This is a genomic window from Pseudomonas peradeniyensis, from assembly GCF_014268935.2.
Lineage (GTDB): Bacteria > Pseudomonadota > Gammaproteobacteria > Pseudomonadales > Pseudomonadaceae > Aquipseudomonas > Aquipseudomonas peradeniyensis.
Genome location: NZ_JABWRJ020000002.1, coordinates 550001 through 605633 on the forward strand (window position 1 = coordinate 550001; position 55633 = coordinate 605633).

Consider the following 55633-nt stretch of genomic DNA (forward strand, 5'->3'; position numbering starts at 1 on the left):
CTAGGCAAAATGGCACCGTAACTTCGGGAGAAGGTGCGCCGGTGAGGGTGAAGCACTTGCTGCGTAAGCCCACGCCGGTCGAAGATACCAGGCCGCTGCGACTGTTTATTAAAAACACAGCACTCTGCAAACACGAAAGTGGACGTATAGGGTGTGACGCCTGCCCGGTGCCGGAAGGTTAATTGATGGGGTTAGCGCAAGCGAAGCTCTTGATCGAAGCCCCGGTAAACGGCGGCCGTAACTATAACGGTCCTAAGGTAGCGAAATTCCTTGTCGGGTAAGTTCCGACCTGCACGAATGGCGTAACGATGGCGGCGCTGTCTCCACCCGAGACTCAGTGAAATTGAAATCGCTGTGAAGATGCAGTGTATCCGCGGCTAGACGGAAAGACCCCGTGAACCTTTACTATAGCTTTGCACTGGACTTTGAGCTTGCTTGTGTAGGATAGGTGGGAGGCTTTGAAGTGGGGACGCCAGTTCTCATGGAGCCATCCTTGAAATACCACCCTGGCAACCTTGAGGTTCTAACTCAGGTCCGTTATCCGGATCGAGGACAGTGTATGGTGGGTAGTTTGACTGGGGCGGTCTCCTCCCAAAGAGTAACGGAGGAGTACGAAGGTGCGCTCAGACCGGTCGGAAATCGGTCGTAGAGTATAAAGGCAAAAGCGCGCTTGACTGCGAGACACACACGTCGAGCAGGTACGAAAGTAGGTCTTAGTGATCCGGTGGTTCTGTATGGAAGGGCCATCGCTCAACGGATAAAAGGTACTCCGGGGATAACAGGCTGATACCGCCCAAGAGTTCATATCGACGGCGGTGTTTGGCACCTCGATGTCGGCTCATCACATCCTGGGGCTGAAGCCGGTCCCAAGGGTATGGCTGTTCGCCATTTAAAGTGGTACGCGAGCTGGGTTTAGAACGTCGTGAGACAGTTCGGTCCCTATCTGCCGTGGACGTTTGAGATTTGAGAGGGGCTGCTCCTAGTACGAGAGGACCGGAGTGGACGAACCTCTGGTGTTCCGGTTGTCACGCCAGTGGCATTGCCGGGTAGCTATGTTCGGAAGAGATAACCGCTGAAAGCATCTAAGCGGGAAACTTGCCTCAAGATGAGATCTCACTGGAGCCTTGAGCTCCCTGAAGGGCCGTCGAAGACTACGACGTTGATAGGTTGGGTGTGTAAGCGCTGTGAGGCGTTGAGCTAACCAATACTAATTGCCCGTGAGGCTTGACCATATAACACCCAAGCAATTTGCGCTGAGGCCAAATTGTGGTGGTGAAGACGAAAGAACCGAAAGTTCGCAACTTCACAAAATCACATATCCGAATTCGCTGGAGTATCCATCTGGATGTTCTGGCAACAGAATTTCTTGACGACCATAGAGCATTGGAACCACCTGATCCCATCCCGAACTCAGCAGTGAAACGATGCATCGCCGATGGTAGTGTGGGGTTTCCCCATGTGAGAGTAGGTCATCGTCAAGATTCATTTCGCAAAACCCCTATCTGCGCGAGCAGGTAGGGGTTTTGTCTTTTCCGGGTTCCAAAAGCCAGACCTCCGATCCCTGTGGGAGCGGCCTCGGCAAGGCCGCTCCTACAGGGATCGCGTTGTCTGCGGAGAATGTGACCCGAACACCGATACAGTTCCTCATAATGGCCATCTCCCACAATTCGAGTCGGAACACTAGAATAGAGCCGACGCATCCATTCAGAATGCCTTTATGCCCAACCCTGTCGATCCCGAAGCGCTCGCGCAGATGCCGCTGGACGAGCTCGTGGCCTGCCACGAGTGTGACCTGCTGATGCGCAAGACCACGCTGCAAAATGACGAGAAGGCCCAGTGCCCGCGCTGCGGCTACGAGCTGTATGCCCATCGCCACAACCTGATCAACCGCAGCCTGGCCCTGGTCCTGACCGCGTTGCTGCTGTACGTGCCGGCCAACTTCCTGCCGATCATGCAGTTGCACCTGCTCGGCCAGACCTCCGACGACACCGTCTGGAGCGGTGTGCTTGGCCTGTACAACTCAGAGATGCGCGGCATCGCCGTGGTGGTGTTCCTGTGCAGCATGGCCATCCCCTTGCTCAAGCTGCTCTGCCAGTTGATGGTGCTGTTGAGCATCCGCCTGGACTTCGGCCGCAGCTACGGCCTGCTGATCTATCGTATCTATCACCACCTGCGTGAGTGGGGCATGCTCGAGGTCTACTTCATGGGTGTGCTGGTGGCCATCGTCAAGCTGGTCGACCTGGCCGAGCTGAGCATCGGCCTGGGCCTGTTCTGCTTCATCAGCCTGTTGCTGGTGCAGGTGTGGCTCGAGGTGGTCATGTCGCCGCACCAGATCTGGGTGGCCTTGTCGGGGGAGGATGTCCATGCGGGCGATTGATGCAGGCATCCTGGTCTGCAATGAATGTCACGAGCTGAACCGCCAGGAGCCGGACAGCACCTCGCAGACCTGCACCCGCTGCGGTGCGGTGGTGCATGCCCGGCGCCCCAACAGCATCGTGCGCACCTGGGCGCTGCTAATCACGGCCATGGTGCTGTATATCCCGGCCAACGTGCTGCCGATCATGACCGTCAGCGCCCTCGGCCAGGGCAGCCCGGACACCATCATGTCCGGCGTCATCACCTTGATGAAGCACGGCATGCTGCCGATCGCCGCGGTGGTGTTCATCGCCAGCATCCTGGTGCCGACCTTCAAGCTGGTCGGCATCGCCCTGCTGCTGTACTCGGTGCAGCGCCACCAGCCGCTCTCGGCGCGCCAGCGCATCCTGATGTACCGCTTCATCGAATTCATCGGCCGCTGGTCGATGCTGGACATCTTCGTCATCGCCATCCTGGTGGCGGTGGTGAATTTCGGCCGCATCGCCAGTGTCGAAGCCAACCTGGGCGCCGTCGCCTTCGCCACCGTGGTGATCCTGACGATGCTCGCCGCTTTAACTTTCGATCCCCGACTGATCTGGGACAACACGGAGTCGGATGACGACCATGAGTGATTTGCCTACGGCTAAAACCCGCCCCGCTTCGAACTGGTCGGCCATCTGGATCCTGCCGCTGATTGCCTTGGCGATTGGTGGCTGGCTGGCCTGGAAGGCCTATAGCGATGCCGGTATCGAGATCCAGGTGCGCTTCGAGAGTGGCGAGGGCATCGTCGCCAACAAGACCGAGGTCATCTACAAGGGCATGTCGGTGGGCAAGGTCGTCGCCCTGGTGCTGGATGACAAGGGGGAAAACCGCGGTGTCGTCGCCACCATCGAGATGCGCAAGGAGGCAGGACCTCACCTGACCAAGGGCACGCGATTCTGGCTGGTGAAGCCAAGTGTCAGCCTGGCCGGTATTTCGGGGCTGGAAACACTGGTTTCAGGCAACTATATCGCTGTTGATCCGGGGGAGGGCGAGCAGACCAAGCGTTTCACTGCGCTCAAGGAGGCGCCGCCGTTGTCCGATTCCGAGCCGGGCCTGCACCTCACCCTCAAGGCCGAGCGCCTGGGCTCGCTCAATCGTGACAGCCCGGTGTTCTACAAGCAGATCCAGGTGGGCCGGGTGAAGAGCTATCGCCTGTCCGAAGACCAGGGCACGGTGGAGATCAAGGTATTCATCGCCCCGGCCTACGCCAGCCTGGTACGCAAGCATACGCGGTTCTGGAACGCCAGCGGGGTCAGCATCGACGCCGACCTGTCCGGGGTAAAGGTGCGTACCGAGTCGCTCTCGAGCATCGTCGCCGGCGGTATCGCCTTCGCCACGCCGGAAAACCGCAAGGACAGCCCGCCCACCGATCCGAGCCTGCCGTTCCGCCTGTACGAGGACTTCGATGCCGCCCAGGCCGGCATCCGGGTCAAGGTCAAGCTCAGTGACTTCGAGGGGCTGCAGAAGGGCCGCACGCCGGTGCTGTACAAAGGTATCCAGGTGGGAACGCTGAAGGATCTGAAAGTCGAAGGCGACCTCTCCACTGCCATGGCCGAGCTGACCCTCGATCCGCTGGCCGAAGACTACCTGGTCGAAGGCACGCAGTTCTGGGTGGTCAAACCGTCGATCTCGCTTGCCGGCATCACCGGCCTCGAGGCGTTGGTCAAGGGCAACTACATTGCCGTGCGCCCGGGTGAGCCAGGTGCCAAGCCGCTGCGCGAGTTCGAGGCGCGACCCAAGGCGCCGCCGCTGGATCTGAAAGCGCCGGGCCGGCACATGGTGCTGTTCGCCGATACCCTGGGCTCGCTGGAAGTGGGCAGCCCGGTGATGTACCGCCAAGTGCGCGTGGGTAGCGTGCAGAGCTACCAGTTCGCCCGCAACAGCAAGCGCATCCTGATCGGGGTGCACATCGAGAAGGAATACGAGAACCTGGTCAACGGCTCCTCGCGCTTCTGGAATGCCAGTGGCATCACCCTGACCGGCGGCCTCTCGGGGATCCAGGTCAAGAGCGAGTCGTTGCAGACGCTGATGGCTGGTGGCATCGCCTTCGATACGCCGAAACCGGATGTGCCGCTCAAGCGCCGCATTCCGCGCTTCCGCCTGCATGAAAGCCAGGATGCGGCCAACCGTGCCGGTACCCTGGTCACCATTCGCGTGGAGCGCGCCGAGGGCCTGAAGCCGGGCACGCCGATCCGCTTCCGTGGGCTGGATGTGGGCAGTGTCGAGAGTGTCGACCTGACCGCCGACCTGCAGGCCGTGGTGCTGCGAGCACGGATCACCCAGGCGGCCGAGCGCATCGCCCGTGCCGGCACCCAGTTCTGGGTGGTCAAGCCAGCCTTGGGCCTGGTGCGTACCCAGAACCTCGACACGCTGATCGGCGGTCAGTACCTGGAGGTGCTGCCGGCGCTCAAGGACAAGGGGCCGCAGCGTGACTTCATCGCCCTGAGCGATGCGCCGGAAGTGAAAGGCGAAGAGGTCGGCCTGCCGTTGACCCTGAGCGCGGCGCGCCGTGGCTCGATCAAGCCGGGCGTGCCGGTGACCTACCGCGAGGTCACGGTGGGCAGGGTCACCGGCTTCGAGCTGGGCCAGACCGCCGACCGGGTACTTATCCACATCCTGATCGAGCCGCGTTACGCCGGGTTGGTGCGCGGCGGCAGCCGCTTCTGGAACAGCAGCGGCTTCGGCTTCGACTGGGGCCTGTTCAAGGGCGCCACGGTGCGCACCGAGTCGGTGGAGACCCTGATCGAGGGCGGCATCGCCTTCGCCACGCCGGACGGCGAGCAGATGGGCAACCCGGCGCGACCGCAGCAGACCTTCGCCTTGTTCGACAAGCCCGAGGATGCCTGGCTGGAGTGGGCACCGAAGATCCAGATCGGCAAGTGATGCATGCCGGGCCGCCCGCCTGGGTGGCCCGGCTTTGCGGGAGGGCGCGCGCCAGCCATGAAACCCATCCACCTCACCCTGGTCTGCCACGCCCGCACCGAGGCGCAGCGGGTGGGCCGCTTCGCGCTCGATGACGAGCCGCTGCGTGATCCTTCGGCGCCGTTGTCGACAACCGCCCGTTGCCTCAGCGCGCCGGAGTTGCGTGCCCGCCAGACGGCCGCGGGCCTGAGCGCGACTGTCGATGAGGGGCTGCGCGACTGCGACCTGGGCGAGTGGAAGGGGCTGCTTCTCAAGCAGTTGAACGCAGACGCCCTCCAGGCCTGGTTGTCCGACCCGCATGCCACGCCGCACGGTGGTGAGTCGATTGCCGCCTTGTGCGAGCGCGTCGCCACCTGGATGGACAGCGCGCTGGTGCCTGGCCAGTGGCTCGCCATCACCCACCCCTTTGTCATCCGCGCCGCGATGCTGCATGCGTTGGCTGCGCCCCTGGCGTCCTTCCACCGGATCGATGTGCCACCCCTGGCCGAGGTGCGCTTCAGCCATTGCGGCCAGTGGCGCTTGCAACTGGCCTAACGGCGAATCAACGCCGGTACGGCGCGGATGTAGATCAACTCGCTGACCAGCTCCACCAAGGTCTGGGTAATCACCGCCGCCGCTGCCAGCGCCCGGATCGACTCTGGCAACGCCAGCGCCAACGGCAGCACCACCAGCGAATTGCGCGTGGCGGCACTGAAGGTCACCGCCCGGGCCTCGCCTGTGGATAACTTCAATAGCCGCGCCGCAAGCAACCCGAGCAGCGGTGCCAGCAGGGCGAAGCCGACATACACCGGTAGTACCGGCAGCAGGTCGTCGAGACGGCTGGCCACCACGCCGATCTGCGAAGCGATCACCACCACCAGCACCAGTGCCATGGCCGGCACCGGTAGCCAGGCCCAGGCGTCGTTCCACTTCGCGACCAGGGTCGAGCGCCGCGCCCCGGCGCTGCTGGCGACGGCCAGCAACAGCGGCAGTACGATCAACAGCACGAACGCCTCGACAAAGGGCACCAGCGAGATTTCCACGCTACCGGCGCCTTCGAGCATCAGCGCCAGGTACAAGGGCAGCAGCGCCAGTTGCACCAGCAACAGCACTGGCGTGGCGGCAAGGGTCAGGCGCGAGTCGCCTTTACCGATATGGGTGAACACCACCACGTAGTCGATGCACGGTGTCAGCAGCACCAGCAAGGCGCCGACCAGCACGGCGGGGTGTTCGACCAGGCCACGGGTGCCGACCCACACCAACAGCGGCACCAGCACGAAGTTGGCCAGCAGCAGCGCGCCCATGAAGCGCCGGTTGCCCAGGCCCGCGCGCAGGTCGAGGAAGGGGATCTGCAGGAACATCGCGTACATCAGCACGGCGATGGCCGGGGTCACCAGCGTCTCCAGCGGGTCGGCGGCGCCCGGTGCCAGCAGGCCGAGCGCGGCGGCCAGCACCACGGCAACGAAGTAGAAGGGGATCTGGTTGCGTTCGAGTTGATCTCTGTCCACGGTGTCCTGGTATTTCCGACTGATTTGCTGGGTGGGGCAGGGTACTATCTGGCGCAGTCCATAGGGAGTGATTCGATGCGAATTCTAGTGGTCGGTGCGAGCAAGGGATTGGGACGGGCGCTGGTACAGGGCCTGGGTGGCGTGGGTGATACGCTGGTCGGTGTATCGCGCACTCGGCCGGCGGCGTTGCCGGGCGCGGTACGCTGGATCGAGGCCGACCTCGGCCAGCCGCGCCAGGCCGCCGCGATTATCCACGAGGCGGTGGCCGGGGACGGGCTGGATGTGCTGGTCTACAACGTCGGGATCTGGGAGGCGCGGGCCTTCGACGAGGGCTACAGCTTCCTCGACGACGACGAGGCGCAGATCGAGCGCATGGTCGACACCAACATCACCGCGCCGCTGTTGTTGATCAAGCGCCTGCTGCCAGTGCTGCTGCAAAGCGACCGGCCACGGATCATTCTTACTGGTTCGACCTCGGGCCTGCCAGGGAGCGGGCGGCCAGAGGTGACCTTCGGCGCCAGCAAGTTCGGCCTGCGCGGCATTGCCGAGGCGCTGCGCGAAGGCTTCCGCGACCAGGGCCTGGGCGTCAGTTGCCTGAACCTGGGCTACCTGAATACCGAGGACGGCCTGGATGTGCCGCTGGCCCAGGCCGAGCGACGCGGGGAGGGGACGTTGATCCCCGTGCACGATGTGGTGCAGGTGTGCCGGATGATGCTGAGCCTGTCGTCGTCCAGCTACGTGCGTGACATCACCTTGCCAGCCTTGCGTGACGAGCGCTTCTGAATCCATGTGACGCCAAAGGGGCACGGTGGCCCCTTTGGCCCAGGCTACCTGGAGCGATCGACTGGGCGGCTCAAAGCGCCCGGTCGGTCTCGTTCGTCTCCAAGGGCTTGCGCAGATCACGCAGACTGCGCGTCACCGTCCCGGTATTGCACTTGGCCGCCGCCTGTTCCGGCGTCATGTCGCGGATGGTGCGGTAGAACAGCTCGCAGGTCTGCTTCTTCTGGGTCACCTGCCACTTGCTGGTGCAGGCCTGCAAGGTGAGCTTGGCATCGGCCTGCGGGTTGCGACCCATGCCGGCCTGCCAGCAGGCGGCGGAGAGGTCCTGACCCATCATCTTCAGGCCCGCGGCGTCGGCCTTGTCCTGGTCGCCGTCGTAGCTTTTCGGGTCGGCGGCGTACCAGATCGCGCTCGGGTGGTTGGCGCCGAGCACAGGCACCTTGGCGCTGTCCGGCTCCGGCGCGATGCTGACCAGCCCCAGCACATTGACCTTCGGCCCGTACTGCTGCTGGATCCACGCACGCACCGGCGCGCCGAAGGCGACCATCGGCAAGGCGGCCTTGCCGTCGTGGATGAGGGCCACTTCCTTGACCATCCGCACCTGGTAGTCGTTGAAGTAGCTGTAGACCCCTTCCAGGTCCTTGCCCGCGCTGGCCGGCGCGGCGATCGGGGCGATGTCGACGATGGTCTGGTAGGCCGGGGTCTGGGTGGCCTCGACGCCGTTGAAGGTCAGAAGCTCGGCCCAGCGGTCGGTGGTGTTGGACTTCAGGTAGTCTTGATAGCGGGTCAGCGAGTAGTCCGGCGGGAAGTGCAGCAGCTCGACGCTGCGGCGGTTCTCCAGGGCCATCCCCAAGGGCAGGAACAGGTACCAGCTGTAGTCCCAGCCGCCTTTCTGGTTGAGGCGGGTGGCGCCCTGGTAGGCCAGGTCGCCGCTGTCGAGCAGCTTGCGCAAGGGTTCGCTGTAGCTGGCCGGCACGCCGGTGATGCTGGCGTGCAGCTTGTCGTTGTCGCGGTTCACCGAGACCTTGGCGTTGGCGTAGCCATCGCGCTGCACGCTCTGGGTGAGGTAGTGCTCGACGGTCTTCTCGAGTGTCCAGTCGCGGTAGCAGATCACGTTGCAGTTGTTGGGGTAGGCGAACAACCGGGTGACCCGTTGGGCGTCGCCCAGGTCGATCTGCGCGTCGGCCATGGCCAGGCCGCTGAAGGCGAGGGCGGCCAGGCCCGATACAGCAATCTTGTGCATGCTTAACTCCTTGTCAGTGGCCGCCAGGACGGCGGGCGCGCCCATGGTGGACGAAGAGGAGGGGGAATGAAAAGCGCCAGGACATGGCTATTGGCTAGCGCGTTGATCGGGCTCGGTGCGGTCCAGGCCGATGAACGCGATGTGTGGATGTTCGCCCAATGGGCCGGCGATCACGAGAACCGCCGGTTTCGTGAAATGCTGGTGGACGCCCGGCTGTATGGCGTGGTGCCGATCCATCAGCTGTTGCGCTCGGCCTCGGATTGGCGACTGTGCAACGCCTCGCCCTTCGCGGTGCCGCCGGCGAGCCATTGGCCGGCGGTACGCTCGACGCTGGCCTTGATCCAGACCCTGGACCGCCAGGGCATCCTGCGTCAGTTCGAAGTGGTGTCGGCCTACCGCGATCCCCGGCTCAATGCCTGTGCCGGTGGCGCGCCAAGCAGCGCGCACATGCGTGCCTTCGCCGTCGACCTGGTGCTGCCGCGCTGGGCCGACCCGAGCCCGTTGTGCCGCTTCTGGCAGCAGCACGGCCAAGCCTGGAACATGGGGCTGGGCCGTTACCCTTCGGGGCGCATCCATCTCGACACGGCCGGCTATCGCACCTGGGGCGGTGATGGCAGTGCCGGTTCGTCGTTCTGCAGCAAGCCCAGGTGAGCCAGGCAGGCCCGGCACTCGTCGCCGACCCACTGCGCGAAACACTGGCGCTTGCTGCCGTCATCCAGCGGCTGCGGGCTGAGCAGGTGGTAGCCGGAGCCATCGCGCAGGAAGCCGTACGGCGCCTGTAGCTGACCGTTGTCCAGTTCGTCACGGACCATCAGCGCCGAGGCGATGGCCGTTCCCATGCCCGCGCTGGCGGCCTGGATCGACAGGTAGAAGTGTTCGAAGTCGCTGCGCGCCGTTTGCCGCAAGTCCTGGCCACTCAGGCGCAGCCAGGTGGCCCAGGCGTCGGGGCGGGTGGCGCTGTGCAGCAGGCGCTGGCCCTTGAGATCCGGCGTGGCGACCGGGCCGATCCACTCATCGCAGATCTTCAGGCTGTGCAGCTGGCGGTCCCAGTGGAAGTCATCGCGGCGCAGGGCCAGGTCGATGCCGCCGCGGGCGAAGTCCACCGGGCCGCCGGCCGCCACCAGGTGCAACTGCAGGTCGGGGTGCCGGGCATGGAAGCGCGGCAGGCGCGGAATCAGCCAGCGCATGGCGATGGTTGGCTCGCAGGACACCACCAGCACGTTGTCGTGAGCTTGCTGGTGCAGACGCTGCACGGCGCCCTCCAGTTGCTCGAAGATCGCCTGGGTGGTGCCGTGCAGATCGCGCCCGGCGCGGGTGAGGAAGATCGCCCGGTTGCGCCGTTCGAACAGTTCCACGCCGAGGCTTTCCTCGAGCAGGCGCACCTGGCGGCTGACGGCGCCGTGGGTGACGTGCAGGTGCTCGGCAGCGCGCACGAAGCTTTCGGTGCGGGCGGCGATGTCGAAGTAGCGAAAGGCGGTGAGGGGAGGCAGTTTCATGTGCTGGCCTGTTCCGGCCCCGCGACAGGGCGGTCGATTCAATGCAAATAGGTGAGTAAAACTAGCAGATTAGCCTCACTATAAATCGATTTTTACCCGTTCCAGGCAACAGGATAATCCGGTCTTCCGTGAATTTTCATTGAGGATACCTGTTCGTGAACGAGCTCATTGCCGTCGCCCTCTTCACCCTCCTGGCCGTCATCAGCCCCGGCGCCGACTTCGCCATGGTCACCCGCAGCAGTTATGCACAGGGTCGCAAGGCCGGTCTCGCGGCAGCGGTGGGCATCGCCCTGGGCGTGCAAGTGCATGTGCTGTACACCGTGCTTGGCATCGCCGTGATCATCAGCCAGAGCCCGACCCTGTTCCTGGCCATGAAGGTAGTGGGGGCGGGCTACCTGGTGTACCTGGGCTACAAGTCGCTGACCAATACCACGCGTATAAGCCTCGACGGCCTGGCGCACAGCGAGACAAATGTAGCGAGCGCCTTGCGCACGGGCTTTCTGACCAACGCGCTGAACCCCAAGACCATGCTTTTCGTGGTCAGCGCCTACACCCAGGTGGTGCAGCCCGGCAGCCCGCTGGCGCTGGACTTCGCCTATGGCGCGTTCATGTCGTTCGCCCACTGGGTGTGGTTCAGCCTGGTGGCGGTGTTCTTCTCCAATCACCTGCTGCGTCGGGCGATGATCGAGCGGCAGGAGGTGGTCGACCGGGTTATCGGCGTGGCGTTGATCGGGCTGGGGTTGGCGGTGATGGTGTCAGGCGCGCGCTGAGGCAGCGATTGCATGAGATGAGGCCAGCCGATTAACATGGAATAATTCCCATTTACGCAGCTCCGTCGATGAAATCAACCTCACCCGCTCCCGCCGACAGCCTGGATGCCCTGTACAAGGGCTACCATGGCTGGCTGCTGGTGTGGTTGCGGCGACGTCTGGAGTGTCCCCAGCACGCGGCGGACATGGCTCAGGACACCTTCGTGCGCGTTCTCGCCACCGGCCGTTACGTGGCGCCGCGTGAGCCAAGGGCGTTTCTCGCCACCGTGGCGCGGCGACTGCTGATCGACCGTGGCCGTCGGCACAAGCTCGAGCAGGCTTACCGCGAAGCCCTGGCGTTGCATGTGGAACACCTGGAGCAGGCTCCCTCGCCGGAGCAGGTGATGGCGGCGCTGCAAGCCCTGGAGCAGATCGATCGGGCGCTGTCGAAGATGGCGCCACGGGTGCGCCAGGCGTTCGTCCTGCGTCACCTGGAAGGGTTGCCCCACGCCGAGATCGCCGAGCGTCTGCAGGTCTCGACCAAGAGCGTGCAGAGCTATCTGGTGCAGGCCCTGCTGCTCTGCCACGCTGCGGCACAGGACTGTCTGTGAAAGCGCAGACCTTGCAGGCGGCGGCCGAATGGCTGGTGCGCTTGGACGATCAGCCCTGCGCCCATGAGCGTGAAGCCTTTCGCGACTGGCTTGCCGCCGATCCGGAGCACCTTGAGGCCGTCCAGCAGTTGCAAGGCTCGTTGGCGCCGCTACAGGTGTTGCAGCAGGCACCGGCCCGTGCGGCCCTCGGCGCGCTCAAGCGCCAGCGCCGGGTAGGTGGCGTGGCCCGGGCACTGGCCTTGGCGGTGGTGCTGCTGGTACCGCTGGGGCTGTTGCTGCAGCATTTTCCGGCAGCCTACCTGCTGGCCGATATCCGGACCGGCAGCGGCGAATGGAGCAGCCAGATGCTGCCCGACGGCAGCCTGTTGAAACTGGACGGCCGCTCTGCGGTGGATGTGCACTTCGATGGTAACGTCCGCACGCTACACCTGGTGCGGGGCGAGATCCTGGTAGAAGTGGCCAAGGACCCGGGGCGGCCGTTCCGGGTCGTCACCGAGCATGGCAGCGTGCAGGCGCTGGGGACGCGTTTCGTGGTCGAGCGCCTGTCTGAGCGCACGCGCCTGGCGATGCTCGAGTCGAGCACCGAGGTCGACAGTGCCGGCCAGCGGCTGGTGCTGAAGGCGGGGCAGCAAGTGCAGTTCGATGCCGCCGGGCCGGGTGTGCCCGAGGCCATCGATGGCGCGGGCGTCGAGCAGGCCTGGGCCCATCACCAGTTGCTGGTGCGCGAGCAACCGCTGGCCGAAGTGTTGCAGCGCCTGGCGCGCAACCATGGCGGCTACCTGCTGTTCGACCGCCAGTCCCTGGCGGGGATGAAGGTGACCGCAGTGCTGCCGGTCGATGACAGCGAGCGTGCCCTGCGTCTGCTGGCGCGGAGCCTGCCTATCAAGGTAGAGCACTACACGCCGTGGATTACCCGGGTTTCACTGCGTCCTGCCGCCGAGGTCAGATAAAAATCATTTCCATCTGCTTCCAGTTCTCGAATCCCGTGCGTCCTTGCTCTTAGCCAACACATCGGAGATTCGGGAACATGCTGTCATCCTTGCGCGCGCGCATCCCCTTCAAGCCCCGCAACGCCCTGACCATCGGCCTGCACCTGGCGGTCGCCGGGCTGCCCCTGAGCCTTGCCCCGGCGGTCATGGCCCAGCAGCAGTTGCAGCGCTACGACATCGCTGCCGGCGCGCTGGGCGATGTCCTGAGCCAGTTCGCCCGCCAGGCCGGGGTAGCGATCTCGTTCGACGCCGCGCAGGTGGCCGGCAAGCGCAGTGCGGGCTTGCAGGGCAGCTACGGCGTGCAGGACGGTTTCGTCGCCCTGTTGCACGGTCAGGGCCTGCAGGCTCAGTGGAGTGCCGACGGTTACGTGCTGGTCGCCGTGGCCGGCAGCCCGGGGGCGCTTGAGCTGGGGGCCACCACCATCAACAGCCAGGCGCTGGGCAGCACCACCGAAGGGACCGGTTCGTACACCACCGGCACGACCAGCAGCGCCACCAAGCTCAACCTGAGCCTGCGCGAGACACCGCAGTCGGTCACCGTGGTCACCCGCCAGCGCATGGACGACCAGAACATGAAGACCCTGGACGATGTACTGCAAGGGGCGACGGGCATCACCATCATGAAAAACGGTGGCGAGCGTTCGATGTACTCGGCGCGGGGGCAGTTGATCGACACGCTGCAGATCGATGGCATCCCCACCAACATCAGCAACGCTTACTCGATGGACGCCATCTCCAAGCCCACCACTGACATCTACGACCGCGTGGAAATCGTCCGCGGCGCGACGGGCCTGATGGAAGGGGCGGGCAATCCCTCTGCGTCGATCAACCTGGTGCGCAAGCGCCCGACCCGCGAAGCCCAGGCACTGGCCGAAGTGTCTGCCGGATCCTGGGATGATTACAAAGGCATGCTCGATGTCTCGTCCCCGCTCAATGGCGAGGGTACGCTGCGTAATCGCACGGTCCTCAGCTACAACAATGCCAATAGCTACCTGGACACCGCGCAGAAGGAAAACCAGCTGTTCTACAGCGTGTTCGAGGCGGACCTGAGCGCCGATACCCTGGTGACACTCGGCTTCACCTACCAGAAGGAGCGCAACTCGGGTTACGACTGGTCCGGATTGCCCACCCGCCCCAACGGCGAGTTCTACCCTATCTCGCGTTCGACCTCGCTGACCGGCAAGTGGAATCATCTGGACAAGCGCAACACCACGCTCTTCGGCGATGTGCAGCGCCAGTTGGGCAACGACTGGAAGCTGGTGGTCGCCGCCAGCCAGACCTGGGCCAAGTCGGACTTTCTCGGCAACTTCACCACGCGCGTGGGCGGCAGCGAAGACCGTTTCAGCCTGCAACCCCGGCACTTTCGCTACAACGATACGCAGACCAGCGTCGATACCTACCTGACCGGGCCGTTCCAGCTGCTGGGCCGTCAGCACGAGCTGGTGCTGGGCAGCAATGTGCGCAAGGACGACTTTGACTACCACGGCGGCAATGACGTCGGTTACAGCTACCTGTTCGACATGAACGACCTGGGTGCCTTCAATCCGCCCAGGCCCACGGGGCTGGCCGTCAACAAGTGGAAGTACAACAAGACCCAGGAGCAAGAGGGGATCTATGCCGCTGGCCGCTTCTCGCTTACCGATTCTACCCGCCTGATCCTCGGTAGCCGGGTCAGCTGGTTCAAGACCCAGAGCCTGACCCATGTCACCCGCAAGATCGAAGGTGAGTACAGCGCCAACCGAGAGGTCACGCCCTATGCCGGTTTGATCCAGGATCTCGATGAAAACTGGTCGGCGTACGCCAGCTACACCGAGATCTTCAAACCTCAGGACAACCTCGGAACCGATGGCAGGATCCTCAAGCCCATGACTGGCAGCAACTATGAGATCGGGCTGAAGGGCGAGTTTCTCGACAAACGGGTGACCACCGCGATCGCCCTGTTCCAGGCGGACCAGACCGGCAGGCCGGAGGCGTTGAGCGACAGCGAGGCCGAGACCCTGTGCCCGGCGCTGCCCAATGGTTGCTATGCCTCATCCGACAAGGTGCGCAACCGTGGTATTGATCTGGAGTTGGCTGGTGAGCTGCTGCCGGGCTGGAACCTGTCGGCGGGGTACACCTATACCCAGTCCAAGTACATTGCCGGGGCGCAGAAGGGGGAGGATTTCTCGGCGTCCGCACCACGTCATCTGTTGAAGATCGCCACGGACTACCGCCTGCCGGACAAATTCAACCATGTGCGGGTGGGGGGCAGCTTCCATGCGCAAAGCAAGATGACCTACACCGACGCCGAAGTGTCGGACACGTTCAAGATCGAACAGAAGCCATACACCCTGACCAACCTGCATGCGGTCTACGAGATCAGCCCGAACATGGAGTTGCAGTACAACCTGGACAACGTCTTCGACAAGAAGTACATCCAGACCACGGGCAACGACAACTACTGGAATTTCTACGGCGAGCCACGCAATTTCAACCTGACCTTGCGGACCCGGTTCTGAAGGGGTGAAGCGGGGCGATGCACTGGCATCGCTCCTTGCCTAGGCATTTTTCGCAGACAAAGAAAAAGGGCTTATCTTTCGATAAGCCCTTTTAGAAGGTGGTGGCTACACAGGGACTTGAACCCCGGACCCCAGCATTATGAATGCTATGCTCTAACCAACTGAGCTATGTAGCCAACTTGGCGCGCATTATTAGCTCGAATCGCGATCCTGTCAACAACGTTTTTAAAAAAAATTGCCAACCTTTCAAAAACTTAGCCGGGAAGGGCGCTTCAGCGCACGATCAGCCAGTGGCCGAGCAGGTTGTGCAGGCGCAGTTGCTGGTCGGCGGCCAGGCGCTCGAGGCTCTGCGCCGGGTGGTCGAGGTCGAAATCGCCGCTGACGCGCTGATAGGCCGCTTGCTCGTTCAGCAGCCAGACGCGTTGGCCACGGTAATCGGCCAGGCGCTCCAGCACTTCGCTCAACGGCAGGTTCCTGGCCTTCAATTGGCCGTTGCGCCAGGCATCGGCCAATTTGGCATCGATCTTTTCGACCGGATTGATGCGGTTTTCGCTGAACGTCACCCGTTCGCCGGCATTGACCAGGCGTTGGTCGCCGCCCTGCAACACCGCAGCCTTGCCGCCGAACACCACCAGTTCGTCGTAGTCGGCATGGCGGGCGATCTGCAGACGGGTGCCGAACACCTGGATGCGGGTGTCATCGACCTGCACTTCCATGGCCCGGCCATCGAGCATCACCTCCAGGTATACCTGCCCCTGCACCAGGTGCAGCTGGCGGGTGCGGCCACGCAGGTCGACATTCATCGCGCTGGCGCTGTCCAGGTGCAGGGTCGAGCCATCGGCCAGGCGCACGCTGCGGCGCTCGCCGCTGTCGGTGTGCAGTTCACTGCCCAGACGCTGCATCACCGGCCAGTAGAGCCAGGCCAGGGCGCCCACCAGCAGCAGGAACAGCAGCGCCAGGCACAGCCCGGCCCGGCTGCGACGGACCTTGGCGATGCGTGGTCGCGGGCGTGCCGCCGGCACCTGCAGTTGCTGCCAGTAGGCTTCGAGCTGGGCATAGGCCCTGGCGTTGAGCGGGTCCTGGCACCAGCTGGCGAATGCCTGGCGCAGGGCCTCGTCGCAGCCGGGTTGGCGCAGGCGCGAGAACCAGTCCAGGGCTTCCTGCTCGGGGTCGGGCGTGGGCTGCAAGGCGGGCATCGGGCTCATGGGATCGGTCTGCTCGCAGGAGGAGGGCGGTTTTGCCCAGCGTTTACAGGGAAGAGGAGAGGGATGCTAATTATATTGAGAATTATTTACAAGTACGTGTCGGATGGAAGGCTCGGCAAAATAAAAAGGTAGCTTCGTATCTATTTGTTTCACGATAATCGGATCCCAACCCGCGGACGGACATCCAGCCCATGGCCATCAGCAGTACCACCACTTCCAGTGCCAGCAGCCCGGCAAACCAGGCCTCGCCGCTGGTGATGCGTATCATCGGTTTCTGCGCCCTGGCGCACCTGATCAACGACCTGATCCAGTCGGTGCTGCCAGCGATCTACCCGATGCTCAAGGCCAACTACAACCTGAGCTTCGCCCAGATCGGCCTGATCACCCTGACCTTCCAGATCACCGCCTCGCTGCTGCAACCGTGGGTGGGCTTCTTCACCGACAAGCGGCCCACGCCGAACCTGCTGCCGCTGGGCACGGTATGCACCCTAGTGGGGATCGTGATGCTGGCTTTCGTCGGCAGCTTCCCGATGATCCTGCTGGCCTCGGCGCTGGTGGGCATCGGCTCGTCGACCTTCCACCCCGAGACCTCGCGCATCGCCCGCCTGGCTTCCGGCGGACGCTTCGGCCTGGCGCAGTCGAGCTTCCAGGTCGGCGGCAACGCCGGCTCCGCCCTCGGCCCGCTGCTGGCGGCGGCGATCGTGATTCCCTTCGGCCAGACCCATGTCGCCTGGTTTGGCGTGGCCGGGTTGTTCTTCTTCGCCGTGACCCTGATGCTGCGCCGCTGGTACAAGGAGCACCTCAACCAGGCCAAGGCGCGCAAGGCGGTGCAGGCCACCCACGGCATTTCGCGCCAGCGGGTGATCCTGGCGCTGGTGGTGCTGGGCCTGCTGGTGTTCTCCAAGTACTTCTATATGTCCAGCTTCACCAGCTACTTCACCTTCTACCTGATCGAGAAGTTCCAGCTGTCGGTGGCCAGTTCGCAGTTGCACCTGTTCCTGTTCCTCGGCGCGGTGGCGGCGGGCACGTTCTTTGGCGGGCCGATCGGTGACCGTATCGGGCGCAAGGCGGTGATCTGGTTCTCGATCCTCGGGGTGGCGCCGTTCACCCTGGCGCTGCCGTATGCCGACCTGTTCTGGACCACCGTGCTCAGCGTGGTGATCGGTTTCGTCCTGGCGTCGGCGTTCTCGGCCATCGTGGTGTATGCCCAGGAGCTGGTGCCGGGCAATGTCGGGATGATCGCCGGGATCTTTTTCGGCCTGATGTTCGGCTTCGGCGGCATCGGTGCTGCGCTGCTGGGGTATGTGGCTGATCTGCGTGGGATCGAGTATGTGTATGGGGTTTGCTCGTTCCTGCCGCTGTTTGGGTTGCTGGCGGTGTTCCTGCCGTCCACTGGCAAGCGCTGATGACTGAAATCGCGGAGCAAGCCCGCTCCCACGCTATTTGTCCATCAGGCGTGGGAGCGGGCTTGCCCCGCGATTGACGAAACATCCATGGCTGGCCTAGAGTGCCGCCTCCTTTCATTGACCTGCGTAGTTCACGTGATGCGCCGTACCGATGTGACCCGCCCGCACCGCCAGCCTGTCGCCCCGACAGCGCGCCGCGCGTGGCCGAGCGACACGGTGCTCAAGCGTCGACGCAGCGTGCTGTTCGCCTTCACCTTCTCGCCACACCTTGCCCTGAACTGATCCGCGCCCCTGCATCCCGCGCCTTTGCGGCGTGATCGCGGGCGCCTGCGTTCGAACATCTTTCAGCGGATTTTCCAGTCGGCCAGGGCCAGAGCCCCTGCGCGCCGGCTTGCAAGGAGTGGTACATGAACATGCGTTTGCTGGTGGGCCTGTTGTTCGCCGTGTCGGTGGTCGGTTTCAGCCTCGGGGCGAGCCTGCCACTGGTGTCGTTGCGCTTGCACGAGGCGGGGGCGGGGACGCTGGAGATCGGCATCATCTCGGCGATTCCGGCGGCGGGCATGATGCTCTCGGCCTTCATGGTCGACGCCTGCTGCCGGCACCTGACCCGGCGCGTCATCTACCTGCTCAGCTTCAGCTTGTGCACCCTGAGCATCGCCCTGCTGGAATGGGCCTTCGACTCGATGCTGTGGCTGGCGCTGCTGCGCCTGGGGCTCGGCATCGGCATGGGCATCGCGATCATCCTCGGCGAATCGTGGGTCAATGAGCTGTGCCCGGAGCACAACCGCGGCAAGATCATGGCCCTGTACGCCACCAGCTTCACCGGCTTCCAGGTGCTCGGCCCGGCACTGCTGGCGCTGCTCGGCGCCGACAGCCCATGGCTGACTGGCGTGGTCACCGTCTGCTACGGCCTGGCGCTGCTGTGCATCCTGTTCACCGTGCCCAACGACCATGTCGAGCATGGCGACGAAGGCGAGAAGAGCTTCGGCCTGGCCGGCTTTTTCCGTGTCGCCCCGGCCTTGTGCGTGGCGGTGCTGTTCTTCTCGTTCTTCGATGCGGTGGTGCTGTCATTGCTGCCGGTGTACGCCAGCAGCCACGGTTTTGCCGTAGGCGTGGCGGCGCTGATGGTGACCGTGGTGTTCGCCGGCGACATGATCTTCCAGCTGCCGTTGGGCTGGCTCGCCGATCGGGTCGAGCGCACCGGGCTGCACCTGGTATGCGGGCTGGTGGCGATGAGCATCGGTATTGCCTTGCCCTGGCTGCTGCAGATGACCTGGCTGCTGTGGCCGCTGCTGGTGGTACTCGGGGCGGTGGCCGGGGGCATCTATACCTTGGCGCTGGTGTTGATCGGGCAGCGCTTCAGGGGCCAGGACCTGGTGACCGCCAACGCCAGTGTCGGCCTGCTGTGGGGTGTCGGCAGCCTGGTCGGGCCGCTGGTCAGCGGTGCGGCGATGGATGTGGCGCCCCATGGCTTGCCCATGGCGCTGGCGCTGATGGCAGGGTTGTTCGTGTGTTTCGCCCGGCAGGCGTACCGTCGGGCGGGCAGGCTGCAGGCGGCGGTGGACTGAGCGGCAGGGCGGTCCGCTGGTCGGCAGGCGTGGTGCCGGTGGGCTTTGCCTGCGAAACAGGTGCCACGCCATGGGCCTTCTTTATATAGGCAATCCACACTTTATCGCAGGCATAAAAAAACCGACCCTAGGGTCGGTTTTTTCGACAAGAACGTCGCTTAGGCAGCTGCAGCTTCTTTCAGCGCCTTGATGTGGCCATTCAGACGGCCTTTGTGGCGAGCAGCTTTGTTCTTGTGGATGATACCCTTGTCGGCCATACGGTCGATTACAGGTACAGCCAGAACGTAAGCGGCTTGCGCTTTTTCGGCGTCTTTTGCGTCGATGGCCTTGACTACATTCTTGATGTAGGTGCGGACCATGGAACGCAGGCTGGCGTTGTGGCTGCGACGCTTCTCAGCCTGTTTTGCACGTTTCTTGGCGGAAGGTGAGTTGGCCACCGTCGAGCTCCTCGAAAGACTTTAGGTAAATAGCAAACAAAATAGGCCGCGAATCATGCCGATGAGTCGAACGGATGTCAAGGCCACCTGCAGGGTTCCGCCGAGTGGTGAGCCAACAGGAGGGAAATATTCCTTTCTGTCGCACGACCTGTAAACTCGGGAATTTTTGGCTCCCCTGCGAAGGCGCGGGAGTATCGCACATTCGGACGCTGTCTGGCAGCGCCCTCTGTCTCTGGCGTGAAACTTTTCGATGAACCTGCTCAAATCCTTGGCCGCGGTCAGCTCCATCACCATGATTTCCCGGGTGCTCGGCTTCGTGCGCGATACCATCCTGGCGCGGGTGTTCGGTGCCGGCATCGCCACCGACGCCTTCTTCATCGCCTTCAAACTGCCCAACCTGCTGCGGCGGATCTTCGCCGAGGGGGCCTTCTCCCAGGCCTTCGTGCCGATCCTGGCCGAGTACAAGACCCAGCAGGGCGAGGAGGCCACCCGTACCTTCATCGCCTATGTGAGCGGCCTGTTGACCCTGGTCCTGGCCCTGGTCACGGTGATCGGCATCCTCGCCGCGCCGTGGGTGGTCTGGGCCACCGCGCCGGGCTTCGTCGACAGCGCGCAGAAGTACGAGCTGACCACCTCGCTGCTGCGGGTGACGTTTCCTTATATATTGCTGATCTCGCTGTCGTCGCTGGTCGGCGCGATCCTCAATACCTGGAACCGCTTCAGCGTGCCGGCGTTCACCCCCACGCTGCTCAATGTGGCGATGATCGCTTTCGCCGTGCTGCTGACGCCGTACTTCGACCCGCCAATCATGGCCCTGGGCTGGGGCGTGCTGGCCGGTGGCCTGGCACAACTGCTGTACCAGCTGCCGGCGCTGAAAAAGATCGGCATGCTCGTGCTGCCGCGCCTGAACCTGCGCGACACCGGCGTGTGGCGCGTGCTCAAGCAGATGCTGCCGGCCATCCTCGGGGTGTCGGTGAGCCAGATCTCGCTGATCATCAACACCATCTTCGCCTCGTTCCTGGTGGCAGGCTCGGTGTCGTGGATGTACTACGCCGACCGCCTGATGGAGCTGCCCTCCGGCGTGCTCGGCGTGGCCCTGGGCACCATCCTGCTGCCGACCCTGGCCAAGACCTATGCCAACAAGGACCGCGAGGAGTATTCGCGGATCCTCGACTGGGGCCTGCGCCTATGCTTCCTGCTGGTGCTGCCCTGCACCCTGGCCCTGGCCATCCTCGCCGAACCGCTGACCGTGGCGCTGTTCCAGTACGGCAAGTTCACCGCCTTCGACGCGGCCATGACCCAGCGCGCCCTGATCGCCTATTCGGTGGGCCTGCTGGCGATCATCCTGGTCAAGGTGCTGGCACCTGGCTTCTATGCGCAGCAGAATATCCGCACGCCGGTGAAGATCGCGGTCTTCACCCTGGTCTGCACCCAGTTGCTCAACCTGGTGCTGATCGGCCCGCTGGCCCATGCCGGGCTGGCCCTGGCCATCAGCCTGGGCGCGTGCCTGAACGCCGGCCTGCTGTACTGGAAGCTGCGCAGCCAGCAACTGTTCCAGCCGCAGCCGGGCTGGATGGCGTTCCTGCTCAAGCTGGTGCTGGCCGTGACCCTGATGTCGGGCGTGCTGCTGCTGGGCATGCACTACCTGCCGGCCTGGGAACAGGGCAACATGCTCGCGCGCTTCCTGCGCCTTGGGGGCCTGATCGCGGCGGGCGTGGTGACCTACTTCGGCTGCCTGTTCCTGTGCGGGTTCCGCCCACGGCATTTCGCCCGCAAGGCGTTGCATTGAGGCGCGAGAGGGGTCAGGCGTCGGTTTTTCGCATTCCACGCCCCATGGGGGCGCTGCTGCCTGTCACCAGCGCCCGGGTGTGGTTATAATCGGCCACTTTATGAGCAAGAAGCGCGTTATGCAGCTGGTTCGAGGTCTTCACAACCTGCGCCCCGAGCACCGGGGCTGTGTCGCCACCATTGGCAACTTCGACGGGGTCCACCGTGGCCACCAGGCGATCCTCGCACGCCTGCGCGAACGCGGTCAGGAACTGGGCCTGCCCACCTGCGTGGTCATCTTCGAGCCGCAGCCGCGCGAGTACTTCGCCCCGCAGAGCGCCCCGGCGCGACTGGCCCGTCTGCGCGACAAGGTCGAGCTGCTGGCCGGCGAGGGCATCGACCGGGTGCTGTGCCTGTCGTTCAACCAGCGCCTGAGCCAGCTCAGCGCCGAGCAGTTCGTCAAGGCGGTGCTGGTCGACGGCCTGGGCGTGCGCCACCTCGAAGTGGGCGACGACTTCCGCTTCGGCTGCGACCGCGCCGGCGACTTCGTCTTCCTCACCGAAGCCGGCAAACGCCACGGCTTCAGCGTCGAGGCGGCCAATACCGTGATCCAGGACGGCCTGCGGGTCAGCAGCACCGAAGTGCGCAAGGCCCTGGCCGAAGGCAACTTCGAGCTGGCCGAGCACCTGCTGGGGCGTCCGTACCGTATCACCGGGCGCGTGCTGCATGGCCAGAAGCTGGCCCGCCAGCTCGGCACCCCCACCGCCAACATCCAGCTCAAGCGCCGTCGCGTGCCGCTGTCCGGGGTCTACCTGGCCAGCATCGAGATCGACGGCAAGGCCTGGCCGGGTGTCGGCAATATCGGAGTGCGCCCCACCGTTGCCGGTGACGGGCGTCCTCACCTGGAGATTCATCTCCTGGACTACGCCGGCGACCTGTATGGCCGGCGCCTGACGGTGGAATTCCACCACAAGCTGCGTGAAGAGCAGCGTTTCGCCTCCCTGGAGGCGCTGAAGTCGGCGATCGACGCGGACATCGCCGCCGCACGTGCCCACTGGCACGCTCAACCGCTAACGAAGAGCCTGAAATGACCGACTACAAAGCCACGCTTAACCTTCCGGACACCGCCTTCCCCATGAAGGCCGGCCTGCCTCAGCGCGAACCGCAGATCCTGCAGCGCTGGGACAGTATTGGCCTGTACGGTAAGTTGCGCGAGATTGGCAAGGATCGTCCGAAGTTCGTCCTGCACGACGGCCCGCCCTATGCCAACGGCAAGATCCACATCGGTCATGCGCTGAACAAGATTCTCAAGGACATGATCGTCCGCTCCAAGACCCTGTCCGGTTTCGACGCGCCGTACGTGCCGGGCTGGGACTGCCACGGCCTGCCGATCGAGCACAAGGTCGAGGTCACCCACGGCAAGCACCTGACCGCCGACCGCACCCGCGAGCTGTGCCGCGAGTACGCCGCCGAGCAGATCGAAGGGCAGAAGACCGAGTTCATCCGCCTGGGCGTGCTGGGCGACTGGGACAACCCGTACAAGACCATGAACTTCGCCAACGAGGCCGGTGAAATCCGCGCCCTGGCCGAGATGGTCAAGCAAGGCTTCGTGTTCAAGGGCCTCAAGCCCGTGAACTGGTGCTTCGATTGCGGCTCGGCCCTGGCTGAAGCCGAGGTCGAGTACGCCGACAAGAAATCCCAGACCATCGACGTCGCCTTCCCGGTCGCCGATGCCGACAAGCTGGCCGCCGCCTTCGGCCTGGGCGCGCTGGCCAAGCCCGCCGCCATCGTGATCTGGACTACCACCCCGTGGACCATCCCGGCCAACCAGGCGCTGAACATCCACCCGGACTTCAAGTACGCCCTGGTCGACACCGGCGAGCGCCTGCTGGTGCTGGCCGAGGAGCTGGTCGAGTCGTGCCTCAAGCGCTACAACCTGGAAGGCTCGATCATCGCCACCGCCCCGGGCTCGGCCCTGGAGCTGATCAACTTCCGCCACCCGTTCTACGACCGCCTGTCGCCGATCTACCTGGCCGACTACGTCGAGCTGGGCGCCGGCACCGGCGTGGTGCACTCCTCGCCAGCCTATGGTGAAGACGACTTCGTCACCTGCAAGCGCTACGGCATGGTCAACGACGACATCCTCACCCCGGTACAGAGCAACGGCGTGTATGTCGAGTCGCTGCCGTTCTTCGGCGGCCAGTTTATCTGGAAGGCCAACCCGGCCATCGTTGAAAAGCTCAGCGAAGTCGGTGCGCTGATGCACACCGAGACCATCAGCCACAGCTACATGCACTGCTGGCGCCACAAGACCCCGCTGATCTACCGCGCCACCGCGCAGTGGTTCGTCGGCATGGACAAGCAGCCGAGCACTGGCGAGCCGCTGCGCGAGCGCGCGCTCAAGGCCATCGAAGAGACCAAGTTCGTTCCGGCCTGGGGCCAGGCGCGCCTGCACTCGATGATCGCCAACCGTCCGGACTGGTGCATCTCGCGTCAGCGCAACTGGGGCGTGCCGATCCCGTTCTTCCTCGACAAGCAGACCGGCGAGCTGCACCCGCGCACCGTCGAGCTGATGGAAGAAGTCGCCAAGCGCGTCGAGCAGGAAGGCATCGAGGCCTGGTTCAAGCTGGATGCCGCCGAGCTGCTCGGTGACGAGGCCGGCCAGTACGACAAGATCACCGACACCCTCGACGTCTGGTTCGACTCCGGCACCACCCACTGGCACGTGCTGCGCGGCTCCCACGACATCGGCCACGCCACCGGCCCGCGTGCCGACCTGTACCTGGAAGGCTCCGACCAGCACCGCGGCTGGTTCCACTCCTCCTTGCTGACCGGTTGCGCCATCGACGGCCACGCGCCGTACCGCGAGCTGCTGACCCACGGCTTCACCGTGGACGAGAACGGCCGCAAGATGTCCAAGTCGCTGGGCAACACCATCGAGCCACAGAAGGTCAACGACACCCTGGGCGCCGACATCCTGCGCCTGTGGGTCTCGGCCACCGACTACTCCGGCGAGATGGCGGTTTCCGAGCAGATCCTGCAGCGCAGCGCCGATGCCTACCGGCGTATCCGCAACACCGCGCGCTTCCTGCTCTCCAACCTGTCCGGCTTCGACCCGGCCCGCGACCTGCTGCCGGCCGAAGACATGCTGGCCCTGGACCGTTGGGCGGTCGACCGCACCCTGTTGCTGCAGCGCGAGCTGGAAGAGCACTACAGCGAGTACCGTTTCTGGAACGTCTACTCGAAGATCCACAACTTTTGCGTGCAGGAGCTGGGTGGCTTCTACCTCGACATCATCAAGGACCGCCAGTACACCACCGGCGCCAACAGTGTCGCCCGCCGCTCGTGCCAGACCGCGCTGTACCACATCAGCGAGGCGCTGGTGCGCTGGATCGCGCCGATCCTGGCGTTCACCGCCGACGAGATCTGGCAGTACCTGCCAGGCGAGCGCAACGAGTCGGTGATGCTCAACACCTGGTACCAAGGCCTGGCCGAACTGCCGGCCGACGCCGAGCTGGACCGTGCCTACTGGGACCGCGTGATGGCTGTTAAAGCCGCGGTCAACAAGGAGCTGGAAAACCAGCGTACCGCCAAGGTCATCGGTGGCAACCTGCAGGCCGAAGTCACCCTGTTCGCCGAAGAGGGCTTGACCGCCGACCTGAACAAGCTCGGCGACGAACTGCGCTTCGTGCTGATCACCTCGGCCGCCAGCGTGGTGCCGTTCGTCCAGGCGCCGGCCGATGCCGTGACAACCGAAGTCGAAGGCCTCAAGCTGAAAGTGGTCAAGTCCGGCCATGCCAAGTGCGGCCGCTGCTGGCACTTCCGCGCCGATGTGGGCAGCCACCCGGAGCATCCGGAAATCTGCGCCCGTTGCGTCGACAACCTGAGCGGTTCGGGCGAGGTGCGCCACTATGCCTAATGCTCCTGCAGGGCGCTTCGGGCGCCTTGCCTGGCTCTGGCTGAGCCTGGTGGTCCTGGTCCTCGACCAGGCCACCAAGCTGTACTTCGACAGCGCGCTGACCATGTACCAGCAGATCGTGGTCATCCCCGACTACTTCAGCTGGACCCTGGCCTACAACACCGGCGCCGCGTTCAGCTTCCTGGCCGACAGCTCCGGCTGGCAGCGCTGGCTGTTCGCGCTGATCGCCGTGGTGGTCAGCGCCGTGCTGGTGGTCTGGCTCAAGCGCCTGGGGCGCAACGAGACCTGGCTGGCAGTGGCCCTGGCCCTGGTGCTGGGCGGCGCGCTGGGCAACCTGTACGACCGCGTCGTGCTGGGCCATGTGGTCGATTTCATCCTGGTGCACTGGCAGAACCGCTACTACTTCCCGGCCTTCAACCTGGCCGACAGCGCGATCACCGTGGGCGCGGTGATGCTGGCGCTGGACATGTTCAAGAGCAAGAAGTCCGAGGAAGCCGTCCATGACTGAGACCCGCATCGGCCAGAACACCGAAGTCACCCTGCACTTCGCGCTGCACCTGGAAAACGGCGACACCGTCGACAGCACCTTCGACAAGGCCCCGGCCGTGTTCAAGGTCGGCGACGGCAACCTGCTGCCGGGCTTCGAGAACGCCCTGTTCGGCTTCAAGGCCGGTGACCAGCGCAAGCTGAGCATCGCCCCGGAGAACGCCTTCGGCCAGCACAACCCGCAGAACGTGCAGGTGATGCCGCGCTCGCAGTTCGAAGGCATGGAGCTGTCCGAAGGGCTGCTGGTGATCTTCAACGACGCCGCCAACACCGAGCTACCGGGCGTGGTCAAGGCGTTCGACGACAACCAGGTGACCATCGATTTCAACCATCCACTGGCTGGCAAGACCCTGAACTTCGAGGTGCAGATCCTCGACGTGAAGGCGCTGTGAGCCTGGAGCCGAGCATGCAAATCAAACTCGCCAACCCGCGCGGCTTCTGCGCGGGGGTCGACCGGGCGATCGAGATCGTCAACCGCGCCCTGGAAGTCTTCGGCCCGCCGATCTATGTGCGCCACGAAGTGGTGCACAACAAGTTCGTGGTCGAGGACCTGCGCAACCGTGGCGCGATCTTCGTCGAAGAGCTGGACCAGGTGCCGGACGACGTCATCGTCATCTTCAGTGCCCACGGCGTTTCCCAGGCCGTGCGCCAGGAAGCCGCCGGTCGTGGCCTGAAGGTGTTCGACGCCACCTGCCCGCTGGTGACCAAGGTGCATATCGAGGTTGCCAAGTACAGCCGCGATGGCCGTGAGACCATTCTCATCGGCCACGAGGGGCACCCGGAAGTCGAAGGCACCATGGGCCAGTACGACGCCAGCAATGGCGGTGCCATCTACCTCGTCGAGGACGAGGACGATGTCGCCAGGCTGCAGGTGCGCAACCCTGACCACCTGGCCTTCGTCACCCAGACCACCCTGTCGATGGATGACACCAGCCGGGTGATCGACGCCCTGCGCGAACGCTTCCCGAACATCGGCGGCCCGCGCAAGGACGACATCTGCTACGCCACCCAGAACCGCCAGGACGCCGTCAAGCAACTGGCCGACGAGTGCGACGTGGTATTGGTGGTCGGCAGCCCCAACAGCTCCAACTCCAACCGCCTGCGCGAGCTGGCCGAGCGCATGAGCACACCGGCCTACCTGATCGACGGCGCCGAGGACCTGCAACGCAGCTGGTTCGACGGGGCCGAGCGCATCGGCATCACCGCCGGGGCCTCGGCACCGGAGGTGCTGGTGCGTGGCGTGATCGACCAGCTCAAGGCCTGGGGCGCGACCGGCGCCGAAGAGCTCCACGGGCGCGAGGAGAACATCACCTTCTCCATGCCCAAGGAGCTGCGGGTCCGCTCGATCTGAGTCAGTCCGGTGCACAGCGGCGGCCCTCGTCGCTGCGCAGGCTGACCCGGCCACTGGGGCTGAGCACCACCTGATGACGGCTGTCGAGGGTGGTGCGCGGGCAGATGTCCAGCGTGGTACCGACGAAACCCACCCCCAGCGGCGCCCCCCGGGCGCTGAACCTCACGACCCGGTCCGAGGTCGTGGCAATCCTCAGCGGCCTGTGCAGGCGATGTTCCTGCAACCGTTCGCCATCCTGTTCCAGTACGACCCGCCAACCCTTGCCCCAATCCTCCTCCAGTGGCCGGACCAGCACGGCCTGGTGCCTTAGCGCCGCCTGATTACGGGCGCCGCGTAGGGCCTGTGCCAGCTCCCTGGCCACGGCACCGACGTAAAGCTCATCGCTGAACTTGCTGTAGGCCGATATGCCCTGGTGTGTCAGAAGGCTCAACACGCCCAGTGCGAACATCATTTGTATCAGTGTTACGCCTTGTTGCCCCACGCTGCATTCCTCCCTGGAAGTGCTTCTCTGTAGCTTCCAGGACGCCCGGCAAGGGCGCCAGTCGGCCGGTTCGGGTTGCGGCCTAGGAAAGATCCCAGGAGGGACTATGGGGGCGAAGGAAGGGGGCATGACACTGCTGGAGGTGCTGCTGGCCGTCACGGTGCTGACGCTGGGGCTGTTCGCATCGGCGGCCTTGCAGTTGCGAGGGCTGCAGGCGGTCGAGGGCGCGCGGCGGGATGCGCAGGCGTTGCAACTGGCCCAGGGCATGTTGGAGCGCGTGAGGGCCGCCGGGGCGCTCGAGGCGGGCGAGGAAGCGGCCTGGCAGTCGCGCCTGACCCAAGTGCTCGGTAGTGCGGCGCAAGGGCGCATGAACCTGGCCGGGGGCGTGCTGGTGCTGGACGTCGATTGGCCGGGCATGGGAGAGGGGCGGCAGTCGCTGAGCGTGCAGGGCAGGGTGCTGCCATGAGGCGTCGGCAGGTGGGTTTCGGCCTTGTCGAGGCACTGCTGGCCCTGGCACTGGGCCTGATGCTGCTGGTGGCCGCCGGCCAGGTATTCGTCTCGGCGTATCAGGCCTTGCAACTGCAGGGCGCGGCGGCGCGCCTGCAGGATGACGCCCGCCTGGCCTTGCAGCGAATGGCCGAGGATATCCGCCAGGCGGGGATGTTCGGTTGTCTGCGCCTTGAAGCCGAGGACTTTGCCGATCCTGGCGCGGCCCAGGCCTTCGCGTCGCCCATCGAGGTCACCGGCGACAGCCTGACCCTGGTCGGCGCTGAGTTGCCCGGGTTGCTCGGCACCCCGGACTGGACCGTGCTCAGCGACTGCCGCAGTTGGGCGCGGGTGCAGCCCGGGCAGCACGTCGGGGACGGCGAGTTGCTGGCGCTGCCGGTGCGCCGGGTGAGCTATCGGGTGCGCAACGGCAGCCTGATGCTCACCAGCAATGCGCAGCATGCCAGTCTCATCGACCAGGTGCGGGCGTTGGAGGTCAGCCGTGTCGAGGCGGGCGCGGGTGAGCGGCTGGATATCCGCCTGACCTTGCATGACCGGCAGCATGGGCTCGAGCAGCGCCATTCACTGAGCGTGGCCCTGCGCAACCCGGGAGCCGAGTCGTGACGGGGCAGCGTGGCGTTGTGCTGTTGCTGGCGTTGATCCTGAGCCTGCTGTTCGGCCTGCTGGCAACCCTGGCCCTGCGCGAGGCGCTTTTGCAGCAGCGCCAAGCAGGCGATCAGCTGGCCGGCGCGCGGGCCTTCGAGCAGGCGGAGGCGGCCTTGATCGAGGGCACGGAACTCCTTGCAGGCAGCATCCCGGCCCGATGCCAGGCCTGTTCGCCACCCAGTCCGCCTGGTACGCAGCCTTCCTCGCCCTGGCTGGCGACCCGCAGTGGCTTCGTTTACCTGCAAACCCTGGGAGACAGCCTGCGTGTCGCGGGTCAGCCCGTCGGGGACAGGCTGACGCTGGTCCGGGTGACGGCGGTGGGCCTTCAAGTCCGCGGGCGGCAACTGCTGGAGGCGGTCTATGCCATCGATGATGACGGCGCGGTGAAGCGTATCAGCTGGCGTCAGCGCCTGGGGGAGGGCTGAGATGCAGCGCGGCCTTGGTCTGATCGAATTATTGATTGTCGTGGCGCTGATCGGCATGCTGGCAGCCATTGCCTACCCCAGCTACAGCGACCAGTTGCGCCGCGCCGCACGAAGCGAAGCGCTCGGCCTGCTGCAGGACGCGGCATTGCGCCTGGAGCAGCACCGCGCGCGCGTGGGCGGTTATGCCGACAACGAGCAGCTGACCACCGTGTTGCCCGCGGGCACACGCTACTACCGCCTGCAGGCCTGGCGCGACACTGACCGTTTCAGCCTGCGCGCCAGCCGTGTGCCCGAAGCCTTCATGGCGGATGACCGCTGCGGCGACTTCCTGCTCGACCAGGCGGGCGTGCGCGATAACACGGGCGCGGGCGACGAGGTGTGCTGGGGAAGCTGAAGATCATGAGGTGCCCAGGCGCCGTGGAATTACTTCAGGTGTTGGATCGAACCATGAGCAAGCAAGTAGTGATTGTCGGCGGCGGTGTCATCGGCCTGCTGACCGCGTTCAACCTGGCGGCGGATGTCGACCGGGTGGTGGTGTGCGACCAGGGCGAGGTGGGTCGGGAGTCGTCCTGGGCCGGTGGCGGGATCGTTTCGCCGCTGTACCCGTGGCGCTACAGCCCGGCGGTGACCGCCCTGGCGCACTGGTCGCAGGATTTTTATCCACAGCTGGGCGAGCGCCTGTTCGCCAGCACCGGGGTCGACCCCGAGGTGCATACCACCGGGCTGTACTGGCTGGATCTGGAAGACGAAACCGAGGCCCTGGCCTGGGCGGCGCGCGAGCATCGCCCGCTCAGCGCGGTGGATATCTCGGCGGCCTACGACGCCGTGCCGGTGCTTGGCCCGGGTTACCGCCATGCCATCTACATGGCGGGCGTGGCCAACGTGCGCAACCCGCGCCTGGTGAAGTCGCTGAAGGCCGCGCTGCAGGCGCTGCCGAACGTGACCCTGCGCGAGCATTGCCAGATCACCGGGTTCGTACATGAAAGTGGCCGCGTTACCGGTGTGCAGACCGAGGACGGTATGATTGCCGCTGACGATGTGGTGCTCAGCGCCGGTGCCTGGAGCGGTGACCTGCTGCAGACTCTTGGGCTGACGCTGCCGGTGGAACCGGTGAAGGGGCAGATGATCCTGTTCAAGTGCGCCGAGGACTTCTTGCCGAGCATGGTCCTGGCCAAGGGGCGCTATGCGATCCCGCGCCGCGATGGGCATATCCTGGTGGGCAGTACGCTGGAGCATGCCGGCTACGACAAGACCCCGACCGGGGATGCGTTGGAGAGCCTGAAGGCCTCGGCGGTGGAGTTGCTGCCGGCCCTGGCGGAGGCCGAGGTAGTGGGGCATTGGGCTGGCTTGCGCCCTGGCTCGCCAGAAGGTATCCCGTATATCGGCGCGGTGCCGGGGCATGAAGGGCTATGGCTGAACTGCGGGCATTACCGCAACGGGCTGGTGCTGGCGCCGGCGTCGTGCCAGCTGTTCGGCGATTTGTTGCTGGGGCGCGAGCCGATCATCGATCCGGCGCCGTATGCGCCTGGGGGGCGTCTGGGCTGAGTTTGCCGGGCCCGCTGTGCGGGCCTTTCGCCGGCAAGCCGGCTCCCACAGGAGCAGCACGAGCCCCTTGTGGGAGCCGGCTTGCCGGCGATGAGGCCGGTACAGACAGTGCAGTTGTTCCTGCTGCAATCGCGAAAGCGTTTCTCAGCGCTGCTGCCCTGGCCCCTGCTCCAGATGTTGCTGGCTGCAATACCACTCATTGCCCAGCTGCAACGCCCGGTCATTGGGCAGGTGCACGCCGCAATGGGCGCAGCGCACCATCTTCAGCGGGTCCTGCAGGCGCGGCTCGGCAGGTGATTGCTGACTGGTCTTGAACTTGCGCCACAGCCAGAACGCGGCGGCGATCAGGGCGATCCAGAAGAGTAGGCGAACCATGGTGTCCAGCTTGTCGAGAAAAGAAGCCGACAGTCTAGGACGCAGGCATGAAAAAAGGGAGGCCTCGGGCCTCCCTTTCTTTGCGTGCGTGGTATCAGTCGAACAGACCGAAGGTCATGTAGCTGAACCAGGAACGGTCCTTCTCGGCTTCCTTCGGACCTTCCGGCAGGATCGGGTCGCCGTTCTCGTCCTTGGGCAGCAGCTCTTCGGGCATTTCCGAGCGAGCATCCTGGAACTGCTTGACCACGTCCTGGTTGGCGCGGGTCTCGCCCGGCGGCAGTGGCGCCTGGGTGTCGATCAGGCCCAGGGTGGCCTTGGACAGCCACGAGCGGTTGCCGTTTTCATCCACTTTGGCGACGAACTGGCCATCGACCAGGCTCGGGTGGTCCGGGTAGTTGAGCTTGAGGGTCTCGAGGCTGGTGGCCGCCAGTTCGTCCAGGTGCATGCGCTGGTACGACTCGACCATCACCGCCAGGCCATCGCCCACCGACGGGGTTTCCTGGAAGTTCTCCACCACGTAGCGGCCACGGTTGGCGGCGGCCACATAGGCCTCGCGGCTCAGGTAGTAGTTGGCCACGTGGATTTCGTAGGAGGCCAGCAGGTTGCGCAGGTAGATCATGCGCTGCTTGGCGTCCGGGGCGTAGCGGCTGTTGGGGAAGCGGCTGGTCAGCTGGGCGAACTCGTTGTACGAGTCGCGGGCGGCGCCCGGGTCACGCTTGGTCATGTCCAGCGGCAGGAAGCGCGCCAGCAGGCCACGGTCCTGGTCGAACGAGGTCAGGCCCTTGAGGTAGTAGGCGTAGTCGACGTTCGGGTGCTGCGGGTGCAGGCGGATGAAGCGCTCGGCGGCGGACTTGGCGGCCTCGGGCTCGGAGTTCTTGTAGTTGGCGTAGATCAGCTCGAGCTGGGCCTGGTCGGCGTAGCGGCCGAACGGGTAGCGCGATTCCAGGGCCTTGAGCTTGTTCACGGCGCTGGTGTAGCTGGAGTTGTCCAGGTCGGCCTGCGCCTGCTGGTACAGCTCGGCCTCGCTGAGGTTCTCGTCAATGACTTCCTTGTTCGAGGAACAGGCAGCGGTGAGCCCGAGGATGGCGATCAGCAGCAGGTGTTTCACTTGCATGGCGGCTTGCGTCCCTTTGACGGCCGCTGTCTTGGGCGGTGCCGTCCTGTTATGATGAGCGCCCCCGGCCAAACCCCGGGGCAAAAGAAGCCGTATTTAACCACAAGCGCGCAGCCGAAACCAAAGGCTGAACGCCCGTCGATTCGAGCATGTCCGAGATCATTCAACTTAGCGCAGAGGTCCCGTCCGAACTGGGCGGCCAACGCCTCGACCAGGTCGCCGCCCAATTGTTCGCCGAGTACTCGCGTTCGCGCCTGTCCTCGTGGATCAAGGATGGCCGCCTGACCGTCGATGGCGCGGTGCTGCGACCGCGCGACACCGTCCACACCGGCTCCATCCTGGCCCTCGAAGCCGAGCAGGAGGCCCAGGGCGAATGGGTGGCTCAGGACATCGAGCTGGACATCGTCTACGAGGACGACCAGATCCTGGTGATCAACAAGCCCGCCGGGCTGGTGGTCCACCCGGCGGCTGGTCACCCCGACGGCACCCTGCTCAACGCCCTGTTGCACCATGTCCCGGACATCGTCAACGTGCCGCGCGCCGGTATCGTGCACCGCCTGGACAAGGACACCACTGGTCTGATGGTGGTGGCCAAGACCCTGCAGGCGCAGACCAACCTCGTCGACCAGCTGCAAAAGCGTTCGGTCAGCCGTATCTACGAGTGCATCGTGGTCGGCGTGGTGATCGCCGGTGGCAAGATCGACGCGCCGATCGGCCGTCACGGCGGCGAGCGCCAGCGCATGGCGGTGACCGAGGGCGGCAAGCCGGCCGTCAGCCACTACCGCGTGCTCAAGCGCTTCCGTTCGCACACCCATGTGCGGGTCAAGCTGGAAACCGGCCGCACCCACCAGATCCGTGTGCACATGGCGCATGTCGGCTATCCGCTGGTCGGCGACCAGACCTACGGTGCACGCTTCCGCATCCCGCCGGCCGCCAGCGTGGCCATGGTCGAGGCGGTCAAGCACTTCCCGCGTCAGGCCCTGCACGCGCGCTTCCTGGCGCTGGACCACCCGACCACGGGTGAGCGCATGGAATGGAAGTCGGAGTTGCCGGACGACTTCCAGTGGCTGCTGTCGCTGCTTGACCAGGACCGCGAGAGCTTTATCGGATGAGTGGCCTGACGCAGTCGCTGATCCTCCCCGACTGGCCGGCCCCGGCCTCGGTTCGCGCCTGCGTCACCACCCGCGAGGGCGGCGTCAGCCTGCCGCCCTATGAATCCTTCAATCTTGGCGACCATGTGGGCGATGACCCGCAGGCGGTCGCCGAGAACCGTCGTCGCCTGAGCGACGAATTCGCCATCCAGCCCGCCTGGCTCAAGCAGGTGCATGGGCTGGTGGTGGCGGATGCCAATCCCGCCGTGGTTGCCGAAGCCGATGCCAGCTGGACCGACCAGCCGGGCATCGCCTGCACCGTGATGACCGCCGATTGCCTGCCTGCCCTGTTTTGTGACCGCGCCGGTACCCGAGTGGCGGCCGCCCATGCCGGCTGGCGCGGGCTGGCCGGTGGCGTGCTGGAGGCCACCCTCGACCGCCTGGCGCTGGCGCCTGAAGAGGTAATGGTGTGGCTGGGGCCTGCGATTGGGCCGCAGGCGTTCGAGGTGGGGCTGGAAGTGCGCGATGCCTTCACCGCCGTGCATCCCGAGGCGGCTGAGGCGTTTGTCGAGGGCGAGCGTCCGGGCAAGCTGATGGCCGATATCTACCAGCTGGCGCGGATTCGCCTGGCGGCGCGTGGCGTTACCGCCGTTTATGGTGGCGGCTTCTGCACGGTCAGCGATCCACGCTTCTTCTCCTATCGTCGCACCCCGCAGGGTGGGCGCTTTGCTTCGTTGGTCTGGTTACAGGCTTTATGACGCCGGGGGCGCTATGCGCCCCTTTCGCCGGCAAGCCGGCTCCCACAGGAAAGCAGCGTCACCTTGTGGGAGCCGGCTTGCCGGCGAAAGGGCTGCAAAGCAGCCCCAGCCATTCAGCGCCTGCTGATCCGTGTCAACCCCGCTACGCTTGAATCTTCCAGAATCACCCTTATCTATTGGTCATCTCAGGCAGGTTCTTCATTACAGGTGCTGTCCATCGCTCCGCCTGCCCTTTAAAGGAAGGTATCCCCCATGCGAATAGACCGACTGACCAGCAAGCTGCAACTCGCGTTATCCGACTCCCAATCCCTGGCCGTGGGCATGGACCACCCGGCCATCGAGCCCCTGCACCTGCTGCAGGCGCTGATCGACCAGCAGGGCGGCTCGATCAAGCCGCTGCTGATGCAGGTCGGCTTCGACATCAACAGCCTGCGCAAGGCGTTGACCAAGGAGCTCGACCAGCTGCCGAAGATCCAGAATCCGACCGGCGACGTGAACATGTCCCAGGACTTGGCGCGCCTGCTCAACCAGGCCGACCGCCTGGCCCAGCAGAAGGGCGACCAGTTCATCTCCAGCGAGCTGGTGCTGCTCGCCGCCATGGACGAGAACAGCAAGGTCGGCAAGCTGCTGCTCGGCCAGGGCGTGAGCAAGAAGGCCCTGGAGAACGCCATCAACAACCTGCGCGGCGGCGCGGCGGTGAACGACGCCAATGCCGAGGAATCGCGCCAGGCCCTGGACAAGTACACCGTCGACCTGACCAAGCGCGCCGAGGAAGGCAAGCTCGACCCGGTGATCGGCCGTGACGACGAGATCCGCCGCACCATCCAGGTGCTGCAACGCCGGACCAAGAACAACCCGGTGCTGATCGGCGAGCCCGGCGTGGGCAAGACCGCCATCGCCGAGGGCCTGGCCCAGCGCATCATCAACGGCGAGGTGCCCGACGGCCTGAAAGGCAAGCGCCTGCTGGCTCTGGACATGGGCGCGCTGATCGCCGGCGCCAAGTACCGCGGCGAGTTCGAAGAGCGCCTCAAAGGCCTGCTCAACGAACTGAGCAAGCAGGAAGGCCAGATCATCCTGTTCATCGACGAACTGCACACCATGGTCGGCGCCGGCAAGGGCGAGGGCGCCATGGACGCCGGCAACATGCTCAAGCCGGCCCTGGCCCGTGGCGAGCTGCATTGCGTCGGCGCCACCACGCTCAACGAATACCGCCAGTTCATCGAGAAGGACGCCGCCCTCGAGCGTCGTTTCCAGAAGGTGCTGGTCGAAGAGCCGAGCGAGGAAGACACCATCGCCATCCTGCGCGGCCTGAAAGAACGCTATGAAGTGCACCACAAGGTGGCCATCACCGACGGCGCCATCATTGCCGCGGCCAAGCTCAGCCACCGCTACATCACCGACCGCCAGCTGCCGGACAAGGCCATCGACCTGATCGACGAAGCCGCCAGCCGCATCCGCATGGAGATCGACTCCAAGCCGGAAGTGCTCGACCGCCTCGACCGTCGCCTGATCCAGCTGAAGGTGGAATCCCAGGCACTGAAGAAAGAGGAAGATGAAGCTGCGAAGAAGCGCCTGGAGAAGCTGACCGAGGAAATCGACCGCCTGGAGCGCGAGTACGCCGACCTCGAAGAGATCTGGGCCTCGGAAAAAGCCGAAGTGCAGGGCTCGGCGCAGATCCAGCAGAAGATCGAACAGGCCCGCCAGGAGTTGGAAGCCGCCCGCCGCAAGGGCGACCTCAGCCGTATGGCCGAGCTGCAGTACGGGGTCATCCCGGACCTGGAGCGCAGCCTGCAGATGGTCGACCAGCACGGCAAGACCGACAACCAGTTGCTGCGCAACAAGGTCACCGAGGAAGAGATTGCCGAGGTGGTGTCCAAGTGGACCGGCATCCCCGTGGCCAAGATGCTCGAAGGCGAGCGTGAGAAGCTGCTGAAGATGGAAAGCCTGCTGCATGAACGGGTGATCGGCCAGGACGAGGCGGTAACCGCCGTGGCCAACGCCGTGCGCCGTTCCCGCGCCGGGTTGTCCGACCCGAACCGCCCCAGCGGCTCGTTCCTGTTCCTCGGCCCTACCGGCGTGGGCAAGACCGAACTGTGCAAGGCGCTGGCCGAGTTCCTGTTCGACACCGAAGAGGCCATGGTGCGCATCGACATGTCCGAGTTCATGGAGAAACACTCCGTGGCTCGCCTGATCGGCGCCCCGCCAGGCTACGTGGGTTATGAAGAGGGCGGCTACCTGACCGAGGCCGTGCGTCGCAAGCCTTACTCGGTGGTACTGCTCGACGAGGTGGAGAAGGCCCACCCGGATGTGTTCAACGTGCTGCTGCAGGTGCTGGAAGACGGCCGCCTGACCGACAGCCATGGCCGTACCGTGGACTTCCGCAACACGGTGATCGTGATGACCTCCAACCTGGGCTCGGCGCAGATCCAGGAACTGGCCGGTGATCGCGAGGCGCAGCGCGCGGCGGTAATGGACGCGGTGGGTTCGCACTTCCGTCCGGAGTTCATCAACCGCATCGACGAAGTGGTGGTGTTCGAGCCCCTGGGCCGCGAGCAGATCGCCGGCATCACCGAGATCCAGCTCGGCCGCCTGCGCGGTCGCCTGGCCGAGCGCGAGTTGAGCCTGAGCCTGAGCCCGGAGGCGTTGGACAAGCTGATCGCCGTCGGTTACGACCCGGTGTATGGCGCACGGCCGCTCAAGCGTGCGATCCAGCGCTGGATCGAGAACCCGCTGGCGCAGTTGATCCTGTCTGGCGAGTTCCTGCCGGGTGCGGCGATCACTGCGAAGGTGCAGGGCGAGGAAATTGTCTTCGCCTGATCCCGGCACTAAACGAAGAGCCCCGCGAAAGCGGGGCTTTTTTATGTGGGTCATCCCGACGCCATCGCGGGGCAAGCCCGCTCCCACGCAGATCGGTGCCACCATGTATCCTATGCGTGGGAGTGATCAGTGTGGGAGCGGGCTTGCCCCGCGATAAGGCCAGTGCGGGCGCCGCAAACCCCTGATTTTCCGGCTTCCTACCTAACTTGCTGAAAATTTTGAAAAAAGTGCTTGCACAAAATTCAGAGTGCCCCTAATATTCGCCCCGCTGTCAGGCACTGAGCGAATCACCAGCAACATCGGAGATCGCAAAACAACTTACAAATCAGTAAGTTGAACGAAAAAAAGTGGTTGACAAGCAAAACGAAGAATGTAGAATAGCCGGCCTCAGCAGCGACAACGCGAAAGCGAAGCAGCTAAAGAGTTCGAAGCTAACACAGACTTCGAAGCAGTAAAGATGTACCGAAGTTCAGTTCCGCGATAGCTCAGTCGGTAGAGCAAATGACTGTTAATCATTGGGTCCCTGGTTCGAGTCCAGGTCGCGGAGCCAATCTCGGGGTGTAGCGCAGTCCGGTAGCGCGCCTGCTTTGGGAGCAGGATGTCAGGAGTTCGAATCCCCTCACCCCGACCATTTTCCGGGTCGTTAGCTCAGTTGGTAGAGCAGTTGGCTTTTAACCAATTGGTCGTAGGTTCGAATCCTACACGACCCACCATGTAAAAAGGGCATCTCGACTGAGATGCCCTTTTTCTTTTGTCCGCGATTTATGCCCCCACCCTGGCTACCCTGTGGCTTCTGCCCGCAGGAGCGCCGCGCATGCCCTTCAGCGCCCGTATTCACATCACTGCCGTCGTGTTCATTCTGCTCGGCTTTCTCCGTCGACCAGCTTCGGTGCGTGCTTGAGCCCCCTGTGCCGCCAATCCGTTGAAGCCCGAGTCGGCCTTTATGGCGTCTGTTTCAAAAAGTAAAAATGGCTGAACGGTTGTTGACAGGCGGCACACCGTGAAAATACCATTCGCGTGCTGATGTTCTTCAGTCGTAAGCGTTTACGTTAGCCAACGCGACAACGGTGACAGATATGTTACTGTGGGTCGCTATTGGTTAACTCTCTTCCTCTCGCGCCCTAACAGTTCACATATACGTCACTCACCTTGAGTAGATGTAAATGTCGGACGATGTAATCAAAAAAAATCCTGGCTTTCTGATTTGGATGGCGATAGCGCTGTTTGTCAGCTATCTCACTATTGCCATGTCGATGTCAGCCTTTTCCTTGTATATCACTCAGTCCAAAGGAATGGGCGATGTCGCTGCGGGGGTCGTGGTAGGGCTTCCCTTTTTGGCCACTATATTCAGTCGTGGTTGGGCGGGTAGATTTTCCGACAGGCACGGAACCAAGAGCACGACGACCCTGGGTATGAGTGTCTTGGCGGCTTCATCCCTTATTTGCCTGGCCTCTTCTCTACTTGTAAAACAACCCGCTCTGGAGTTCACGGCGTTGCTCTTTGGACGTGCGCTACTAGGCGTTGGAGAAAGCCTCGCGCTCGTCGGAATTCTTTCGTGGTGCATTTCCTCTTCTGGCGTAGCACGAACGGGCTTGGTCATGTCCATCGTCGGTGCTGGGATATACTCATCGCTTGCCGTGGGGACACCAGTTGGTATATGGCTGCTTGCCTCATTTGGCTTCCACTCTTTAATGGGGTTGTGTGCGACGGCGCCATTAATATCAATGGTGATTGTAAAATTTTACCCCGCGCCGAAAGTCATGAACATTCCGAAGTCATTTTCGATGTTCAGCGCTGTAAAAATAGTCTGGAAACATGGGCTGATTGTCGGTTTGCAGGGCATAGGCTTTGCGGCCATTGGTACCTTCTTTCCGCTGTATTTTCACTTTAAAGGCTGGGAGTGGGCCGGGCTAGGTATTAGTTTTTTTGGATTGGGTTTTGTTTTGGTTCGCCTATTTTTGGGTGGGCTGCCTGATCGTATCGGCGGAAAGAGCGTTGCATTTGTTTCGTTAGCTATCGAGGTCGCAGGGTTGCTTCTGATATGGAGTTCCCCAAGTCCGACCTGCGCGCTGATCGGTGCGCTTCTTACGGGGATGGGATGTTCTCTTGTTTTCCCATCAATGGGCTTGGATGCGTTGAAACGTGTTCCTCCAGAGATGAAGGGGGTCGCGATTGGTAGTTTTGTAGCCTTTCAAGATCTGGCTTATGGATTGACCGGTCCTCTGGCTGGTTGGCTGGCGCAGTTGTTTGGCTATTCAAGCGTTTTCATTTTTGGCTTTTTATCTGCTGCCTTGGCAGCCGGTATTACGGTCACCTTGACTGACGAGAAATACGCAAGCCACCAGAAGCAGCGCACGCCCTTCGAAGCTTGAAAACTTAACTAAATGACGAGGTGTTGGTTATGATAATGCAAGGTAATACAGTGCTCATCGTGGGTGGGACAAGCGGTATCGGCAGAGCGCTGGCCGAGTCATTCTACGACCTGGGGAACACGGTCATTGTCGCGGGTCGCAAAGTGGACTTGATAGCGCAGATGAGGTTGGCGCGGCCGGGTATCAGGGGGCTTGAGTTGGACCTGAATCAAGAGGGTGCCATGGCCAGGCTGTCCTCCAGTCTGGAGAATGAGTTTCCGGATGTTAATGTGCTTATTGCCAATGCGGGGATCATGAAGTCGGAAGACCTGCTCGATGAGGCTCATGATATTTCTGTTGCAGAGGGTATAATAAATACGAATGTGCTAGGTGTTCTTCGCACCGTGGGCGCTGCGCTGCCAACGTTGAAGCGAAGAAAATCGACAATTATTATAACCACGTCAAGCCTGGCTTTTATTCCGCGGGCAAATTTCCCCAGCTATTGTGCAAGCAAGGCGTTCTTGCATTCCTGGATTCAGTCGCTTCGTTATCAATTACGGGATTTGGATATAGAGGTTCTGGAACTGGCGCCTCCGTACGTTAGAACCCAATTGACCGGCCCTCATCAAAGTGAAGATCCCAGGGCAATGCCCCTTGCCGATTTTGTCCATGAAACGATCGAGAAATTGGCGAATTCAGACCATGAAAATGGGGAAATCATTGTCGAGCGTGTTCGTAATGACCGCGAGGCTGAGTTGAACGGGCGATATGCTGAGGCGTTCAATACCATAAACCCACAGTGATGCGATGGTGGTGGCACCTTGCTGCAGGCGAGGCGCCACCGCCGAGTAGATACAGCAAAGTATTATTTACTACCATTTTATATGTCTATCGCCAAGGAACTGGCGGGCTACCCTGTCGTGTCCTGTCTGACTGCAAGGGGACATGTTAGATCCTGCGTGCGCGCTCTATGAAGGGTGATGATATGAAAGTGAGATTTGTTTTATTCGTAACGTATCAGAAGCATTTCGCTTCGGAGATCAGAGAGGTCGTTGCATCGTTTGTTCGCGAAGCCAAAGCAGGGGCGGGGTGCGAAATGTGCCTGAGCCTGGACTTCACAAGAACCTCCACCTGGAGGATTTACCTGAAGTGTAACAGGGCGGATTCTTTGTATTTGTGGTTGAGGGGCGACGGGCAACAGGTATTTACTGCTCTGCTTAACAGCGTTGGTGTGCGTTCGATTGATATAAAATCGCTGGGTGTCAATGAATCGTTTAGTCTCGTTGCGTCGCGTACTGATTTAGAGAAGCGCGTTGCCGAAGGTCCGGTGATCTAAATGGTTTTTCCGCGAACTATCATGCACAGTTCGTTGAGGGAAATGTAGTAGTAAGTAGATTGAGGCCTGGCAGAACAGAGACTCTAGATATCAGGTTCGGAACGTACCAAGGAGTAGGCGTCTGTACGAATTTGGTGTTTAACGGCTTATGATGTTTCCAATCGAATCGTCCCTCCCTGGTCCTTCAGCTCCCTCCATGGTTAGATTCGGTGCGCCGCAGATTTTTGCCTCCTTGGACCTTTGCTTTTTTATGTGGATCTTCCACGATTTATCCCTGTGCTCTTGCTACCCTATGGCCTTTGCCCGCAGGAGCGCCGCGCATGTCCCTCAGAGCCCGTGTTTTCATTGCCACCAGCCTGGATGGCTACATTGCCCGTGAAGATGGCGGCCTCGATTGGCTGATGGGCGCCACCCAATCCACCGACGATCATGGCTACGCCGGGTTCATGGCGGGCGTCGATACGCTGGTGATGGGGCGCGGGACGTTCGACAAGGTCATGACCTTTGGCGAGTGGCCATATGCCGATACGCGGGTCGTGGTGGTCAGCGCCAGCCTCGAGGCCTTGCCCAAGGGCGCGCCGGCGCAGGTCGAACTGCACCCGGGGCCGATCCCGGCATTGCTCGAGCACCTGCAGGCGACGGGCGCGAAAAGCCTGTACCTGGATGGCGGTAAGCTGATTCAGGGGTTCTTGCGCGAGGGGCTGGTGGACGAGATGACCATCACCCGCATTCCCGTGCTGCTGGGGCAGGGGATTCCGTTGTTTGGCGGGTTGGCGAAGGATGTGCTGTTGCAGCACATGAAGACGACCAGCTACGAGAGTGGGTTCGTGCAGAGCACGTATCGCGTGGTGCGTTGAATCGGGGGCCGCTTTGCGGCCCTTTCGCGGCACAAGGCCGCTCCTACAGACGATTGCGTCCCCTGTGGGAGCGGCCTTGTGTCGCGAAAGGGCTGCGCAGCAGCCCCAGGATCTTGAAGCCTCAGTGCAGCTTCAAACGCGGCTCAGTCCCGCGCCCAATCTTGCTACCCAGCATCATCATCGCCGTGCGGAAGAATCCATACAGCGCCATCTGGTGCATCCGGTACAGCGACACATAGAACATCCGCGCCAGCCAGCCCTCCAGCTTCACGCTGCCCATCAGGTTACCCATCAGGTTGCCCACCGCCGAGAACCGCGACAGCGAAACCAGCGAGCCGTAGTCCTTGTACTCGTAGGTCGGCAGCGCCTTGTTCTCCAGGCGCGCCTTCAGGCTCTTGGCCAGTAAGGACGCCTGCTGGTGCGCGGCCTGGGCCCGTGGCGGCACGTTGCGGTCGCTGCCCGGCTGCGGGCAGGCGGCGCAGTCGCCGAAGGCGAAGATATTGTCGTCGCGGGTGGTCTGCAGGGTCGGGCGCACTACCAGCTGGTTGATGCGGTTGGTTTCCAGGCCGTCGATGTCCTTGAGGAAGCCCGGCGCGCGAATGCCCGCCGCCCATACCTTCAGGCTGGCCTGGATCACTTCACCGGCAGCGGTCTTCAGGCCATCCTCGGTCACTTCGCTGACCGCGGCGTTGGTCATCACCGTCACGCCGAGTTTTTCCAGGGTCTTGTGCACCGGCACGCTGATGCGCTCCGGCAGCGCCGGCAGTACCCGTGGGCCGGCCTCGATGAGGGTGATGTGCATGTCTTTCGGCTGGATCTTGTCCAGGCCATAGGCCGCCAGCTCGTGGGCGGCGTTGTGCAGCTCGGCCGCCAGCTCGACACCCGTGGCGCCGGCACCGACGATGGCCACGCTGATCTTCTCGCTGGCCACATCGCCCGCGTGGGCACGCAGGTAGTGATTGAGCAACTGCTGGTGGAAGCGCTCGGCCTGCTTGCGGCTGTCGAGGAACAGGCAGTGCTGCGCCGCGCCCAGGGTGCCGAAGTCGTTGGTGTTGCTGCCCACGGCGATCACCAGGCTGTCGTAGCCGATGGTGCGCGCAGGCAACAGCTCACGGCCCTCGTCGTCGAGGGTCGCGGCCAGCTGGATCAGCTTGCTTTCGCGGTCCAGGCCGCTCATGCGGCCCATCTGGAAGTTGAAGTGGTTCCACTTGGCCTGGGCCACGTAGTTCAGTTCGTCTTCCGAGGAGTTCAGCGAGCCGGCCGCCACTTCGTGCAGCAGTGGCTTCCAGATGTGCGTCAGGTTGGCATCAACCAGAGTGATCTCGGCCTGTTTGCGCTTGCCCAGGCTTTTACCCAGGCGGGTCGCCAGTTCCAGGCCGCCGGCGCCGCCGCCGACAATCACGATGCGATGAGTCATTGGGATTTCTCACAAGTTTTACGGAATTCGTGGGCACAAGGCCCGGCCGCATCCGGCACGAGGGGCGGGCGAGCGCAAGGCAGCTCATAGCACCAGTCCACTCAGCAGGCGGCTCAACAGGCCCAGACCGATGGTCACGGCCACCACCAGCAACAGGAGCAGCAACGGCCGGAAGGGCCTGCGCTCGACTTGATGCTGGGGGGCGCTCAGATACTCATCGACGCGACGCTGATCTTCGGGATTCAGGCGGCTGGTCATGGTGGGCCTCGTCAGATAGACGTTTGTGACTGCGTGTACGCCACAGCGTTCACGCAAACGCATGGGTCGAATGATAATGCTTTCTATCCCTGGCGCCGAGTGTACGTGATCGCAAACACACCCGGCACTGGATCAAAGACTGATGCCTACGTCGAACACGATGCTGCGCCCAAGGTTGCCGCGCAGGAAATCCGGCGCATCCGGGTGGGCAAACAGCACCCGGGCGAAGGTCGGCCCCACCAGCGACAACGAGCGCCAGCCCTGGCGCAGGTACTCGGTCGGCGGCGGGAAATGGCTGTTGAGGTCGAGTACTTCGCGCTTGAGGCTGGAGAAGGCGATGATGTCCAACTCGCCCAGGTCCAGCCCGCGTTCGCGGTAGTTGTGCGATTTCTTGCGCAGCGTGGGCGCCAGGCGTGCCAGCAGTTCCTGGGCGTTGATCCGCCGGGGGCGCTGTTCGCGGCGCACCAGTTGGCTCAGGGAGAACGCGCTGCGCCGACGTTGCAGCTCTTCGCGCCACTCGTCGTTGAGCCGGCGGCCCTCGTCGAGCACGAAGAACACCTCGAACGCCGCGTCGCGGAACAGCACGTCTGGCGGCTCTTGCCCGGCCGGGGTGAAGTCCTCGCTGCGGTAGGGAATGTTCAGCCCTTGCAGCAGGCGCTGGCAGACCCAACGCTCGCGTTCCCATTTGCGGGCATTGGACAGGAACGCATTGGCTTGTTCGGCCTGGATGGTAAGCAGGCGCAGGTAGTCTGAGTCATCCATGGGGACAAGCTTAGTCGCTAATTGATGACGGTAAGATGCTGTTTGTGCGTGGGAATCAGCCCAGCACCAGCCATTGCTGCACGACCCCGAACAAGTGCAGCAGCCCGCCGCCCACGCAGATCGCCGAACTGACCGCGATGAAACGGCGGCTGCGCCCGGTGCCGGCCAGCAACAGCGGCCCCAGCAGGCCACGGGCCAGGTACACCAAGGTAATGAGGCAGATGATCGGCATCAGCAACGGCAGTGGCGCGATCACACCAGCCGCCGACAGCGCGTAGGCGGCCCAGACCAGCAGTACCGATGCGATCACCAGGGTGACCAGGGCAGGGTAGGCGCGCCCTTGTTCGGCGGCCCGGGCCATCCGCTCGCCCGCGCCGAACAGACGGTACCAGCGCGGGCCCACGGCGATGACCATCAGGTGCAGTACCCCCGCGGTGGCGCTGAACAGCGCGCCCAGCAGCAAGGGCAGGTTGATGCCTTCGGTCATCGGGGATGCGTCCTGCAGCGAAAGGAGGTGTCAGCCTATAGCAACCGGACGCAAGGGAGAATGGGTGTAGACTCAGGCTTGTCCACATGGCCGACAGGGATATTGTTCAGGTGATCAGCGCACAGGTCTTGTCCAGCACCAGCCTCACCCTTGGCTGGCTCGGTTACGTGCCCCTGCTGGTCTGGGCTGCCAGCCGGACGCGCTGGGTGGAATTGTTTACCGATACCCGCCGCCAGCACCTGCTGTTCGGCACGGTGTTCTGCCTGTTCGTGCTGTGGCTGGTGCGGCGTGATTTCGATACTGGCGTGTCGTACCACTTCATCGGCATGACTGCCGTGACCCTGTTGCTGGATTGGCCGCTGGCGGTGCTCGGCGGCTTTCTTGCCCAGCTTGGGTTGCTGCTGCTGCTGGGCCGCCAGGACCTTGCCGCGATTGGCGTCAATGGCCTGCTGATCGTTGGCTTGCCGGTGCTGGTCACCGAGGTGTGCGCGATGCTGGTCGAGCGTGCCCAGCCGCGTAACCTGTTTGTGTATATCTTCTGTTGCGGGTTCTTCCCCGCCGCGCTGACCGTGCTGGTGTGCCTGGCGGCCGGGCTGGGGGTGTTGTGGATGGACGAGCGGTTCGCCATGCCCGAGTGGCTGAGCGACTTTGTTGGCTACCTGTGGCTGATGATGTTCCCCGAGGCGTTTATCAATGGCACGGTGATCAGTGCACTGGTGGTGTTTTGCCCGGAGTGGCTGGAGACGTTCAACCGCACGCGCTATCTGCAGGCGCCGTGGAAGGACGAGGAACGCTAAGGCCTTCTGATTGTGTTGCCTGTACCGGCCTCTCGCCGGCAAGCCGGCTCCCACACTAACCGCGTAGCCCGCTCAAACCAAACGCCGTCTCTGTGGGAGCTGGCTTGCCAGCGATGGGCCGCAACGCGGCCCCGGCGTTTCCTGCAGCAATTGCTGTTGGGGCGTTGGGGATGCTGTATGGCTGGCCCATAACGATCGTGCGCGATCTCAGTGGGAGCGGGCTTGCCCCGCGATTGCGGTGGTAGTCACACCACCAAGCCCAGCTTAGTGCCGTGGCTCCAGATCCCCCGAATACAACTCATCCTCGGACTCTTCCGCCCCCGCGATCTTGTGCTCCTCGGCCGCCCAGGCCCCCAGGTCGATCAACTTGCAGCGGTCCGAGCAGAACGGCCGGAACGGGCTCTTCTCCCCCCATTCCACGGGCGCCCCACAGGTCGGGCAATCAACGGTCATCGGCTGGCTCATGGCTGGCCTCCTCGCAAAGTCAGGTAAAAGTGGTGCAGGCGGTCGATCTCGTCGTGCAGCGATTGCAGGTCACGATCATTGACCACCACGTCATCGGCATGGCGCAGGCGCTCTTCCCGGGCCAGCTGGGCCTTGAGAATCGCCTGCACCTGCTCAGGATTGGTGTTGTCCCGTTGCAGGGTGCGCTGCACCTGCAACTCGGTCGGCGCATCGATCACCAGGATGCGCTGGGTCTTGCTGAACTGCCCCGACTCGATCAACAGCGGCGACACATACACCGCATAGGGTGTCTCGGCCTTGGCCAGGTAGCTGAAGATCTCCTGGCCGATCAGCGGGTGCAGCAGCTGCTCCAGCCATTGCCGCTGCGCAGGGTCAGCGAAGATCTGCTGGCGCAGGGCGCCACGGTCGAGCTGGCCGTCCTCCAGCAACACGCCGGGGCCGAAGCGCTCGACGATACGGGCCAGGGCAGGGCGCCCGGGCTCGACAACCCAGCGCGCGGCCTGGTCGGCATCGACCAGGTGCACGCCCAACTCGACGAAACGCTCGGCGGCGGCGCTCTTGCCGCTGCCGATGCCGCCGGTCAGGCCGAGAATCCAGGGGGTGAAAGGCGCTGTGCTCATCAGGTTCCAAGCAGTTGCAGGTAAGAAGCGACTATTTCATCACCCCAGAGCAATGCGATCCACCCCGCAATGGCCAGATAAGGCCCGAAAGGCAGTGCTGCGCCCATCTGCGTGCGCTTCAAACGCACCAGCGTCAGCCCGATCAGCGCCCCTACCAGCGAGGCCAGCATCAAAGTCTGCGGCAAAATCTGCCAACCGCCCCAGGCCCCGAGCATGGCCAGCAGCTTGAAGTCGCCAAAGCCCATGCCCTCCTTGCCGGTCACCAGCTTGAACACCCAGTACACCGTCCACAGGCTCAAGTAACCCGCCACCGCGCCCCACACCGCATCGGCCAGCGGCACCAGCAGCCCGAAGGCATTGACCACCAGCCCCAGCCACAACAGCGGCAGCACCAGCACATCCGGCAGCAACTGGTGCTCGGCATCGATCAGGCTCAAGCCGATCAGCCCCCAGGTCAGCAGCATCACCGCCAGCGCTTCCACGCCCGGCCCGAAATGCCAGGCCACCAGCAGCGACAGCAGGGCGCTGGTCAGCTCCACCAGTGGATAACGCGCACTGATCCGCGCCTTGCAACCCGAGCAACGCCCGCGCAAGGCCAGGTAACTCAACACCGGAATGTTTTCCCACGCTCGGATCGGGCGCTGGCAATGCGGGCAACGCGACGCCGGTAGGCACAGATCGAAGCGCTCGTGCTCGGGCTGCGGCAGCCCCAGCACCTCCTGCGCCTCCCGCTGCCACTGGCGCTCGAGCATCAGCGGCAGCCGGTACGCCAGCACATTGAGAAAACTGCCCACCAGCAGCCCCAGCACCGCGGCCAGGGCATAAAAGAACGGCGGATTATCGACGATTACGGCCCAGGCATTCATGTTCAGATCAGGCTACCCAACTGGAAGATCGGCAAGTACATCGCCACGACAAGGCCCCCCACCAGCAGCCCGAGGATCAGCACGATGGCCGGCTCCAGCAGCGTGGTCAACTGCTCCAGCGCCTGGCTCACCTGCTCTTCGTAATGTAGCGCGGCCTTGTCCAGCATGGTGTCGAGGGTGCCGCTGGCCTCGCCGACCGCCACCAGCTGGCGCAGTAGCGGCGGGAACAGCCCGTCCGCCTCCATCGCCTGTTGCAGGCTCGCCCCATTGGCCACGCCCTGGCGCAACGCCAGGATCGCCCGCTCATGCAGGCAGTTGCCACTGACCGGCGCCACCGTTGCCAGCGCATCCAGCAACGCCACGCCGGCTGTATAAGAAGTCGCCAGGCTGCGCGCAAACCGCGCCAACGCCGCCTGCCCGAGCAAGGTGCCGACCACCGGCACCCGCAGCCCCCAGCGCACCATCCACAGCCGCGCCGGCAGATGCCGCCGATAAACCTCCCGCCCTCCAACTCCCATCATAGTTATCAACAGCACCAGCCACCCCACGTGATTGCCCAGCCCTGTGGATAAATCGATCACCCACTGGGTGAACGCTGGCAGCGCCTTGTCGAAACTGGCGAACAGCCCCTGAAAGCGCGGCACCACCTCCAGCAGCAACAACGCCGCCACCCCGAGCCCGGTCAGCAGCAACAGCGCCGGATACAGCATCGCCTTGCGCACCTTCTGCCGCAGCGCCTGGCGCTTCTCCAACATGCCCGCCATCTGCTCCAGTTGCTGATCCAGCGTGCCCGACTGCTCGCCCACCCGCACCAGGTTGCAGTACAGCGCATCGAACCACGCCGGGTGGCGCTGCAACGCCTCCGCCAGCCCCAACCCCGCCGCCACATCCTGCTTCAACCGCGCCAGCAACGCCGCCATGCCGCTGTCCACCGTGCTGCGCGCCATCACCTCGAACGCCTGCAACAACGGCACCCCCGCCGTCAGCAAGGTCGCCAGCTGCCGGCTGAACCCCGGCGCATCCGCCTTGCCCGCCCGCTGCGGCCATCGCCACTGCAACCCACCCGCCAACCTCACCCGCGTGGCCCGAATGCCCTGGCGTTGCAGCCAGGCCTGCACGAACGCCGGGCTGCGCCCCGGTTGCTGGCCGTGTTGACGAGCGCCGGTGGCATCGATGCCCTCCCAGGCGTAGAGGCGGGTAGACGGTGGCATGCGAAGGTCCTTTGCAGTGCGGCGACAAGCCCCGTAACAGCTTGCCGGGCCCGAGGGCGGGCGCGTTTCCATGACGCTCACTAGAGTAGTTCAGCGAAGATGACGCCCTGCCGTGCAGGGGTGACAAAAGGTGTCGGTTCAGGCCTACTGCGCGCCTGCCGGCCGGGGCGCCCGAAGTTGAACATGCGCCGACCGCGCCTCCATGTATTACGAAGGAAGACCGTTCATGAAAGGGCAACGAGGTATCACCCTGATCGAACTGATGATCGTCGTCGCGATCATCGGCATCCTGGCGACCATCGCCATCCCCATGTACACCAACCACCAGGCCCGGGCCAAAGCCGCGGCGGCGCTGCTGGAAATCTCCGCGCTGAAAACGCCGATGGACATCCGCCTGAACGAAGGCAAGGACGTGCCCGACGTCGCCAGCCTCGGCGGCCAGCCCGCCACCGCCCATTGCGCGATCACCGCCAGCGGCACGGCCGCCGACGGCACCGCCAGTATCGCTTGTACCCTGGCCGACGCACCGGCCAATGTGCTGGGCAAGACCGTGACCCTGGCCCGCACCCAGGCGGGGTGGAGCTGCGTGACCACGGTGGAGGAAGACCTCGCGCCAAATGGCTGCAAGGCGCCGTGAAAGTGAGATGAAACAGGGGTTTGCGTAACGGACACGGCAATGGTACGTTGCGCAACACGCCGGTGTAGCTCAGTCGGTAGAGCAGCGCACTCGTAACGCGAAGGTCGCAGGTTCGATTCCTGTCTCCGGCACCATTCCAAACCATCTGTTGCCCGTGTTCTATGGGCTTGTACGTTTAAAAGTAAGCCTTGAGTTTTTAACTGAAACGATTAATTCAGTTTTACCATCCCTGACGGGTAGTGTCGTTTGGCTATCATTTGCTGGTTTTGTATGCCATTATGTTAATTATTTGCATATAAATAATAGGCATGCAGGGAAGGATACGCTTTGGCTAAGGTCCCAGAAAAGATAGTTAATAAATTTTCTGATTATATAAAGTTCTTGGAAGCGCTTCAAGGAGACCTTCCTGGTGTTCCATTATGGTACCGAGGAAGTAATAACAAAGGGCATAATCTTGTTCCTGGCTTATATCGACATCCGAAAAGTTCATCGAGTGAAGATATAAGTAAATTAGAGAGTGAGCTAATTTCCAGATTTAGACAGCGGAGCATGCCTTTCTCAGATAAGGTGCCCCAAGAACCTTGGGAAACTTTATTCTATATGCAGCACTACCGGCTTCCAACAAGGCTATTGGATTGGTCGGAAAATCCTTTTATTGCGTTCTATTTTGCTGTTTCTAATTCGTCTTATGAAAAAGACGCTCAAGGAAATGTTGTCTATTTGAAAGATGCTGTAATTTGGGTTCTGAATCCGATTCAATGGAATCAACATGCTCTACGGCATGTATCATATGACGGAGGGATCCTCCTAACTATTGATGATGAAATGAGAGCTTATCAGCCTGAAGCATCAGTCGGGAAAATGAATAATCATCCTGTTGCTATTTATGGAGTCCATAATAGCCCAAGAATAGTAGCGCAACGAGGAGTCTTTACCGTTTCTGGGCAGATGGTTGAAGGACTGGATGTATTATATGATACCCATAAGTATCCTAGGGGTGTATTGCACAAGATAGTTGTACCGAAAGAAAGCATAGCCGCTCTAAGAGACTCTCTATTTCTTTATGGTATTACAGAGTCTGTTGTTTACCCTGATTTAGATGGGTTGGCATTAGAGATCAAACGATTTTATAAGTTTGAGGTGTGACTTATGTCTCGAGAGATATTTGATATTAGAACAATGGATGCCAAACCTTTAACTTGGTGGCGATCCCGGCGTAATAAGATTGATATGGCACCACCTTATCAAAGGAAGGGGCGTCTCTGGTCTCAAACCGATAAAGGATATTTAATTGACTCTATTTTGAATGGTTTCGATATACCGAAGTTGTATATGGCGGACTTTACTGTTAGTGAGATATCTAAGCTTAACTCTAGTAGACTGCCGTATGCAATTATTGATGGGAAGCAGCGCTTTGAAGCAATATTTGACTTCTTTGACGGGAAGGTTGTCTTGAATGAGGATTTCATTTTCAAGGCAGATCCTAGTCTAAAGTTGGGTGGGCTTAGTTATAAAGATTTGGTTGCAAATCACTATGAGGTTGCTGAGCTTTTTGAAACATTCAATTTGACAATTATGGGTGTTCATGCCGCAAGCGAAGAGCCGATTAATGAGCTTTTTGTAAGGCTGAATAGAAGCAAACCATTGGCAGGTGCTGAGATACGTAACGCGATGTCTGGGCCTGTGCCTGAAATTATTAGAAGGGTTAGTGAGCACGAGTTTTTTACGGAGTGTATAGCTTTTTCCGTAAAACGAGGAGCTGAGCTAAATACCGCAGCTAAAATTTTGCAATTTGAGTATGCTGAGAAACCTGTAGATACTAAAAAGCGGGTTCTCGATGAGTTTGTAGGTAAAATTGAAAGTGAACAAGATAAAAAACTTTTGGAGTTGGCTACTCGCAGAGTGAACGAAACACTAGATGTCATGTCGGAAGTGTTTTTACCTCGTGATAAATTGCTATCTAGTGCGGGTATTGTGCCGGTGTATTACTGGCTGTGCAGGATGCAGAACACAGATAGCCATCACCTTGTGCGTGAGTTCTTGGTTGATTTTGAGTCTAAAAGAAAAATTAATCGCTCTGAGATGTCATCTATAGGTTCTGGGCTTGAGAGTTTGTCTAGTGAGGAGTCGTCCCGTTTTGTTATGTATGATAATTTGAATCGTAGCACTAATGATTTAGGTAGTCATATGGGGCGCTTTAAAATTCTTAATGAAGCTTTTGAGTTGTGGAAAAAAGTGCAGGGATATTGAGGTTTAATACTTTGGTGGCGTTTGTTTGAGTCTTGTTTCAGGCTGGTAGTTGAATCTGCGCGGCCTGATATAAGAGTTCGTGGTAAGTGTATGGAGTTAATGGCTAGATTGTAAGTTTTGTTGGTTGGTTTTTAATGGATACAGAGCTCACCTCGTCAGAAAGGTCAAATGGTTTCTGAAATGGGGTGATTCGGAAATTGGTAGATTTATTTTTCTGCTTGGTAAAAATTTTACTTTTCTTTTTTTTATGGCAATGCTTTTCAGTTTTTATAAGATTGGCTGACTCTTCTGTTTCTAGGTTAATCTTTATTAGGTTTGGTGAGCTTCTGTTGAGGCTTCTAGAGAGCTATAGAGTTTTTATTAGTATCAAATTTTGTAGATTTTGATTGGTTGGGCGTGCTTGGATTTAGCCAACTGGAATATATTTAACTACTTTAAACATGGTTATCATGTGGCTGGCTTTTAGAAAGGCGGAGGACACAAAGATATAGGCGGCGAGCACTAAGGCACACGTAAACCATTGTAGATAATTTCCTGCTCTTCTATGCCAGGAAAGTCGCTCGGCGAAGAAGTACTGAGAAAGATATCTGGTAGCTGTAGCCGCTCCTGTAAGCAAGATGGCAATACTCAGATAAGCCAATGTGACGCCAAGCGCTTCAAGCCCTTCGGCTTTTAAACCTGACCAAGCTGAGCTTGCAAATGCTAAAAGAGCTGCAGCAGAGCCGCCAGAAATTAAAAGGCATGTTTTCAAGGCATTACCACCTGCCTCAACCCCGGAGCGGACCATCTCCACGTTCCACTGATGGGTATGCTCTTCCGTCTGCAGATGCTGTTCTGGAGTATCAAAATGCCCAGAATTTTTGAGATGTTCGAGGTAGCTTTCGAGCGAATCGATGGTGACTGAAGTATCGCCCAGATTTTTACGCTCGATGAGTGCCCTTTTGATAAGTTCTATCGTTTGATGACTATTCATGGAGTCATGCTCATATGGCTGAGCTATCCATGATAGCAGTACCATTAGGCGATCCGGCGATCCGCATCATCAGCCGGTTGGCCAGCGAGCAGTTCGGCAAGCTGGAGGCAATGAACGAAGAGTTTGTTTCTAGAGACTGATGCCTCGCATCATCGGGGCCTCTTCGCGGCCCTATTGTGTGGCGTGCCCTGATCGGACGCCGCATGACCTGTCGCCGAAAAATAAATCCGTCCCCATTTTCTTCCGTCCCCATTTTCTTCCCCATTTTCTCCATTCGCAATGCAAAATCTGACGAAAAAAAGCGCGTTTACAAGGCTGTCCTGATTGAAGCCACCAAGCGACAGAACGAAATCATGGTTGCAGTCCAAGAAAAGAACGTGTGATTAAAGGTTTTTTACACGAAAACCGGCTGAAAGTCGGGCTTTTCTTTGGGTAAAGTTAAGGGTAATCCTTGAGACTGGCTGTGATGCTGGTTGCATAAATGGAGCTTGAGCTGAAACCATTCAGTCATATGCTTCTGCTGCTCCGTCAGAAAATACGTGATTTTCTGTGTATCGATAGGGTCAGAGACACAATATAGGCCCTATGGGCTCTTAGTATTGAGCTGTAAATAATACAATAGAAATATTTCATAAGTATTGAGCTTGTCAGTGGCGGCCAAGGTTGCTTGACAAAGCCCTGATATTCGAGCTAATTATCTTTGACTGGTTCGACGATTTTGCGGAATATTGTTCCTGTGGCAATTTAAATCCTTGGGCTCGTTGAGCTTTTAGATGTAGGCGGCTTATCTGATTTTAGAAATTCTATCTGATAATCAAGACGATAAAGGGAGTCGATAATGAGTATTAAACCTGGCCCTAAAAGAACTAACGAGGACGGTACCCCTGACAAGAGGCAGAGAGTTACCCCAGAGAAACAGAAAGATCATCCGGATCTGAAACCCCATAAACATAAAAAAGGGGAATGATATCGAAACAAAAAAGAGGGGTGGATTTATTTTCGAGGTTTCTGCTGAAAAATAAATCCGTCCCCTTTTTTCTGGTCCCCTTTTTTTCGCCATTTTCCCCTTCGTAAGAATCGGTGGAGTGGGTGAATTTAAAAGTTTTAATGGTAATTTGTTATGTCAATTACTAGCTCTCGCAATGTCTATGATTTATTGATTGAGCACTTCGGTCTTGATCCTTCCTTGTATGAATTTCAGTTTGAAATAGTTCAGCGAAAAAATAACCCATCAAAATTTGATGTGGTAAGGAAGGAGTATGAGTCAAACCTCGTCAGTCACCCTAAGCGGGCGGATATTGTAAAAAAATTATATGTCGGGGATCAGTTTATAGCTCATTTAACTGGTTGCTATCTCAAGTCCGAGATTGAGGGGTTGTCAGAAAATGGGAAATTCTTTTACCCAATATGTACTCGCGAAGAAATAGCGCGAATAGAAGATGTGGCAAATGTTGATGATTACCTTCTCAAGCTTCGTGCGGAAGCTGTAGTTGATGATCCGCGGCTCGCGAGAACTTTTTTGAAGCGCCGGGACTCTGCGTCAAGTAGCTGGTCTTTGACCTCGTACTATGACTCATATGATTTTGAAGAGTATATCGGTTACCTTTCGGAGGAGCACGCGAGTGAGTGCAGAAATATATCATATGGTTACATGCTTTCAAGGGAGCCGCATGGTGCCTGCATAAAAACTAACTTTGGTAAAGTGGTTGTCCTCTCTGAGGCACTTAGACATTTCTTGTTCTACATGAATGCTTATTTTAAAGGCCGATTAGAAGGGTTGGACAAAAAAGATACCCAAGCTTGCCTTTTAATTGCCTGTAGGACCATGCTTTTAACCGAGTCTCAAGATTTTGATTTGGATCCGAGAGGTGAGCTCCCTCCGGAGGTCAAGAATTACTGCAACATTTTAGTTGAAGACCAAGTGCAGTTCGTCATTGGGCATGAGTTCGCGCACGCATTGTTAGGCCACTTTGGCAGTGCAGCCAATTTAGCAAATCATCCAGAGTTCTTCTCTGTAAGCCGCAGCGGGCGCCAGGAGAAATTCTACACCCCGAGGCAGCATCAGGAGTTTGAGGCGGATGCTGGATCAATCTTGCATGCCAACTATTCAGATCAGGGGTGCTCATCTATCTTGAATGCGGCTGTGCTGTTCTTTCTTTACCTAGACTTATTCTACGCTGTTTCAGATTACATAAATCCGCCTTTTAATCCTTCTAGTACGCATCCAGATCCCATTGATAGGATCAAAGCTCTCCGGAAAACGGTGCTAGAGGCTCGGACGGCAGATATGTCTACCTTGTATTCTGATCAGGATGTCGAGGATTGGATAGAGTGGGTTTCGAACGTTAAGGATTTTCTTGTGAGCGAAGTTCTTCCATTCGAAATTGAAGAGTTTGAGAGGTACGGGTCAGTCTATCTACCATCGTATCGTACGGAAGTTTTGTTTGATCGGTTCGATTTTTGATCATGATTGGCCTTGGGTGCTGAGTCATGGTTCAGCACCCAAGGTCTACGTTGTCTTTAATTTCTATGTTGGAGTTTCTTGCCACTGTAGCAAAAAGGGGATTGATCTATTTCCGACTAATTTATTTTTCACCGAGAATAAAGCCGTCCGCTTTTTCGTGTCTTTTCGTGAGGTAGATGATGACGGTTACCCTGTCCCCGAAGTCGATTAACCTTGTTCAGTAGCTGCCGTATTGATTGCTACTTTGGTAATTATTGCCATCTGAGTGAGTGCTACTGTTATAGGAGGTCCCGCCTATCGACAGTGCTGGCTAGGTTCCAGTTCTCTCTTCCTGCACATTGGTGGTTTTGCTGTGAGCTACTCCGATCCGGTAGATTGGGTCACTTGGCTAGAGCGGTTCAGTCCGCTTGTGGCCGAGAGCAGCCGCTACGGAGAAATGGCATTGTTCCGCATGGCGTTTTATGCACGTATGACGGCTTTACGGTTCCTTTCGGGGAAGTGGAAGGTGGGGGCGCTGAGCCGCGATCTCGAAAACCGCGGGAGGCTGCCTAGTCCACCGTTGGATATTCTGTCGTAGCTAGTTTGGTTGAAAACTGGCTCAGGGCACTCGCACCCAGGGGATTGGGATGACGGCAAGGCATCATCATTTTCTCTCGCAATGCTATCTCCGTGGCTTCACCAATAACGGCAGTAAGAAATCAAACCTTAGGGTTATAAACGTTGCGGATGGCACCCACTTCGAAACGAAGCCGA

53 protein-coding genes, 5 tRNA genes, 2 rRNA genes and 1 pseudogene (2 of these 61 cut by a window edge) are annotated in these 55633 nt (G+C 61.4%); 43 read left to right on the top strand and 18 right to left on the bottom strand.

Annotated features, from left to right (window positions below; genetic code table 11):
• The 6 genes from HU751_RS11955 to HU751_RS11980 all read left to right on the top strand — a co-directional run.
• Positions 1–1232: ribosomal RNA gene (locus HU751_RS11955) — 23S ribosomal RNA — on the top strand (it extends 1661 nt beyond the left edge of the window).
• Between the two features lie 133 nt (positions 1233–1365).
• Positions 1366–1481: ribosomal RNA gene (gene rrf, locus HU751_RS11960) — 5S ribosomal RNA — on the top strand.
• A gap of 236 nt (positions 1482–1717) precedes the next feature.
• Positions 1718–2377, top strand: a complete 660-nt coding sequence (locus HU751_RS11965) for a paraquat-inducible protein A (RefSeq protein ID WP_186714228.1) — start codon at positions 1718–1720, stop codon at positions 2375–2377.
• Positions 2364–2987: a paraquat-inducible protein A gene (locus HU751_RS11970; RefSeq protein WP_186714227.1), complete on the top strand. Its 624-nt coding sequence runs from the start codon at positions 2364–2366 to the stop codon at positions 2985–2987. Before HU751_RS11965 ends, HU751_RS11970 begins: the two co-directional genes overlap by 14 nt.
• Positions 2980–5280, top strand: a complete 2301-nt coding sequence (locus HU751_RS11975; protein WP_186734715.1) for a PqiB family protein — start codon at positions 2980–2982, stop codon at positions 5278–5280. Before HU751_RS11970 ends, HU751_RS11975 begins: the two co-directional genes overlap by 8 nt.
• Positions 5281–5337: 57 nt before the next feature.
• Complete coding sequence (locus HU751_RS11980; protein ID WP_186734716.1) at positions 5338–5853, top strand: histidine phosphatase family protein; 516 nt, start codon at positions 5338–5340, stop codon at positions 5851–5853.
• Here HU751_RS11980 and HU751_RS11985 read toward each other — a convergent pair.
• Positions 5850–6806 carry an arsenic resistance protein gene (locus tag HU751_RS11985; RefSeq protein WP_186734717.1) on the bottom strand — a complete coding sequence of 319 codons (957 nt, stop codon included), beginning with the start codon at positions 6804–6806 and terminating at the stop codon, positions 5850–5852. The genes HU751_RS11980 and HU751_RS11985 overlap by 4 nt on opposite strands.
• A 75-nt stretch (positions 6807–6881) precedes the next feature.
• Between HU751_RS11985 and HU751_RS11990 the strand changes: the two genes are divergently transcribed.
• Positions 6882–7589: an SDR family NAD(P)-dependent oxidoreductase gene (locus HU751_RS11990; protein WP_050703650.1), complete on the top strand. Its 708-nt coding sequence runs from the start codon at positions 6882–6884 to the stop codon at positions 7587–7589.
• A gap of 70 nt (positions 7590–7659) precedes the next feature.
• On the opposite strand, the gene HU751_RS11995 is transcribed toward HU751_RS11990, so the two are convergent.
• Positions 7660–8829 (bottom strand): hypothetical protein, encoded by a 1170-nt coding sequence (locus HU751_RS11995; protein WP_186734718.1) that lies wholly within the window; start codon positions 8827–8829, stop codon positions 7660–7662.
• Positions 8830–8895: 66 nt separating this feature from the next.
• On the opposite strand from HU751_RS11995, the gene HU751_RS12000 reads away from it, so the two are divergent.
• Complete coding sequence (locus tag HU751_RS12000; protein ID WP_186734719.1) at positions 8896–9480, top strand: D-Ala-D-Ala carboxypeptidase family metallohydrolase; 585 nt, start codon at positions 8896–8898, stop codon at positions 9478–9480.
• On the opposite strand, the gene HU751_RS12005 is transcribed toward HU751_RS12000, so the two are convergent.
• The gene (locus HU751_RS12005; protein ID WP_186734720.1) at positions 9420–10325 is read right to left on the bottom strand and encodes a LysR substrate-binding domain-containing protein; all 906 of its coding nucleotides are present in this window, start codon (positions 10323–10325) and stop codon (positions 9420–9422) included. The genes HU751_RS12000 and HU751_RS12005 overlap by 61 nt on opposite strands.
• A 155-nt stretch (positions 10326–10480) precedes the next feature.
• Between HU751_RS12005 and HU751_RS12010 the strand changes: the two genes are divergently transcribed.
• The 4 genes from HU751_RS12010 (at position 10481) to HU751_RS12025 (ending at position 15172) form a co-directional block, all read left to right on the top strand.
• Positions 10481–11095, top strand: coding sequence for a LysE family translocator (locus HU751_RS12010; protein ID WP_186734721.1), 615 nt, complete (start codon positions 10481–10483; stop codon positions 11093–11095).
• A 68-nt stretch (positions 11096–11163) separates the two neighbouring features.
• Positions 11164–11685 carry a sigma-70 family RNA polymerase sigma factor gene (locus HU751_RS12015; RefSeq protein WP_186734722.1) on the top strand — a complete coding sequence of 174 codons (522 nt, stop codon included), beginning with the start codon at positions 11164–11166 and terminating at the stop codon, positions 11683–11685.
• On the top strand, positions 11682–12635 hold the full coding sequence (locus HU751_RS12020; RefSeq protein ID WP_367616956.1) for a FecR family protein: 954 nt from the start codon (positions 11682–11684) through the stop codon (positions 12633–12635). Before HU751_RS12015 ends, HU751_RS12020 begins: the two co-directional genes overlap by 4 nt.
• Before the next feature lie 77 nt (positions 12636–12712).
• Entirely contained in the window at positions 12713–15172 is a 2460-nt protein-coding gene (locus HU751_RS12025) for a TonB-dependent siderophore receptor (protein WP_186734723.1), read from the top strand.
• Positions 15173–15271: 99 nt separating this feature from the next.
• On the opposite strand, the gene HU751_RS12030 is transcribed toward HU751_RS12025, so the two are convergent.
• Together HU751_RS12030 and HU751_RS12035 are read right to left on the bottom strand one after the other, a co-directional pair.
• A tRNA-Met gene (locus HU751_RS12030) sits at positions 15272–15348 on the bottom strand.
• Between the two features lie 96 nt (positions 15349–15444).
• Positions 15445–16368 carry a FecR family protein gene (locus HU751_RS12035; RefSeq protein ID WP_186734741.1) on the bottom strand — a complete coding sequence of 308 codons (924 nt, stop codon included), beginning with the start codon at positions 16366–16368 and terminating at the stop codon, positions 15445–15447.
• 200 nt (positions 16369–16568) lie between these two features.
• On the opposite strand from HU751_RS12035, the gene HU751_RS12040 reads away from it, so the two are divergent.
• The 3 genes from HU751_RS12040 (at position 16569) to HU751_RS12050 (ending at position 19351) form a co-directional block, all read left to right on the top strand.
• A complete protein-coding gene (locus tag HU751_RS12040; RefSeq protein WP_186734724.1) occupies positions 16569–17783 on the top strand; it encodes an MFS transporter in 1215 nt (404 codons plus the stop codon).
• Positions 17784–17921: 138 nt separating this feature from the next.
• Entirely contained in the window at positions 17922–18065 is a 144-nt protein-coding gene (locus HU751_RS12045; protein WP_186734725.1) for a hypothetical protein, read from the top strand.
• A gap of 125 nt (positions 18066–18190) precedes the next feature.
• On the top strand, positions 18191–19351 hold the full coding sequence (locus HU751_RS12050; RefSeq protein WP_186714216.1) for an MFS transporter: 1161 nt from the start codon (positions 18191–18193) through the stop codon (positions 19349–19351).
• A 158-nt stretch (positions 19352–19509) separates the two neighbouring features.
• Here the strand turns inward: HU751_RS12050 and rpsT are convergent, their stop codons facing one another.
• Positions 19510–19788 (bottom strand): 30S ribosomal protein S20, encoded by a 279-nt coding sequence (rpsT, locus tag HU751_RS12055; protein WP_023533220.1) that lies wholly within the window; start codon positions 19786–19788, stop codon positions 19510–19512.
• A 250-nt stretch (positions 19789–20038) separates the two neighbouring features.
• On the opposite strand from rpsT, the gene murJ reads away from it, so the two are divergent.
• From murJ to ispH, 6 genes are all read left to right on the top strand, one after another.
• Positions 20039–21577 (top strand): murein biosynthesis integral membrane protein MurJ, encoded by a 1539-nt coding sequence (gene murJ, locus HU751_RS12060; RefSeq protein WP_186734726.1) that lies wholly within the window; start codon positions 20039–20041, stop codon positions 21575–21577.
• A gap of 118 nt (positions 21578–21695) precedes the next feature.
• On the top strand, positions 21696–22646 hold the full coding sequence (gene ribF / locus HU751_RS12065) for a bifunctional riboflavin kinase/FAD synthetase (RefSeq protein ID WP_186714214.1): 951 nt from the start codon (positions 21696–21698) through the stop codon (positions 22644–22646).
• Entirely contained in the window at positions 22643–25474 is a 2832-nt protein-coding gene (gene ileS / locus HU751_RS12070; RefSeq protein ID WP_069016176.1) for an isoleucine--tRNA ligase, read from the top strand. Before ribF ends, ileS begins: the two co-directional genes overlap by 4 nt.
• Positions 25467–25982 (top strand): signal peptidase II, encoded by a 516-nt coding sequence (gene lspA / locus HU751_RS12075; protein WP_186662657.1) that lies wholly within the window; start codon positions 25467–25469, stop codon positions 25980–25982. The genes ileS and lspA overlap by 8 nt, the downstream gene beginning before the upstream one ends.
• Positions 25975–26412, top strand: coding sequence for an FKBP-type peptidyl-prolyl cis-trans isomerase (fkpB, locus tag HU751_RS12080; protein WP_186734727.1), 438 nt, complete (start codon positions 25975–25977; stop codon positions 26410–26412). The genes lspA and fkpB overlap by 8 nt, the downstream gene beginning before the upstream one ends.
• A gap of 14 nt (positions 26413–26426) precedes the next feature.
• The gene (ispH, locus tag HU751_RS12085; protein WP_186734728.1) at positions 26427–27371 is read left to right on the top strand and encodes a 4-hydroxy-3-methylbut-2-enyl diphosphate reductase; all 945 of its coding nucleotides are present in this window, start codon (positions 26427–26429) and stop codon (positions 27369–27371) included.
• 1 nt (position 27372) lies between these two features.
• On the opposite strand, the gene HU751_RS12090 is transcribed toward ispH, so the two are convergent.
• A complete protein-coding gene (locus HU751_RS12090) occupies positions 27373–27822 on the bottom strand; it encodes a GspH/FimT family pseudopilin (RefSeq protein WP_189657448.1) in 450 nt (149 codons plus the stop codon).
• Positions 27823–27958: 136 nt separating this feature from the next.
• Between HU751_RS12090 and HU751_RS12095 the strand changes: the two are divergent.
• From HU751_RS12095 to thiO, 5 genes and pseudogenes are all read left to right on the top strand, one after another.
• Positions 27959–28135 (top strand): annotated as a pseudogene (locus tag HU751_RS12095) (pilus assembly protein PilV); the annotation flags it as partial.
• Between the two features lie 179 nt (positions 28136–28314).
• Complete coding sequence (locus tag HU751_RS12100; RefSeq protein WP_186734730.1) at positions 28315–28962, top strand: pilus assembly protein PilW; 648 nt, start codon at positions 28315–28317, stop codon at positions 28960–28962.
• A complete protein-coding gene (locus HU751_RS12105; RefSeq protein WP_186734731.1) occupies positions 28959–29429 on the top strand; it encodes a hypothetical protein in 471 nt (156 codons plus the stop codon). Before HU751_RS12100 ends, HU751_RS12105 begins: the two co-directional genes overlap by 4 nt.
• A 1-nt stretch (position 29430) precedes the next feature.
• A complete protein-coding gene (locus tag HU751_RS12110; RefSeq protein WP_050703664.1) occupies positions 29431–29823 on the top strand; it encodes a type IV pilin protein in 393 nt (130 codons plus the stop codon).
• Positions 29824–29876: 53 nt separating this feature from the next.
• A complete protein-coding gene (gene thiO, locus HU751_RS12115; protein ID WP_186734732.1) occupies positions 29877–30974 on the top strand; it encodes a glycine oxidase ThiO in 1098 nt (365 codons plus the stop codon).
• A 144-nt stretch (positions 30975–31118) separates the two neighbouring features.
• Here thiO and HU751_RS12120 read toward each other — a convergent pair whose 3' ends face one another.
• Both HU751_RS12120 and HU751_RS12125 read right to left on the bottom strand, forming a co-directional pair.
• Positions 31119–31349 carry a PP0621 family protein gene (locus HU751_RS12120; protein ID WP_186735352.1) on the bottom strand — a complete coding sequence of 77 codons (231 nt, stop codon included), beginning with the start codon at positions 31347–31349 and terminating at the stop codon, positions 31119–31121.
• Positions 31350–31443: 94 nt separating this feature from the next.
• Complete coding sequence (locus HU751_RS12125; protein WP_186735354.1) at positions 31444–32463, bottom strand: outer membrane protein assembly factor BamD; 1020 nt, start codon at positions 32461–32463, stop codon at positions 31444–31446.
• Positions 32464–32612: 149 nt separating this feature from the next.
• Here HU751_RS12125 and rluD point away from each other — a divergent pair, with 149 nt between their 5' ends.
• From rluD to HU751_RS12170, 9 genes are all read left to right on the top strand, one after another.
• Positions 32613–33575 carry a 23S rRNA pseudouridine(1911/1915/1917) synthase RluD gene (rluD, locus tag HU751_RS12130; RefSeq protein ID WP_028689894.1) on the top strand — a complete coding sequence of 321 codons (963 nt, stop codon included), beginning with the start codon at positions 32613–32615 and terminating at the stop codon, positions 33573–33575.
• The gene (gene pgeF, locus HU751_RS12135; protein WP_186735356.1) at positions 33572–34312 is read left to right on the top strand and encodes a peptidoglycan editing factor PgeF; all 741 of its coding nucleotides are present in this window, start codon (positions 33572–33574) and stop codon (positions 34310–34312) included. The genes rluD and pgeF overlap by 4 nt, the downstream gene beginning before the upstream one ends.
• A 252-nt stretch (positions 34313–34564) precedes the next feature.
• Positions 34565–37129: an ATP-dependent chaperone ClpB gene (gene clpB / locus HU751_RS12140; RefSeq protein WP_186735358.1), complete on the top strand. Its 2565-nt coding sequence runs from the start codon at positions 34565–34567 to the stop codon at positions 37127–37129.
• A 474-nt stretch (positions 37130–37603) separates the two neighbouring features.
• A tRNA-Asn gene (locus tag HU751_RS12145) sits at positions 37604–37679 on the top strand.
• Positions 37680–37683: 4 nt separating this feature from the next.
• Positions 37684–37760, top strand: a tRNA-Pro gene (locus HU751_RS12150).
• 6 nt (positions 37761–37766) lie between these two features.
• Positions 37767–37842 (top strand) — tRNA-Lys (locus tag HU751_RS12155).
• Between the two features lie 450 nt (positions 37843–38292).
• Entirely contained in the window at positions 38293–39501 is a 1209-nt protein-coding gene (locus tag HU751_RS12160) for an MFS transporter (protein ID WP_186735360.1), read from the top strand.
• A gap of 29 nt (positions 39502–39530) precedes the next feature.
• Positions 39531–40283: an SDR family oxidoreductase gene (locus HU751_RS12165; protein WP_186735362.1), complete on the top strand. Its 753-nt coding sequence runs from the start codon at positions 39531–39533 to the stop codon at positions 40281–40283.
• An 853-nt stretch (positions 40284–41136) separates the two neighbouring features.
• Complete coding sequence (locus tag HU751_RS12170) at positions 41137–41673, top strand: dihydrofolate reductase family protein (protein WP_110739753.1); 537 nt, start codon at positions 41137–41139, stop codon at positions 41671–41673.
• A 121-nt stretch (positions 41674–41794) separates the two neighbouring features.
• Here the strand turns inward: HU751_RS12170 and HU751_RS12175 are convergent, their stop codons facing one another.
• The 4 genes from HU751_RS12175 to HU751_RS12190 all read right to left on the bottom strand — a co-directional run bounded on the left by HU751_RS12175 (position 41795) and on the right by HU751_RS12190 (position 44597).
• Positions 41795–43090, bottom strand: a complete 1296-nt coding sequence (locus tag HU751_RS12175; RefSeq protein WP_110739752.1) for an NAD(P)/FAD-dependent oxidoreductase — start codon at positions 43088–43090, stop codon at positions 41795–41797.
• Positions 43091–43174: 84 nt separating this feature from the next.
• Positions 43175–43348: a DUF3094 family protein gene (locus tag HU751_RS12180; protein WP_050703672.1), complete on the bottom strand. Its 174-nt coding sequence runs from the start codon at positions 43346–43348 to the stop codon at positions 43175–43177.
• 132 nt (positions 43349–43480) lie between these two features.
• Positions 43481–44110, bottom strand: a complete 630-nt coding sequence (locus tag HU751_RS12185; protein ID WP_186735364.1) for a DUF1780 domain-containing protein — start codon at positions 44108–44110, stop codon at positions 43481–43483.
• Positions 44111–44165: 55 nt separating this feature from the next.
• Positions 44166–44597, bottom strand: a complete 432-nt coding sequence (locus tag HU751_RS12190; protein ID WP_186735366.1) for a hypothetical protein — start codon at positions 44595–44597, stop codon at positions 44166–44168.
• A gap of 86 nt (positions 44598–44683) precedes the next feature.
• On the opposite strand from HU751_RS12190, the gene HU751_RS12195 reads away from it, so the two are divergent.
• Entirely contained in the window at positions 44684–45394 is a 711-nt protein-coding gene (locus HU751_RS12195; RefSeq protein ID WP_186735368.1) for an energy-coupling factor ABC transporter permease, read from the top strand.
• A 264-nt stretch (positions 45395–45658) separates the two neighbouring features.
• Here HU751_RS12195 and yacG read toward each other — a convergent pair whose 3' ends face one another.
• The 4 genes from yacG to HU751_RS12215 are packed head-to-tail and all read right to left on the bottom strand — an operon-like array spanning position 45659 to position 48556.
• Positions 45659–45859: a DNA gyrase inhibitor YacG gene (yacG, locus tag HU751_RS12200; protein WP_011535705.1), complete on the bottom strand. Its 201-nt coding sequence runs from the start codon at positions 45857–45859 to the stop codon at positions 45659–45661.
• Positions 45856–46479 (bottom strand): dephospho-CoA kinase, encoded by a 624-nt coding sequence (gene coaE, locus HU751_RS12205; protein ID WP_110739747.1) that lies wholly within the window; start codon positions 46477–46479, stop codon positions 45856–45858. Before coaE ends, yacG begins: the two co-directional genes overlap by 4 nt.
• Positions 46479–47345 carry a prepilin peptidase gene (locus tag HU751_RS12210; protein WP_186735370.1) on the bottom strand — a complete coding sequence of 289 codons (867 nt, stop codon included), beginning with the start codon at positions 47343–47345 and terminating at the stop codon, positions 46479–46481. The genes coaE and HU751_RS12210 overlap by 1 nt, the downstream gene beginning before the upstream one ends.
• A gap of 2 nt (positions 47346–47347) precedes the next feature.
• The gene (locus tag HU751_RS12215) at positions 47348–48556 is read right to left on the bottom strand and encodes a type II secretion system F family protein (RefSeq protein WP_186735372.1); all 1209 of its coding nucleotides are present in this window, start codon (positions 48554–48556) and stop codon (positions 47348–47350) included.
• 226 nt (positions 48557–48782) lie between these two features.
• Here HU751_RS12215 and HU751_RS12220 point away from each other — a divergent pair, with 226 nt between their 5' ends.
• From HU751_RS12220 to HU751_RS12235, 4 genes are all read left to right on the top strand, one after another.
• A complete protein-coding gene (locus tag HU751_RS12220; RefSeq protein WP_062575174.1) occupies positions 48783–49193 on the top strand; it encodes a pilin in 411 nt (136 codons plus the stop codon).
• Between the two features lie 58 nt (positions 49194–49251).
• Positions 49252–49327: transfer RNA gene (locus HU751_RS12225), tRNA-Thr, on the top strand.
• Between the two features lie 193 nt (positions 49328–49520).
• Positions 49521–50339 (top strand): FRG domain-containing protein, encoded by an 819-nt coding sequence (locus HU751_RS12230; RefSeq protein WP_186735375.1) that lies wholly within the window; start codon positions 49521–49523, stop codon positions 50337–50339.
• 3 nt (positions 50340–50342) lie between these two features.
• Entirely contained in the window at positions 50343–51443 is a 1101-nt protein-coding gene (locus tag HU751_RS12235; protein ID WP_186735376.1) for a DUF262 domain-containing protein, read from the top strand.
• 406 nt (positions 51444–51849) lie between these two features.
• Here HU751_RS12235 and HU751_RS12240 read toward each other — a convergent pair whose 3' ends face one another.
• A complete protein-coding gene (locus tag HU751_RS12240; protein WP_186735378.1) occupies positions 51850–52416 on the bottom strand; it encodes a hypothetical protein in 567 nt (188 codons plus the stop codon).
• Positions 52417–52430: 14 nt separating this feature from the next.
• Here HU751_RS12240 and HU751_RS27020 point away from each other — a divergent pair, with 14 nt between their 5' ends.
• The 3 genes from HU751_RS27020 to HU751_RS12250 all read left to right on the top strand — a co-directional run.
• Positions 52431–52556 (top strand): hypothetical protein, encoded by a 126-nt coding sequence (locus HU751_RS27020; RefSeq protein ID WP_264082608.1) that lies wholly within the window; start codon positions 52431–52433, stop codon positions 52554–52556.
• Between the two features lie 980 nt (positions 52557–53536).
• Positions 53537–54880, top strand: coding sequence for a M48 family metalloprotease (locus HU751_RS12245; RefSeq protein WP_186735380.1), 1344 nt, complete (start codon positions 53537–53539; stop codon positions 54878–54880).
• Between the two features lie 626 nt (positions 54881–55506).
• On the top strand, positions 55507–55633 hold the beginning of the coding sequence (locus HU751_RS12250; protein WP_186735382.1) for a DUF4238 domain-containing protein. 806 nt of this gene lie beyond the right edge of the window; the window shows 127 of its 933 coding nt (coding positions 1–127); its start codon is at positions 55507–55509; its stop codon lies beyond the right edge, outside the window.

Excerpts from the sequence above, each read along its gene's own strand:
- yacG (WP_011535705.1), bottom strand. The coding sequence starts at position 45,859 with ATGAGCCAGCCGATGACCGTTGATTGCCCGACCTGTGGGGCGCCCGTG.
- HU751_RS12090 (WP_189657448.1), bottom strand. The coding sequence starts at position 27,822 with ATGATGTTCGCACTGGGCGTGTTGAGCCTTCTGACACACCAGGGCATA.
- HU751_RS12050 (WP_186714216.1), top strand. The coding sequence starts at position 18,191 with ATGAACATGCGTTTGCTGGTGGGCCTGTTGTTCGCCGTGTCGGTGGTC.
- HU751_RS12210 (WP_186735370.1), bottom strand. The coding sequence starts at position 47,345 with ATGAATGCCTGGGCCGTAATCGTCGATAATCCGCCGTTCTTTTATGCC.
- clpB (WP_186735358.1), top strand. The coding sequence starts at position 34,565 with ATGCGAATAGACCGACTGACCAGCAAGCTGCAACTCGCGTTATCCGAC.
- HU751_RS12005 (WP_186734720.1), bottom strand. The coding sequence starts at position 10,325 with ATGAAACTGCCTCCCCTCACCGCCTTTCGCTACTTCGACATCGCCGCC.
- HU751_RS12220 (WP_062575174.1), top strand. The coding sequence starts at position 48,783 with ATGAAAGGGCAACGAGGTATCACCCTGATCGAACTGATGATCGTCGTC.
- HU751_RS12120 (WP_186735352.1), bottom strand. The coding sequence starts at position 31,349 with ATGGTTCGCCTACTCTTCTGGATCGCCCTGATCGCCGCCGCGTTCTGG.
- HU751_RS12190 (WP_186735366.1), bottom strand. The coding sequence starts at position 44,597 with ATGACCGAAGGCATCAACCTGCCCTTGCTGCTGGGCGCGCTGTTCAGC.
- ispH (WP_186734728.1), top strand. The coding sequence starts at position 26,427 with ATGCAAATCAAACTCGCCAACCCGCGCGGCTTCTGCGCGGGGGTCGAC.
- ileS (WP_069016176.1), top strand. The coding sequence starts at position 22,643 with ATGACCGACTACAAAGCCACGCTTAACCTTCCGGACACCGCCTTCCCC.
- HU751_RS12245 (WP_186735380.1), top strand. The coding sequence starts at position 53,537 with ATGTCAATTACTAGCTCTCGCAATGTCTATGATTTATTGATTGAGCAC.
- HU751_RS11965 (WP_186714228.1), top strand. The coding sequence starts at position 1,718 with ATGCCCAACCCTGTCGATCCCGAAGCGCTCGCGCAGATGCCGCTGGAC.
- HU751_RS11995 (WP_186734718.1), bottom strand. The coding sequence starts at position 8,829 with ATGCACAAGATTGCTGTATCGGGCCTGGCCGCCCTCGCCTTCAGCGGC.
- HU751_RS12110 (WP_050703664.1), top strand. The coding sequence starts at position 29,431 with ATGCAGCGCGGCCTTGGTCTGATCGAATTATTGATTGTCGTGGCGCTG.
- HU751_RS12240 (WP_186735378.1), bottom strand. The coding sequence starts at position 52,416 with ATGAATAGTCATCAAACGATAGAACTTATCAAAAGGGCACTCATCGAG.
- HU751_RS12175 (WP_110739752.1), bottom strand. The coding sequence starts at position 43,090 with ATGACTCATCGCATCGTGATTGTCGGCGGCGGCGCCGGCGGCCTGGAA.
- HU751_RS12045 (WP_186734725.1), top strand. The coding sequence starts at position 17,922 with ATGCGCCGTACCGATGTGACCCGCCCGCACCGCCAGCCTGTCGCCCCG.
- HU751_RS12215 (WP_186735372.1), bottom strand. The coding sequence starts at position 48,556 with ATGCCACCGTCTACCCGCCTCTACGCCTGGGAGGGCATCGATGCCACC.
- HU751_RS12100 (WP_186734730.1), top strand. The coding sequence starts at position 28,315 with ATGAGGCGTCGGCAGGTGGGTTTCGGCCTTGTCGAGGCACTGCTGGCC.
- ribF (WP_186714214.1), top strand. The coding sequence starts at position 21,696 with ATGCAGCTGGTTCGAGGTCTTCACAACCTGCGCCCCGAGCACCGGGGC.
- murJ (WP_186734726.1), top strand. The coding sequence starts at position 20,039 with ATGAACCTGCTCAAATCCTTGGCCGCGGTCAGCTCCATCACCATGATT.
- HU751_RS12170 (WP_110739753.1), top strand. The coding sequence starts at position 41,137 with ATGTCCCTCAGAGCCCGTGTTTTCATTGCCACCAGCCTGGATGGCTAC.
- HU751_RS12025 (WP_186734723.1), top strand. The coding sequence starts at position 12,713 with ATGCTGTCATCCTTGCGCGCGCGCATCCCCTTCAAGCCCCGCAACGCC.
- HU751_RS12235 (WP_186735376.1), top strand. The coding sequence starts at position 50,343 with ATGTCTCGAGAGATATTTGATATTAGAACAATGGATGCCAAACCTTTA.
- HU751_RS11970 (WP_186714227.1), top strand. The coding sequence starts at position 2,364 with ATGCGGGCGATTGATGCAGGCATCCTGGTCTGCAATGAATGTCACGAG.
- HU751_RS12195 (WP_186735368.1), top strand. The coding sequence starts at position 44,684 with ATGGCCGACAGGGATATTGTTCAGGTGATCAGCGCACAGGTCTTGTCC.
- HU751_RS12035 (WP_186734741.1), bottom strand. The coding sequence starts at position 16,368 with ATGCCCGCCTTGCAGCCCACGCCCGACCCCGAGCAGGAAGCCCTGGAC.
- lspA (WP_186662657.1), top strand. The coding sequence starts at position 25,467 with ATGCCTAATGCTCCTGCAGGGCGCTTCGGGCGCCTTGCCTGGCTCTGG.
- HU751_RS11975 (WP_186734715.1), top strand. The coding sequence starts at position 2,980 with ATGAGTGATTTGCCTACGGCTAAAACCCGCCCCGCTTCGAACTGGTCG.
- HU751_RS12040 (WP_186734724.1), top strand. The coding sequence starts at position 16,569 with ATGGCCATCAGCAGTACCACCACTTCCAGTGCCAGCAGCCCGGCAAAC.
- pgeF (WP_186735356.1), top strand. The coding sequence starts at position 33,572 with ATGAGTGGCCTGACGCAGTCGCTGATCCTCCCCGACTGGCCGGCCCCG.
- HU751_RS12165 (WP_186735362.1), top strand. The coding sequence starts at position 39,531 with ATGATAATGCAAGGTAATACAGTGCTCATCGTGGGTGGGACAAGCGGT.
- HU751_RS11980 (WP_186734716.1), top strand. The coding sequence starts at position 5,338 with ATGAAACCCATCCACCTCACCCTGGTCTGCCACGCCCGCACCGAGGCG.
- HU751_RS12125 (WP_186735354.1), bottom strand. The coding sequence starts at position 32,463 with ATGCAAGTGAAACACCTGCTGCTGATCGCCATCCTCGGGCTCACCGCT.
- HU751_RS27020 (WP_264082608.1), top strand. The coding sequence starts at position 52,431 with ATGGCTGAGCTATCCATGATAGCAGTACCATTAGGCGATCCGGCGATC.
- HU751_RS12180 (WP_050703672.1), bottom strand. The coding sequence starts at position 43,348 with ATGACCAGCCGCCTGAATCCCGAAGATCAGCGTCGCGTCGATGAGTAT.
- coaE (WP_110739747.1), bottom strand. The coding sequence starts at position 46,479 with ATGAGCACAGCGCCTTTCACCCCCTGGATTCTCGGCCTGACCGGCGGC.
- HU751_RS12185 (WP_186735364.1), bottom strand. The coding sequence starts at position 44,110 with ATGGATGACTCAGACTACCTGCGCCTGCTTACCATCCAGGCCGAACAA.
- rluD (WP_028689894.1), top strand. The coding sequence starts at position 32,613 with ATGTCCGAGATCATTCAACTTAGCGCAGAGGTCCCGTCCGAACTGGGC.
- HU751_RS12015 (WP_186734722.1), top strand. The coding sequence starts at position 11,164 with ATGAAATCAACCTCACCCGCTCCCGCCGACAGCCTGGATGCCCTGTAC.
- HU751_RS12000 (WP_186734719.1), top strand. The coding sequence starts at position 8,896 with ATGAAAAGCGCCAGGACATGGCTATTGGCTAGCGCGTTGATCGGGCTC.
- fkpB (WP_186734727.1), top strand. The coding sequence starts at position 25,975 with ATGACTGAGACCCGCATCGGCCAGAACACCGAAGTCACCCTGCACTTC.
- HU751_RS12160 (WP_186735360.1), top strand. The coding sequence starts at position 38,293 with ATGTCGGACGATGTAATCAAAAAAAATCCTGGCTTTCTGATTTGGATG.
- thiO (WP_186734732.1), top strand. The coding sequence starts at position 29,877 with ATGAGCAAGCAAGTAGTGATTGTCGGCGGCGGTGTCATCGGCCTGCTG.
- HU751_RS11990 (WP_050703650.1), top strand. The coding sequence starts at position 6,882 with ATGCGAATTCTAGTGGTCGGTGCGAGCAAGGGATTGGGACGGGCGCTG.